This is a genomic window from Pseudomonas sp. p99-361 (genome assembly GCF_003935475.1).
GTDB classification, from domain to species: Bacteria; Pseudomonadota; Gammaproteobacteria; order Pseudomonadales; family Pseudomonadaceae; genus Aquipseudomonas; species Aquipseudomonas juntendi.
Map to the genome: position 1 here is coordinate 1 of NZ_RHQO01000022.1, position 56,563 is coordinate 56,563.

Here is a 56,563-nt window from a genome sequence, read left to right on the forward strand (position 1 = left end):
AACACTTGACTCGCTGCGATCTCTCGTAGCGGGAGGCGAATCATACAGCGTTTAGAAGCGCTGTCAACCATCATCTCAACCGCATTCGATCATTCGATCGTAGCCCCTACAGCGCCTTCCGAATCGCTTAACTCATTGAATTTCAAGGAGTTTGTCGTTCCGTTGTCGCTGGAAGTGGGGCGCATTATAAGGGGATTCGAGAGGGCGTCAACCTTTAATTCAAATAAACTTTCAGGGCGCTTAAAAAGCAAAGCGGGGAGGCCTGGCGGCCTCCCCGCTATATAGCTAGACCAGCATTCCCTACAACACGCCAACGCTGCGCAGCTGGCGCACTTCTTCCGCTCCTAGCCCTAACACCTCTTCAAGCACGACCTCGGTATGCTCACCCAACATAGGCGGCGCCAGCCGATACTCGACAGGCGTCGCCGACAAACGTATCGGGCTCGCCACCTGCGGCACATTGCCTGCCAACGCATGCGGGATACTGACCGCCAGCCCGCGAGCCAGCACTTGGGGGTCGCGGAACACCTGGGCAAGATCATTGATTGGCCCACACGGCACACCCGCTGCCTCCAGCTTGCTCACCCATTCGGCCGTGGTCTTGAACACGGTGGCCTGGCGAATCAATGGAATCAGCTCAGCCCGGTTGGCCACACGCAGCTTGTTGGTGGCAAAGCGAGGGTCAGTCGCCCATTGAGGCTGCCCGGCCACTTCGGCGAACTTGCGGAACTGGCTGTCGTTGCCCACGGTAAGAATGAAATCGCCATCCGCCGTCGGAAAATCCTGATAAGGCACGATGTTGGGGTGCGCATTGCCCAGGCGACGGGGCGCCGTGCCCGTGGTCAGGTAGTTCATTGCCTGGTTCGCCAGGCAAGCCACCTGCACATCCAGCAGCGCCATGTCGACGTGCTGACCGACCCCAGTCTGGTCACGGTGGGCGAGGGCAGCCAACATAGCCACCGTTGAGTACAGCCCGGTCAGAATGTCGGTAAGGGCGACACCCACCTTGACCGGGCCTGCGCCTTCCTCACCTTCCGGGCGCCCCGTCAGGCTCATCAGCCCACCCAGCCCCTGGATCATGAAGTCATAGCCAGCGCGCCGGGCATAAGGCCCGGTCTGCCCGAAACCGGTAATGGAGCAATAGATAAGCCGCGGATTGTCGGCCTTGAGGCTCTGGTAATCCAGCCCATAGGCCGCCAGCCCACCCACCTTGAAGTTCTCGATGACGATATCGCACTTCGCCGCCAGCTCACGCACCAGGCGCTGGCCCTCTGGGCGCGTGAAATCGATCGTCACCGACCGCTTATTGCGGTTGGCCGACAGATAATAAGCCGCCTCGCTCGTGTTCTCGCCATTGGCACCTTTAAGGAAGGGCGGCCCCCAGGCACGGGTATCGTCCCCACTGCCCGGCCGCTCGACCTTGATCACGTCAGCCCCCAGGTCGGCGAGGATCTGGCCAGACCACGGACCGGCCAACACGCGCGACAGGTCCAGCACCCGCAGATGTGATAACGCGCCCATGGACTGGCTCCTTATCAATAGAAAGCCTGGATACCGGTTTGCGCGCGGCCCAGGATCAGCGCATGCACGTCGTGCGTACCTTCATAGGTGTTGACCACCTCCAGGTTGACCAGATGACGGGCGACACCGAACTCGTCGGAAATCCCGTTACCACCAAGCATGTCGCGCGCCATGCGTGCGATATCCAGCGCCTTGCCGCAGGAGTTGCGCTTCATGATCGAGGTAATTTCCACCGCCGCGGTGCCTTCGTCCTTCATGCGCCCAAGACGCAGGCAGCCTTGCAGCGCCAGCGTGATCTCGGTCTGCATGTCCGCCAGCTTTTTCTGGATCAGCTGGTTTGCAGCAAGTGGGCGACCGAACTGGTGACGGTCCAGCGTGTATTGGCGGGCGGTGTGCCAGCAGGCCTCTGCAGCACCCAGCGCCCCCCAGGAAATGCCGTAACGGGCCGAATTCAGGCAAGTGAACGGACCTTTGAGGCCACGCACATCGGGGAAGATGTTCTCTTCCGGCACAAACACATTATCCATGACGATCTCGCCGGTAATCGACGCGCGCAGACCGACCTTGCCATGAATTGCAGGCGCACTCAGGCCCTGCCAGCCCTTTTCCAGGACGAAGCCACGGATATCTCCGGCGTCATCCTTGGCCCAGACCACGAATACGTCAGCGATCGGGCTGTTGGTGATCCACATTTTGCTGCCGCTCAGGCGATAACCGCCCTCGACCTTCTTGGCCCGGGTAATCATCGAGCCCGGGTCAGAGCCATGGTTAGGCTCGGTCAAACCGAAGCAACCGATCCATTCCCCACTCGCCAGCTTGGGCAAGTACTTCTGTTTCTGGGCTTCAGTACCGAATTCGTTGATCGGCACCATCACCAGCGAAGACTGAACGCTCATCATCGAACGATAGCCGGAGTCGATACGCTCCACTTCGCGAGCAATCAGCCCATAGCACACATAGTTCAAGCCGCTGCCGCCGTATTGCTCGGGGATGGTCGCACCCAGCAGGCCCACTTCCCCCATTTCGCGAAAAATCGCCGGGTCGGTCTGCTCATGACGAAACGCCTCGAGTACACGCGGGGCCAGCTTGCCCTGGGCGAACTGATAAGCGCTGTCACGCACCATGCGCTCTTCTTCAGTGAGCTGCTGATCCAGCAGCAGTGGATCGATCCAGTTGAAGCTTGCTTTACCAGCCATGAGCGGAATCCTCGAGAAGGGGGCGGAGTTTTTATGTGCCTTTGAGCCTAGGACTGATTGCCCGCTGATACAAACGAGGATTGCGCACCATATAGTGATATTTTGTCACTTCGAAAATCAGAACCCCGTCACATTTTCGGCCTTACGAGTGAGGTTGACGTACATGCGACGCAAGATCCCCAGCACCTCTGCATTGGTTTGCTTCGAGGCCGCTGCGCGTCACCAGAGCTTCACCAAGGCCGCCCAGGAGCTTTCCTTGACCCAGGGCGCCGTCTGCAGACAGATTGCCAGCCTGGAAACGTTCCTTAACGTAGAGTTATTCCGCCGCTTGCGCCGTGGTGTGAAGCTGACCGAGGCGGGCCTGTCGTACAGCCGCCAGGTTGCCGCGCAACTGGACGCAGTCGAGCGCGACACCTTGTCAGTGATGCGACAGCAGGGCGCCAGCGTGATCGAACTGGCAGTAGTACCGACATTCGGTACCCAATGGCTGCTACCGCGCCTCAAAGACTTCCAGCAGCGCCACCCGGAGGTCACCGTGAACCTCACCAACCGCACCCGGCCATTTCTGTTCGCGGACACAACATTCGATGCCGCCATCTATTTTGGTGATGGCGACTGGTCTGGCACACAGTCGCAGCGGCTGATGGGGGAAAACCCGTTACCCGTATGCAGCCCGGCACTGCTTGGCGGGCAAGGCACGCTCGAAGCACGGCATATCGCTGAGCTGCCACTGTTGCAGCAGAGCACGCGGCCGTACGCGTGGCGGCAATGGTTCGCAAGCGTGGCCATGAATGTGGAACGTGACATGACCGGCCCACGCTATGAGCTGTTTTCGATGCTTGCCCAAGCGGCCATGCACGAGATGGGCGTCGCGCTGATACCGCCGTTTCTGATCCAGCGCGAGTTGCAGGAGGGTAGGCTGGTAGTCGCTAACAGACACGTCCTGACTAGCGACAAGGCCTACTATCTGATGATTCCAGAACGCAAGGTGGAGTCCGCATCTCTGCGCGCATTCCGTGACTGGCTGGTGAGCCAAGCGCAGGCATATGCCCAGGAACGGGACAACCTGACCCCGTAGTCAATTATTTTTAACACCTACAGATATATGTATTTGTCGCATATTCGTAAACTGTTACATACGCACAAAAATACCCGCTAATCGTCCTGACTACGGGGCTTTGCGGGTTATTTTGCGACATCGAACAAGCCATCAGCGAGCTGGCCAAAATTTTTTTGTTTTTTTCTCCTAATCTGGAAATAGCCCGTAGTTGATGGGCTGCGACCTTATGCGTGCGACATGCGGTCACAGGGTGACTTGTAGTTTTGACTTCGTTTCGCTCCAGAACCGGTTGAAGCCCTATGGGTTCGTCTGCAAAATGCTTCGCCCGCCCAGGATCCGGCGGGATGGCGCTCCATAGCCACCCAGCACACCATTCGCAGTGCGCTGGCTTTGACAAAAACAAAGGTCACCGCAGGAGAAATAGTCGTGCACATTGGTGTTCCTCTCGAGACGCAGACCGGTGAGACAAGGGTCGCTGCGACCCCCGAAACCATCAAGAAACTGATTGGCCAGGGCCATCAGGTCACCGTTCAACGGGGGGCAGGGCTCAACGCCGCCATTCCGGACAGTGCCTATGAGGCCGTGGGTGCTTCCCTGGGGACCGCAGCCGATGCATACGGCGCCCAACTGGTCCTGAAGGTGGTCGCGCCCAACGACCAGGAACTGGCCCTGATCAACAGCGGCAGCCTGCTGGTAGGTATGCTCAACCCCTTCAACAGCGAACTGATCGGCAAGATGGCCGAACGCGGGATCACCGCCTTCGCGCTGGAGGCCGCGCCCCGCACGTCAAGGGCGCAGAGCCTGGACGTGCTGTCGTCACAGGCGAACATTGCCGGTTACAAGGCCGTGCTGCTGGCTGCCCATCACTACCCACGCTTCATGCCCATGCTGATGACCGCCGCCGGTACGGTCAAAGCCGCCCGGGTACTGATCCTGGGTGCGGGCGTTGCCGGCCTGCAGGCCATCGCCACAGCCAAGCGCCTGGGGGCAGTGATCGAGGCGTCCGACGTACGCCCGGCGGTGAAGGAGCAGATCGAGTCGCTGGGCGCCAAGTTCATCGACGTCCCCTACGAGACCGACGAAGAACGGGCGTGCGCCGAAGGCGTCGGCGGCTATGCCCGGCCGATGCCAGCCAGTTGGATGCAACGCCAGGCCCAGGCCGTGCACGAGCGCGCCAAGCAGGCGGATATCGTCATCACCACCGCATTGATCCCTGGCCGCAAGGCGCCAACCCTGCTCAGTGCCGAAACAGTGGCCCAGATGAAGCCTGGCTCGGTCGTCATCGACCTGGCCGCGGCCCAAGGCGGCAACTGCCCGCTGACCATGGCGGACCAGGTCGTTCAGGCACATGGCGTGACCATCGTCGGCCCTACCAACCTGCCGGCCCAGGTCGGCGCCGATGCCTCGGCGCTGTATGCGCGCAACCTGCTGGACTTCATGAAGCTGCTGTTCGACAAGGACGGCGCACTGACCATCAACCTCGAAGACGACATCGTCGCGGCCTGCCTGATGTGCCGCGATGGCCAGGTCGTCCGCAAGAACGGCTAAGGAGCACGACAATGGAAGACATGCTGATTTCCCACGGCATCTACAACCTGATCATCTTCGTGCTGGCCATTTATGTGGGCTACCACGTGGTGTGGAACGTCACCCCGGCGCTGCACACCCCACTCATGGCGGTCACCAATGCCATCTCGGCGATCGTCATCGTCGGTGCCATGCTGGCCGCCGCCCTGACCGTGACCCCTGCCGGCAAACTGATGGGCACCCTGGCGGTGGCCCTGGCCGCAGTCAATGTGTTCGGTGGCTTCCTGGTCACCCGCCGCATGCTGGAAATGTTCAAGAAGAAAACCAAGAACGAGGCGCAGAAGTAAGCATGAGCATGAATCTGGTAACGCTCCTCTACCTCGTCGCCTCGGTGTGCTTCATCCAGGCGCTCAAGGGCCTGTCGCACCCGACCACCTCGCGGCGCGGCAACCTGTTCGGCATGATCGGCATGGGCATCGCCATCCTCACTACGGTTGGCCTCATCTACAAGCTCGCGGCGCTCTCCATCGGCAACGGTGGGGCTACGACCGGCATCGGTTACGTACTGGTCGGCCTGCTGGTGGGTGGTACCGCCGGTTCGATCATGGCCAAGCGGGTCGAGATGACCAAGATGCCCGAGTTGGTCGCCTTCATGCACAGCATGATCGGCCTGGCTGCGGTGTTCATCGCCATCGCCGCAGTGCTCGAACCGCAGTCGATGGGCATCGTTGCAGCCATCAGCGACCCGATCCCTACCGGTAACCGCCTGGAACTGTTCCTCGGCGCAGCCATTGGTGCCATTACCTTCTCTGGCTCGGTGATCGCTTTCGGCAAGCTGTCGGGCAAATACAAATTCCGCCTCTTCCAGGGCGCACCCGTACAGTTCGCCGGTCAGCACAAGCTCAATCTGATCCTGGGCCTGACCACCATCGCCTTGGGCCTGCTGTTCACGTTCACCGGCCATTACAGTGCCTTCACCCTGATGCTGGCCTTGGCCTTTGTCATGGGTGTGCTGATCATCATTCCGATTGGCGGCGCCGACATGCCGGTGGTTGTTTCAATGCTCAACAGCTACTCGGGTTGGGCAGCTGCGGGTATCGGCTTCTCGCTGAACAACTCGATGCTGATCATCGCGGGCTCGTTGGTGGGCTCTTCTGGCGCCATCCTGTCGTACATCATGTGCAAGGCGATGAACCGTTCGTTCTTCAACGTCATCCTCGGCGGCTTTGGTGGCGATACCGACGCGGGGGCGGCGCAAGGCTCGCAAGAGCAGCGCCCGGTCAAGTCCGGCTCGGCTGACGATGCCACCTTCCTGTTGAGCAACGCCGACAGCGTGATCATCGTTCCGGGCTATGGCCTGGCGGTGGCCCGTGCCCAGCATGCACTCAAGGAACTGACCGAAAAGCTGACCCACAACGGTGTGACCGTGAAGTACGCGATTCACCCGGTTGCGGGGCGTATGCCTGGGCATATGAACGTGCTGCTGGCCGAAGCCGAAGTCCCTTACGACCAGGTCTTCGAGATGGAAGACATCAACGCCGAGTTTGGCCAGGCCGACGTGGTACTGGTGCTGGGCGCCAACGACGTGGTCAACCCGGCGGCAAAAAACGATCCCAAGTCGCCCATTGCCGGCATGCCGATTCTCGAAGCGTTCAAGGCCAAGACCATCATCGTCAACAAGCGCTCGATGGCCAGTGGCTACGCCGGCCTGGATAACGAACTGTTCTACCTGGACAAAACCATGATGGTATTCGGTGACGCCAAGAAGGTCATCGAAGACATGGTCAAGGCTGTGGAATAAAGCGCCGCAGCAAACCCGCCGATATAAAGGAAGCCCCGGTAAGCATCTACCGGGGCTTTCTTTTTATTGATCCGGATCAACGGCTCTACCGAGAGGCTTCTCATACGACCATGGTCGTGGGACGGCAATGGGCGAAATCTCTAGACTGCGCTGCAGTAGTTTCAGCAGCCCGAGATAACAATCCATGTACCGTGACCGTATCCGCTTGTCCTCTCTGCACAGCAAGGTAATGAGTGCGGCTGATGCCGCTGGTCTGATCGAGGACGGCATGACTGTCGGCATGAGCGGCTTTACCCGCGCCGGTGAGGCCAAGGCCGTCCCGCATGCACTGGCCGAACGTGCCAAACAGTCGCCACTGAAGATCAGCCTGATGACCGGCGCCAGCCTGGGCAACGACCTGGACAAGCAACTGACCGAGGCCGGTGTATTGGCCCGCCGCATGCCTTTCCAGGTAGACAGCACCCTGCGCAAGGCCATCAACGACGGCAAGGTGATGTTCATCGACCAGCATCTGTCGGAAACCGTCGAACAACTGCGCAACCAGCAATTGAAGCTGCCGGACATCGCGGTCATCGAAGCCGTGGCCATCACTGAGCAGGGCCACATCGTACCTACTACATCGGTGGGTAACTCGGCCAGTTTCGCCATCTTCGCCAAGCAGGTGATTGTCGAGATCAACCTCTCGCACAACACCAACCTCGAAGGTTTGCACGACATCTATATCCCCACCTATCGCCCGACCCGCACGCCCATTCCGCTGGTCAAGGTCGACGATCGTATCGGCAGCACCGCCATCCCGATCGACCCGGCGAAGATCGTGGGTATCGTCATCAGCGACCAACCGGACTCGCCATCTACCGTGTTGCCGCCAGATGACGAAACCCAGGGTATCGCCAACCACCTGATCAACTTCCTGAAGAAGGAAGTGGAAGCTGGCCGCATGACCAACAAGCTCGGCCCACTGCAGGCCGGCATCGGTAGCATTGCCAACGCCGTGATGTGCGGCTTGATCGAGTCGCCCTTCGAAGACCTGACCATGTACTCCGAAGTGCTGCAGGACTCGACCTTCGACCTGATCGACGCCGGCAAGCTGCGCTTTGCATCAGGCAGCTCCATCACCCTGTCGACCCGCCGCAATGCCGATGTATTCGGTAACCTCGAACGCTACAAGGACAAGCTCGTACTGCGCCCGCAGGAAATCTCCAACCATCCGGAGGTCGTGCGGCGCTTGGGCATCATCGGTATCAATACCGCGCTGGAGTTCGACATCTACGGCAACGTCAATTCCACCCACGTGTGTGGCACCAGGATGATGAACGGGATCGGTGGCTCGGGTGACTTCGCCCGTAACGCCCACCTTGCTGTATTCGTTACCAAGTCGATTGCCAAAGGCGGTGCAATTTCCAGTGTGGTGCCAATGGTCAGCCATGTGGACCATACCGAACACGACGTGGACATCCTGGTCACCGAACAAGGTTTGGCCGACCTGCGTGGCCTGGCCCCGCGCGAGCGGGCACGCGTGATCATCGACAACTGTGTGCACCCAGACTACCGCGCGGCACTGAACGATTACTTCGAGCGCGCTTGCCAACGTGGCGGCCATACGCCACATATCCTGCGCGAAGCGCTGAGCTGGCACGAGAACCTGGAAGAAACCGGCCGCATGCAAGCGAGCTGATCCAGCGGCGGCCTGGAACAGCAGCCCCGCTTCTGCTGTTCCAGCCCATTCGCGTTTCACGTCCAGACACAAGAATATCCAGAACTGTACTACTGTACCTGTCCTAGGCTTCTTTCAAGCCTGCGGAACATCGCCACATACCAAAAATGCACCATAAAGATGCAGACCAGTACAGTTTCGCCTGTTTCGAGTGCAACAGTAGGGTTACACAGTTAACTGAGCCATCGTCTTTCGCATGAACTGTATCTACTGTTCTGGACAAGAGAGGAGGATCATTGGCATCAGTTAAATCACTACCTAATCCCGCCATAAGCGGAAGGATGAAGCATCATGGAACGTACCCTCAGTTCCGGTCTGGTTTTTGAAAGCAACGCCCAGCAATCCAACGCATCGCTGCCGCTGCGCGTACTGTCCACTCTGCTGCTGTGGCAGCGCCGCATGGCAAGCCGCCGTCAACTGGCTCGCCTGGACGCTCGCCTGCTGGCCGACGCTGGCATCAGCGAGTCGCAGCGTTACGAAGAGCTGAGCAAGCCTTTCTGGCGCTAAGCACCGGCTTGCCGGCTTCGGCCGGCACCGCGAATTCCTGAAACCCGTTGCAGGCAACTGCGACGGGTTTTTTGTTTGTGGCATGCAGAGGTCAGCGCCAAGCGCTGAAAAGGTACAGTTTGTGTAGTACAAATCCAAACCGATACAGTTCACGGCCCGTTCTTCGTTAACATCTGGAAACACCCGCGCGTGATACGCTTGGCTTGGCAGTCTGGTAGAAACCACTGTCATAAGTACCGCGACCAGCAATGCGAGCGTCCGATAAGCAGAACCACCCGACCCGAGTTCAGGAGTGCACGAAATGTCCCGTAAATATCTGATTGGCGCCGCTCTTATGCTGAGCCTGGCTGGCACCGCAAACGCCACCAGTTTCGTCGTCACCACTGACGCTGTAGTAGGGGCAGTAGCTGCGTCCACCGACGCCACCTCGGATGTTTCTTCGTCGTTCCGTGACGATAAAATCGTCCAGGCCGCCCGTGACGACGCTGCCAGCTTCGTAGGCAGCCAAGGCGATATCCGCGGTGCCAAGCTGGAAAGCGCGTTCCGGCACATCCGCGCACAAATGCCAAGCCTGCAGGCCAGCGACGCCGAACTGGCCCAGGCCATTCTGGCAATCTAAGCGCCGGCAAGCGCCCAGGCTGTGCCGGGTGCCCCCGTACCGCCAGGCCAGCCCTCGCCACCCTTACTTCCAGTTGTCGTAGAGCCCATGCGTTATCTGTTGCCGCTGCTGTTTTCCCTTGCCGGCATGGCCAGCGCCCATGCCATGGACACCACTACCCAAGGCCTGGTGATCTCGGCCTACGCCACCAGCCAGGTCACCACTGCACCCTTTGATCGCAAATTGGTGCGTGAGGCCCGTGACGATGCCGCGGTATTCGTCGCCACCCATGGCCAGATCCGCGGTGCTCGGCTGGAAGTTGCCCTGGAATCATTACGCCATAATTGCGCACGGCAGGGCGTTGGCGATCTGGAACTGGCGCAAGCAATTCTCGTCCAATGACTACATCTGACTCCCTGTAATTTTTCGGAGATGCTCCATGCGTAAACCGCTGATTGCCGCTACCCTCGGCATGCTGCTGCTGGCTGACCTGGCCCAGGCACAGACCCTGGTGGCCACCAGCAACATCATCGTGCGTGCCTTTGGCCGCTCGATCGACTTCACCTCGGACACCACCACTTCGATCCGCGACTCGAAAGTGGTACGCGAAGCCCACGACGACGCAGCCAGCTTCGTGGCCAGCAACGGGGACATCCGTGGCGCGCAGCTCGAAGCTGCCCTCACCACCCTGCGCGAGCGTGTTCCGGAAGCACGCGGCGCCAGCGACCAGGTATTGGCCGAAGCCATCCTCGCACTGTGAAGCCCGTGCGTGCCTGGCTGCTCGGCTGCGCCCTGACGCTGCTCGGCACGCCCGCCCTGGCCGGCCTGCAGCTCGAGCTGCAGTCGTCCGGCCTCGACCCACAGCAGACCCAAGCCAGCCAGGCCCTGCTTGACGAGGCCATGGCCAAGCTGCCCCCGCGCTTCAAGCAGCAACTCGACCGCCGCGTGCAGGTCAGCTGGAGCGACAACATGCCAGCCGACGCCTATGGGCAGGCCACGCTGGTGTCCACGCTTCAGCTCAACCGTCGCCTGCTGCCCGGGCTCACCGATGGCAGTGCCGCCATTGAGCGCACCAACCGCCCTCATGGCACCGTGCGACAAGAGCTACTGGCCACTGTCCTGCACGAGCTCAGCCATATCTACGACCGTGCGCGCCTATGGCCCAGCCGTGAAAGATCGCTGATTGCCCGCTGTAAACGCCAACAGGGCACCGTGGGCAAAATCGGCCTGCCTGAGGAATGCCGCGGCCAGGCTGAGCGCCGCTTCACCCTGAGCGATGACCCACGCCTGCTTGACCTGGCCGGCTGGCCGCAATACGTGGGCCGCCGGGGTGAGCGTGAGCAGCACAACGGCCAGTTCGTGCGCAGCCCCGACAGCTATGAACTCAGCAGCCCCAAGGAATACCTCGCGGTGAACATGGAGTACTTCCTCCTGGACCCGAGCTACGGTTGCCGCCGCCCGGCGCTCAACCAGTACCTGCATGAGCATTTCGGCTGGGCGCCGCCACAGAACACTTGCGCCAAGGGCTTGCCATTCATCAATGCCGGTAGCGACTTCGCCCGCCAGCCACTGGGCGAAATCGACCCCGAACGGGTTTATGAAGTGGACTACCTGCTGGCCGAAGCCAACCAGAACCTGGTCAGCCGCTGGGGCCACAGCATGCTGCGCCTGGTCATCTGCAAACCCGGCCGCCCCCGCGGGCCAGACTGCCGCCTCGACCTGGACCAGAGCCTGGTGCTGTCATACCGCGCGTTCGTCAACGATGTGCAGCTATCGAGCTGGGACGGCCTGGTCGGCGTCTATCCATCGCGCCTGTTCGTGCTGCCGCTGGGCCAGGTCATCGACGAATACACCAAGACAGAGCTGCGCAGCCTGGCCTCGGTGCCCTTGAAGCTGAACCGCGAAGAGGTTGAAAACCTGGTGCGCCAGGCTGCCGAAATGCACTGGAGCTACGACGGCAACTACTGGTTCCTGTCCAACAACTGTGCCGTAGAGTCATTGAAGTTGCTGCGCAGCGGCACCGCCAACCCGCAATTGAATGACCTGGACAGTATCATGCCCAACGGTTTGCTGGCCGTGCTCAAGGGTAGGGGGCTGGCCGACACGAGCGTGCTCGACAACCCCCGCGAGGCGCTGCGCCTGGGCTACCGCTTCGACTCCTACCGCGAGCGGTACCAGGCGATGTTCGAGGTGCTGCGCAAGCAATTGCCGATCCAGCAGCAACTGGTAGAAGACTGGCTGGCCTTGAGCGCCGAGCAACGTCGCCCCTGGTTCGCCCAGGCCGACCTGCGCACCAGCGCTGCGCTGCTGCTGCTGGAGCAGGCCAGCCTGCGCCGGCAACTGTTGCTGGCCCAGGACGAGGTCAAGCAGCGCTACCTGAATGCCGCAGCGTTGAAAGATGGCAGCGTCAACAAGGCCGATGCCACCCTCAAGCAAATGCTTGCCAACAGCGGCTTCCTCAGCCGCCCGGCAGAATTGCTCGACAGCAAAGGCTATGGACTGCCGCAGCCCGAAGAACGCGAACGCCTGGAACGGGAGAGCAAGGAACGGCAGGCCCGGTTGCTGCGCCTGAGTACCAACCTGGACAAGGAGGTGAGGGCGCTGCTGGACCCTTCGCGGGCCAGGGAAATTTCTGCGGTAGAGGCCAATGTGAAGCAGATAGGCGAGCATTTGCGGGCACTGCACAAGGCTGCAGGTGGCCTGCAGTTGTAATGGCGCCTATCCGCGGCGAGCCGGCTTCCACCTAGTGGAGTTGGCTTGCCAGCGGCAGGACCCGCAGCACGAGCACAGCATCTTAAAGGCGTTCCCCGTGCTCCCCCGGCAAATCCTCATCAAGGTGCAGCCAAGGCAACCGGCTGCCTACCCAGATATGGCGGTTGGCGCGCACGCCCTCCGGGTGGTCGAGGGTGGCCACGGTCACATCGATGGTCTCGGGACTGTGCGTGGTCACCAGCGCCACATGGGCCCCACACCTCCCACAAAAGTAACGGCTGCAACTGGGCGGGGCCACGTAGCAGTTCGGCTTACCCGTTAACCAATGGAAATCCGAGCGGGGTAGGGTGAGCCAGGTCACGACCAGCCCACCACTTACCCGCCGACAGATCGTGCAGTGGCAGTGGGCGATGTCCGTCAGGTCACCCGCCAGCCGATACCGCAACGCGCCGCAATGGCAGCCACCCTCGGTCACATGCTGCATCATCTACCTCTCGTCGCCTTTGCTTCAGCGAAAGCTGGCTGAAAGCTTGTGCTCATAGGATAGCGCCACCACCGGCACAAGACCGGTCAGCCAGGGCACCCGGTAACAACCGCGCCCGGCCCAATCAACAACAACAATGGTGATCCTGATGTATTCCTGTGCCCGCCTTCGCGCAATCCCCCTCCGCATGCTCCCCGTGCAGCGCCAAACGCGCTGACCCGCCCGAATCGACGTTCCTTTCGTAGCGCCACGCCTGGAGTATTGCCATGCTGACCTTCCTCGGCTTCGCCATGGTCATCACCTTCATGTACCTGATCATGACCAAGCGCCTGTCGGCCTTGATCGCGCTGATCCTGGTACCGATCCTGTTCGCCGTGTTCGGCGGTTTTTCCGCCAAGATCGGCCCGATGATGCTCGAGGGCATCAGCAAGCTCGCGCCTACCGGCGTGATGCTGATGTTCGCAATCCTGTATTTCGCCCTGATGATCGACTCCGGCCTGTTCGACCCGGCCGTGCGCAAGATCCTCAAGCTGGTCAAGGGCGACCCGCTGAAAGTCTCGGTGGGTACCGCCGTACTGGCCCTGGTGGTTTCGCTCGACGGTGATGGCGCCACCACTTACATGATTTGCTGCGCCGCCATGCTGCCGATGTACAGCCGCCTGGGGATGAGCCCGCGAATCATGGCCGGCCTGACCATTCTGGCCGGCGGCGTGATGAACATGACCCCTTGGGGCGGCCCGACCGCACGTGCCGCCAGCGCCCTGCACGTGGACCCGTCGGACATTTTCGTGCCGATGATCCCGGCCATGTTGTTCGGCGTACTGGCCATCCTGGCCATTGCCTACCTGTACGGCAAGCGTGAGCGTGCCCGCCTGGGTGAACTGCACCTGCCAACCGATGACACCGACCATAGCGATATCACCGTTTCGCAATTCCCTGAGGCCCGCCGCCCCAAGCTGCTGTACTTCAATGGCGCGCTGACTGCCGCCCTGATGGTCGCGCTGATCGCCGGTATCCTGCCGCTGCCGGTGCTGTTCATGATCGCCTTCAGCATTGCCATGATCGTCAACTACCCCTGCCTGCAACAGCAGAAAGACCGCATCGCCGCCCATGCCGGCAGCGTGCTGGCAGTCACTGGGTTGATCTTCGCCGCGGGCATCTTCACGGGCATTCTGTCGGGCACCGGCATGGTCGATGCCATGTCCAAGAGCCTGCTGGCAGTCATCCCTGAAGCGATGGGCCCCTACATGGCAGTGATCACCGCAATCGTGAGCATGCCGTTCACCTTCTTCATGTCCAACGACGCGTTCTACTACGGGGTTTTGCCAGTGTTGGCCGAGGCCGCCAGCCACTACGGCATCAGCCCGGTTGAAATGGCCCGCGCATCGATCGTCGGCCAGCCGGTACATCTGCTCAGCCCACTGGTGCCCTCGACCTACCTGCTGGTAGCCCTGGCCGGTATCGAGTTTGGCGATCACCAGCGCTTCACGCTCAAGTGGGCAGTGCTGGTGTGCCTGTGCATAATGTTCGCCGCGCTGCTGATGGGCATTTTCCCGCTGTTCAGTAGTCTTTAATAAACGCGTATTACCCCACCGCGACGCGCCCTGCAGGGCGCGTCGCCTTTACCGCTCGAAGGAAACAACATGGAATGGCTGACCAGCCCGGAAATCTGGGTTGCCTTTTTTACCCTCACCGCGCTTGAGATCGTCCTCGGGATCGACAACATCATCATGATCTCGATCCTGGTCAGCCGCATGCCCAAGCACATGCAGCCGCGCACCCGGATCTTCGGCCTGGCCCTGGCCATGGTCACCCGCATCATGCTGCTGTTGTCGATCACCTGGGTCATGCGCCTTACCGCCGACCTGTTCGTGGTGCTCGGCCAGGGCATCTCCGGGCGTGACCTGATCCTGTTCTTCGGCGGCCTGTTCCTGCTGTGGAAAAGCTCCCAAGAGATCTACCACGGCCTGGAAGGTGAGGACGAAAACGATGAAGCGCCCAAAGGCGCAGGTGGCAAGTTCTTCTACACCATCATTCAGATTGCCATCATCGACATCGTGTTCTCGCTGGACTCGGTGATCACCGCAGTAGGCATGGTGTCCCACGTGCCAGTGATGATCGCTGCCATCGTCGTGGCCGTACTGGTGATGATGCTGTGCGCCGGCGCCATCAGCAACTTCATCGACAAGCACCCATCGCTGAAGATGCTCGCACTGTCGTTCCTGATCGTGGTCGGTACCGTACTGATCGCCGAAGCGTTCGACGTGCACGTGCCCAAAGGCTACGTCTACTTCGCCATGGCCTTCTCGCTGGCGGTAGAGGCCATCAACATTCGCATGCGCACTGCCCTGGCCCGCAAGGACGGCAAAGAGCATGACCCAGTGAAACTGCGCAAGGACATTCCGGGTCAGTAAGAGCGGAACGTACAGGACAGCGGGGGCCCTTCGGGGCCCCTTTTTCATTTTTGAATGGCTGCTACGTGGCGCCGGCAAGACCGGCAATGATTCATTCACGGTATGTTTCAAATTGATGACTACCGTGCGAAGCTGGCAAGCACTGCGCAAAACAGCTAAAGCTTTGAGTGAGCAATGAAAACCTATTCGAACGCTCACGTTTCTTCCCTTGGCCCCATGGGCCTGTGCTTCAGGGGGCCTTCGCCATGCTGACCCTGCTCAACCTGCTCTCGGCCGTAACGCTACTGGTCTGGGGCACCCATATCGTGCGCACCGGCATCCTTCGGGTATTCGGCTCGAATCTGCGGCGCATCATTGGCCAGAACATGAACAAGCGCCCGCTGGCATTCATTGCCGGCATTCTGGTCACTGCCATGGTGCAAAGCAGCAACGCCACGGCCATGCTGGTCACCTCGTTCGTCGGCCAGGGCCTGATGGCCATGACCCCCGCCTTGGCAATCATGCTCGGCGCCGATGTCGGCACTGCGCTGATGGCCCGGGTACTCACGTTCGACCTATCCTGGCTGTCGCCGCTGTTGATCTTCCTCGGCGTCATCTTCTTCCTTTCGCGCAAACAGACGCGGGCTGGCCAATTGGGCAGGGTGGGTATCGGGCTGGGCCTGATCATCCTGGCGCTGGAGCTGATCGTACAGGCCGCCGCGCCCATCACCCATGCCCAGGGCGTGAAGGTGCTGTTCGCCTCGCTGACGGGCGACATCATGCTCGATGCCCTGGTCGGGGCGATGTTCGCCATGGTCTCTTATTCCAGCCTGGCGGCCGTTCTGCTCACGGCGACCCTGGCCGGTGCCGAGGTCATTAGCCTGCCGGTGGCCATTGGCCTGGTAGTCGGCGCCAACATCGGCAGTGGCCTGCTGGCGTTCATCAGCACCAGCATGCAGAACGCCGCCGGCCGCCGGGTGGCCTTGGGCAGCCTGCTGTACAAGCTGATCGGCCTGGTGTTGATCATTCCCGTACTGCACCCGCTGGTAGGCTGGATGGACTCGCTGAGCTTCAGCCCGCAAGAGCTGGTCATCGGCTTCCACCTGCTCTACAACACCTCCCGTTGCTTGCTGATGCTACCCACGGTCAACCCCATGGGTCGGTTGTGCAATGTGCTGCTGCCCGAGCGGGAACACAGCAACGGCCAGATCCGTGCGCGCCACCTCGACGCGTCCGCACTGGAGACCCCCAGCCTGGCCCTGGCCAATGCCGCACGGGAAACCCTGCGCCTGGGCGACATCGTCGACAGCCTGCTCGAAGCCATGCTGGGGGCCCTGCGGGGCACCCAGACGGCGCTGCCCCAGCAGGTACGCGCCCTGGGCGAAGATGCCGACGCCCTGTACAGCGCGATCAAGCTGTACCTGGCGCAGATGACACGCGAGGACCTCAGCGAGCAAGACAACCGTCGCTGGGCGGAAATCATCGAAGTGGCTATCAACCTCAAGCTGGCCTGCGATCTCATCGAGCGCATGCTGCGCAAGGTCCAGCAGCAGAAGACCAGCCAGCGCCGGGAGTTTTCCCAGGTCGGCCTGGAAGAGCTGACCGGCCTGCAGGAACAATTGCTGGCCAACCTGCGCCTGGGCTTGTCGGTGTTCCTCAGCGCCGACCCGGAAAGCGCCCGCTTGCTACTGCGCGAAAAACGCCGGTTCCGGGCCCAGGAGCGGCGCCTGGCCCACGCCCACGTCAGCCGCCTGCAGCGCAAAGTCATGCAAAGCCTCGAGACCAGTTCGCTACACTTGGAGCTGATCGCCGACATGAAGCGTTTGAACTCTTTGTTCTGTAGCAGTGCCTATGTGGTACTGGGCGGCTCGGACACCGGCGGGTTGATGCTCGACAGTGTGCCAGACGAAGCCAGCCATGATTCTGCCTAGCTGAGGACCCTAGCTCGCCCATGCGTTGCCTGATGTTCGTTTGCATCCTGATCTGCAGCCTGCCCACTTTCGCCCTCGACCGGTCGCGGGTGGAAGGCTACCTGTTGCCCAACGGCCTGCAGGTGATTCTGAAAAATGGCTACGAGCGTGACCATGTGGCGATACGCCTGGTGGTCGGGGTTGGGCTGGATGATTTCGATTGCGCGCAGAAAGAGCTGCCACACCTGCTTGAGCACCTGCTGTTCAGCGGCATCGATGAAACCGGCGAAGGCGGCCTGGAAGAGCGCCTGCAGGCGCTGGGCGGGGAATGGAACGCCTTTACCAGCAGTGCCGATACTACTTTCGTCATCGAAGCACCGGCGCGCAACCAGCGCAAGGTACTCGACCTGTTGCTGGCGGTCATCCGCGATACCCACATCGATGCCAAGGCCCTGGCCACCGCCAAACGCATCATCGAACGCGAGGATGGCGGCCACTACGGCCACCTGCAGCGCTGGCTCGACCGTCAGGACATCGGCCACCCCGCCAGCGACCAACTGGCCACCGAGCTGGGCCTGAAGTGCCCAGAGCGCTCCAACGTCGACGACATGACCCTGGAACAGGTCCAGGCCCTGCGCGACCGCTGGTACGCCGCCAACAACATGACCCTGATCATGGTCGGTGGCCTGGACCGCCTGTTGCCAGCCTATCTGGAACGCTCGTTTGGCGAGCTGCCGGCCACCGAGCCAGAAGAGCGCCGCAACCTGGATAGCATCACCCAGCAAGCCGAGCAGCGTCGCGATCTGACCCGTGGCTGGCTCGGTGACAGCGTGAAACTGCACTGGCTTTTCATCGAGCCGGTACTGGACAACGACCACCAGGCCACCCTCGACCTGCTGGCACGCTACCTGGACTGGGCCATCTACGACCAGCTGCGCCTGCGCAATGGCTTGTCCTATGGGCCCTCGGTGCAGCGCGAAAGCTTCGGTGACACCGGCCTGCTCAGCGTCAATGCCGACCTGGAGCGCGATGACATCGACAAGGCCGTAGCGGTCATGCAGCGGTTGTTCAAGCACCTGCGCAAAGAGGGGCTGGACCCGGATACGTTCGCCCGCATCAAGGATGCCAGTGTCGCCAAGGAAAGCTGGAGCACCCAAGGCAACAGTGCGTTGGCCGATTACTACTGGGGAGCGCTGAACGACTACACCGACGGCCGCTTCACCAACCCGGTGCGCAAACTGCGCCAGGTCACCCTGGAGCAGGCCAACCAGGCGATGCGGGAATTGCTCAAGGAAGACGGCTACGTACGCATTGAAAAGCCGCTGCTGGGTTATGACGAATTCTATGGGCTGGGTGCCCTGTTGGTAGGGCTGATCGTGGCCGCGGGGCTGTTGCGCTGGCGGCGGCATGGCCCACAGCGGCCGAGCGGTGCTACACGCCGGCGGTGAATCAGCGGTATTCTTTTGCCAGTACTGGCCTCTTCGCGGGTAAACCCGCTCCTACAGGGACCCCACTGTTGCAGAAGCTGTGGTGATCCTGTGGGAGCGGGTTTACCCGCGAAGCGGCCGGCACAGCCACCCAACTCTCTCCTGTTGTAGAGCCAATGCCCCAGATCCCCCGCATCGTCCAGCGCATCATCGAACTGCTCAAACGCTATCCCGGCATCATCGCGCTTGGGGGTTTTCTTTCCGGCATCGGCAGCTTCATCCTGGTCGACCGCCAGGCCGGCCTGGCCAGTTGGGTTGCCGTGCTGATGCTGGTGAGCTGGGTGTGGCTGATGCTGGAAAACACACTCACCGGCCTGTTCGCGCGCATGTTCAACCGCGAAATCCCGCAGCCACTGCTGCGCTACGCCACGCAGATGATCCACCAGGAAACACTGTTCTTCGTTTTACCCTTCTTCTTCATCACCACGACCTGGAACAGCGGCCAGCTGGTGTTCACCGGCCTGCTCGGCGCTGCCGGCCTGGTGTCGATCATCGACCCGCTGTACTACAAATGGCTCGCTCCGCGGCGCTGGCTGTTCCTGGCGCTGCATACCCTGACCCTGTTCGCTGCGTTGCTCACGGCGCTGCCGATCATCGTCCACCTGACCACCGCGCAAAGCTTCAAGCTGGCGCTGATCATCGCCATGGCGCTGTCGTTTCCCAGCTTGGCCAGCAGTTTTCCGATCAATAACTGGCGCCGGGCTGTGGCCTTGTTGCTGGTCACGCTGTCGGTGGGTGCTGGCGGCTGGTTGTTGCGCTCCTGGGTCCCGCCGGCAACCCTGTGGATGACCGAGGTGGCGGTGAGCACCGAAGTGCTGAACCGCCAGCCAGGCGAGTCGCTGCACGAAATTGCCGCCAGCAGCATTCGCAGCAGCGGCTTGTACGCCTATACCGCCATCAACGCACCACGCGGCCTGAATGAGCGGATCTACCACGTGTGGCAGAAGGACGGCCAGGAGGTGGACCGCATTGCCCTCGACATCCACGGTGGGCGCAAGGAAGGCTACCGGGCCTGGACGCACAAGCAGAACTTCCCACCCAACCCGGTGGGGAGGTGGCAGGTGCGGGTTCTGACCGAGGATGGCCAAGTGATTGGCGTACTGCGCTTCAAGGTGGTCGACGATGCGCCAGCCGGGTAATCAACACCTGCTGGTACACAGCACATAATCACCAAACAGCCCCGGCCTGCTGCGCTATGATCAGCCCCTGAGCCTTAGCGCCGAGTCAGTTGCATGGAGCCTATGACCACCCCCAGCCTCACTCTGGATACCAGCAGTCAACCGGCCTGCCTGCGCATTGCCGGTGACTGGACCTTGGCGCACTACGCCAGCCTGAAACGCGACAGCGAGCGGCTGCGTGCGCAATACACCCCCGACACCGTCGCCGACCTCAGCCAGTTAGGGCGCCTGGACACGGCCGGTGCGTCGCTGCTGGCCGAACTGCTCGGCACCGAGCGTCTGTCGCGCTGCACCCACGATCTGCCGGAAGCCAGCCGGGCGCTGCTGAAGAATGTCTACCAATCGGTCCAGGACTACTGCATCCCGGTCAAGGAGCCCGAGCGCAACGTGCTGCTGTTGCTGCTGGAGCGTATAGGCTGCGCCGTCGGCACCCTGTGGCAAGACAGCATGCAACTGCTCGGTTTCATCGGCGTCATCCTCGAAACGTTGCTACGCCGTGCCCTACAGCCACACCGCTGGCGCATCACCCCGGTGGTCGCCCACATCGAACAGACAGGGCTGGATGCCGCGCCAATCGTGGCCTTGCTGACCTTTCTGGTGGGTGCCGTGGTGGCCTTCCTTGGCGCCACGGTGCTGGCCGACTTCGGCGCAACGGTGTTCACCGTCGACCTGGTGGCGTTCTCGTTCCTGCGCGAGTTCGCCGTGTTGCTCACCGCCATCCTCATGGCCGGCCGCACCGCCAGCGCATTTACCGCGCAGATCGGCTCGATGAAAGCCAATGAGGAAATAGACGCGATCCGCACCCTGGGCCTCAACCCAATGGAACTGCTGGTGGTCCCCCGGGTGCTGGCCCTGCTGATTACCCTGCCGCTGCTCACGTTCGTCGCCATGCTTTGCGGCATCGTCGGCGGGGCCGTGGTGTGCGCCCTGTCGCTGGGCATTTCGCCGGCCATGTTCCTGTCATTGCTGCAAAGCGATATTGGCGTGCAGCACTTTCTGGTCGGCCTGGCCAAGGCGCCGTTCTTTGCCTTTCTGATTGCCGCCATTGGCTGCCTGGAAGGCTTCAAGGTCAGCGGCAGCGCCGAGTCGGTCGGTGCACACACGACTTCGGCCGTGGTGCAGTCGATCTTCGTGGTTATCGTGCTCGACGCGGTGGCCGCGCTGTTCTTCATGGAGATGGGCTGGTGAACCGACGTGAGAGCGTGATCGAAGCCCGCGGCATCTGTAACCGCTTTGGCCGGCAAGTGGTGCATGAAAACCTCGACCTGGACCTGTACCGCGGCGAGATCCTTGCCGTGGTGGGCGGCTCTGGTAGCGGCAAGTCCGTGCTGCTGCGCAGTATCATCGGCCTGCGCCGCCCCAACGAAGGGCAGATCAAGGTGTTCGGCCAGGACCTGGCCGGCCTGCGCGAAACGCAGCGCTCATTGGTCGAACGGCGTTTTGGCGTACTGTTCCAGAAGGGCGCGCTGTTCTCTTCCCTGACAGTGACCGAGAACGTTGCCCTGCCACTGATCGAGCATACCGGATTATCCCGCGCCGATGCCGAGCACCTGGCCGGGGTAAAGCTGGCATTGGCCGGGCTGCCGATCTCGGCGGCCGACAAGTACCCTGCTTCTTTGTCGGGGGGCATGATCAAGCGCGCAGCGCTGGCCCGGGCCCTGGCCCTGGACCCGGACATACTGTTTCTCGACGAGCCGACCGCAGGCCTGGACCCGATCGGCGCTGCGGCCTTCGACCAGTTGATCCTCACCCTGCGCGATGCCCTCGGCCTGTCGGTGTTCCTGATTACCCACGACCTTGACACCCTGTACACCATCACCGACCGCATCGCCGTACTGTCGCAGAAAAAGGTCCTGGTGGCCGGCCCATTGGCCGAGGTCGAACAGACCAACGACGCCTGGATCCAAGAATACTTTCACGGCCCACGCGGGCGCGCAGCCGAGCAGGCCGCCACCCGCACTGGCCAGGAGCGCTGAGCAATGGAAACCCGAGCCCATCACGTTCTTATCGGCCTGGTCACCGTCCTGGTGGTAGCCGGTGCCATGCTGTTCGGCCTGTGGCTGACCAAGTCCAGCGTCGACGATGCGTTCAAGGACTACGAAGTCGTGTTCAACGAGGCAGTTTCCGGCCTGTCTCGTGGCAGCCCGGTGCAGTACAACGGGATCAAGGTGGGTGACGTTTCCACCCTGCGCCTGGACCCTAAAGACCCGCGTCGGGTATTGGCACGGGTGCGCCTTAGCGGCGACACCCCAGTCAAAGAAGACACCCAGGCCAAGCTGACCCTGGCCGGGGTGACCGGCAACTCGTTCATCCAGCTGAGCGGCGGTACCCCACAGAGCCCCGAGCTGAAAGGCAAAGACGGCAAGCTGCCGGTGATCATCGCCTCGCCATCGCCCATCTCGCGCCTGCTCAATGACAGCAGTGACCTGGTGACCAACATCAACTTGCTGCTGCACAACGCCAACCAGATGTTCTCCGAGGGCAACATCGGCCACCTCAGCAATACCTTGGCCAACCTCGACAAGACCACCGGCGCCTTCGCCGGGGAGCATGGCAGCATCAGCCAGGCTATCGAGCAACTGGTCCAGGTAGGCAAGCAGGCCAGCGCGACCCTGGCCGAAACCCAGGTGCTGATGCGCAATGCCAATGGATTGCTGGGCACCGAGGGCAAGCAGGCCATCGGCAGCGCCGAGCAAGCCATGCAGTCGTTAGCGCAGAGCACTGCCACCATCAATAGCCTGCTGAAGGACAACAGCGAAGCCATCGGCGACGGCGCCCAGGGCCTGAACCAGCTGACCCCGGCCATCCGCGAACTGCGCGAAACCCTCAACGCACTCAAAGGCATTTCCCGGCAACTGGAAGCAGACCCCAGCGGCTACCTGCTCGGCCGCGACAACAACAAGGAGTTCCAGCCATGAAATCGTCGCTGCGCTTAGTGGCTTTGGCGGTCACGATTGGGCTGGCCAGCGCCTGCTCGATCCTGCCCACGAGCGACCCTGTGGACCTGTATCGCTTGCCCATCAACCAGGTCAGCCGCAGCGCGCCGCCGCTGGACTGGTCATTGCGCCTGAACAAACCGCTGGCCAGCGAGGTATTGGCCGGGCCACGGATTGCGGTCATCCCGCAGGGCAATGTGGTCAGCAGCTACAAGGGCGCGCGCTGGAGCGATCCGGCCCCGATGCTGCTGCGCAACCGGCTGCTCGACGGCTTTCAGCGCGACGGCCAAGTGCAGCGCCTGAGCGCCGACGACAGCAATTTGCAGGCTGACTACGAGCTGGCTGGCGAGTTGCAGGCGTTCCAGAGCGAATACCGCGCGGACGGCACCGTGGAGGTGGTGATCCGCTATGACGCACGGCTGGTGCAAGGCCGCACTCAGCGTATCCTCGCCAGCAAACGCTTCGAAGTCCGCCAGCCGCTGGCAGACAAGCAAGTAGCCGGGGTAGTGGCCGGGTTTGGCCAAGCGTGCGACCTACTCACCGGGCAGGTGGTCGAGTGGGCGATTGCCCAGGCAGGCAGCAGCACAACCCGCTAGTGTTTACCCTTTGATGCGATGCAGGCCTGCAGATCGTTCAGGCAAAGAACCAGTAACACACGCAGATGGCTGCCACTACACCAGAGAACTCGGCCAGCAGCGCACACCCTACCGCATGCCGCACACGCTGGATGCCCACCGCGCCGAAATACACCGCCAGCACATAGAAAGTGGTCTCGGTACTGCCCTGGATGGTTGCCGCCACCAGGGCAGGGAAGCTGTCTACCCCTTGGCTCTGCATCGTCTCAATCAGCATTGCCCGCGCCGCGCTCCCGGAGAACGGCTTGACCAACGCTGTCGGCAGGCCTTCGACAAAACGCGTGTCCAGGCCCAGCCAGTTGACCGCATGGCGAATACCGTCCAACGCCAATTCCAGCGCGCCCGAAGCCCTCAGCACGCCCACAGCCACCAGCATGGCCACCAGGTAGGGCAGCAGGTTCTTGGCGACGTCAAAGCCCTCTTTGGCGCCCTCGACAAAGGCTTCGTACACCTTCACCTGCCGCAACGCACCGGTCACCACGAACAGCAGGATCACGCCAAACAGCGTCAAGTTACCTAGGATCGACGACAAGCTGGCCAGTGCCGCTGCCGACAATGTGCCCAGGAAGGCCATGAAGCCACCCAGCAGCAGCGCACCGGGGATGAAGTAGGCAAGTACGACCGGGTCCCACAAACGCAGGCGTTGCATGACGGCCACCGACAACAGCCCGACCAGGGTCGAGACACTGGTGGCCAGCAGGATCGGCAGGAACACCATGGTCGGGTCCGGCGCGCCTTGCTGGGCGCGGTACATGAAGATGGTCACAGGCAGCAGGGTCAACGAAGAGGCGTTGAGCACCAGGAACAGGATCTGCGCGTTGCTCGCCGTGGTGCTGCTGGGGTTCAGCTCCTGCAACGCGCGCATTGCTTTGAGCCCAATCGGTGTGGCGGCGTTGTCCAGCCCCAGGCCGTTGGCCGCGAAGTTCATGGTGATCAGGCCCAGTGCCGGGTGGCCGGGTGGTACTTCCGGCATCAAGCGCGCAAACAACGGGCCCAGTACCTTGGCCAGCCATTCGACGATGCCGGCCTTTTCGGCAATTTTGAGAAAGCCCAGCCACAGGGTCAGAGTGCCAAACAGCAGCACCATCACCTCGACCGAGAGCTTGGCCATGGCAAAGATGCTCTCGACCATGGCCGCAAAAATGCCCGCGTTGCCGCCTATCAGCCATTGGGCCAGGGCGGACACTGCCGCCACCAGGAAAAAGCCGAGCCAAAGGCCATTGAGCATCCGTGTGTTCCCCCAGAAAAGTGCCCGAATGATAGCGTATCGGGGCGCAAGGCTGCAGACCGCGGCCGCGCAACATCACAGACAACAAAAAGCCCCGACGGGTCGGGGCTTTTTGTACAGCGGGGTATGAACTCAGCGCTTGGCCGCTTCGCCAACCACCGCAGTTTGCTGTTTGTCAGCCATGAGCGAGGCGTAGTACTGCTCGCCCTTGGCCGCATCGTACATGCCTTCCCAGCGCGAGATGACCAATGCCGCCAGGGCGTTGCCGATCACGTTCAGCGCGGTGCGGGCCATGTCCATGATGCGGTCGACGCCGGCGATGAAGGCCAGGCCTTCCAGCGGAATGCCCACACTGCCGAGGGTGGCCAGCAGTACCACGAACGATACGCCTGGCACACCAGCAATACCTTTGGACGTGACCATCAGGGTCAGCACCAGCAGCAGCTGCTGGCTCCACGACAGGTCGATACCGTACAGCTGGGCAATGAAGATCGCCGCAATGCTCTGGTACAGGGTAGAACCGTCGAGGTTGAAGGAGTAGCCGGTCGGTACCACGAACGAGCAGATCGACTTCGGTGCACCGTACTTCTCCATCTTCTCGATCACCCGTGGCAGCACGGTTTCCGAACTGGAAGTGGAGTAGGCCAGGATCAGCTCATCTTTCATGATGCGCATGATCTTGATCACCGAGAAGCCAAACAGGCGAGCCACCAGGCCCAGTACCATGAAGGCGAAGAAGGCAATGGCGAAGTACACCAGCAGCACCAGCTTGGCCAGCGGCAGCAGCGAGCTGAAGCCGAAGTTGGCGACAGTCACGGCGATCAGGGCGAACACACCGATCGGCGCGTAGTTCATGATCATGTGGGTGACCTTGAACATGGTTTCCGATACGGCCTGGAAGGTACGTACCAGCGGGTCGCGCAGCTCTGCCTGCAGGCTCGACAGCCCCAGCCCGAACATGACCGAGAAGAAGATGATCGGCAGCATTTCACCACGCATCAGCGCTGCGAAGATGTTCGACGGGATCAGGTTGAGCAGGGTCTCGATGAAGGCGTGCTCATGCTGCACTTCGGCCGCAGTCGCCTGATACTTGGAAATATCCACGGTACCCAGCGTGCTCATGTCGATACCGGCACCGGGGTGGAACAGGTTTGCCAGCACCAGGCCGACGACGATGGCGATCGTGGTCACCACCTCGAAGTAGATGATGGTCTTCAGGCCAATGCTGCCCAGTTTCTTCGCATCGCCAACCCCGGCGATACCCACGATCAGCGACGAAATCACGATCGGGACGACGATCATCTTGATCAGGCGAATGAAGATGTCACCGGCGGGCTGGAGGACGTTACTGATCCACCAGGCCTTTTCTGCACTGAAGTGGTTCAGCAGCGCGCCGATTGCAACACCCAGCACCAGACCGATGACGATCTGCCAGGCGAGGCTCAGTTTTGCCTTCTTCATGTCTTTACCCTTTGTTCTAGTGGTCATGACACCGGGTGGAAACAGGCGTGACAGAGCCCTTGGCCAAGTCACACGCAAGAAGAGTTTCCGTCCGGCGACGTTATGTAAGGACACCGCAGGCGAGCGACAGGGCGCCCTGGCCAGCGAAAAAGGCGGCAACTATTGCGATGGCAGGGGGGGAAATCTAATGCCGGAAACGCATACCCCATGCAGGTTATGCATACCGTTTTCGACCGACGAGGTAGGTTTGCAAGTCATTGATTTATAACGTTCGGAATCCCGAACATGGCTAGACAGCCATATTCAGGCGGATCTGGCACTCTCAAAAGAAGCGACAAATATGTCGTGTTCGACAATCCGAATGGCCGAAATGCCACTTGTGAGGGAGTCGATGCGGAGGGAAAAAATTTGATGTACGGTCGAGACAAAATGTGTCTCGGGGAAGAAAACGCGCAAGGAAAGAGGCGTTTCCTACGTGGCTCCTCGGAAGTCAGGTCGGCTTGGGTATCCCAGCGATACTGCCGACCTGAAGCTTCCGATTCCGCCGTTCCTGACCCGGCCCAACGCTGGAGGCACTCCCTGTACCCCTAGGCCACTCCGATCATGTCTCAACCAGAACAGCCCGGCCCCATGGTCATGTGCAACCCCTCCTCGGGGCGGCGCATCATAGAAGGCTGAACGCTAGAAAGGTTCAGCTTCTATTTCGTGTCAGTGGGTGACCACTCACCAGCACTGGCAACCACGGCTCAGTACCAATTCGGGTCACGCTTGAGCTGCTCCTGCAGCATCGTCTTCATGCCGTCATCCGGCTTGCCCAGCCAGCGGTACTGCGCATGTCGGGTTGGCGACTTGTCCTTGGGCAAGCCTTCAGGCACCTCCACGAGCATGCCGTAGGCATCATCCTTGTCCCAGCTGAACGCAACGATCAGGCGCTTGTAGGTGCACTTGTCCTGGGCCTCGCACAGGGGGCCGACCAAGTACTTGTCGCCATCTTCCGTAACAGCAGACATTTGCTGCTCCGAGCTGCCAGTGAGGTTGACCACCCAATCGGGCAGGCGCTCCTCGCCTTTGATCGTGTCCTGCCAGGTTTCCCGGTATTCCGGGTCCGAACCCAGCAGCTGGTTGGCACGGACCTGGCCATCATTGGCAGCCAGTGCCGCTGCACTGCTACCCATCAGCAGGGCAGCAGCCAGGGCAGTGTGTAGCTTCCTGCTCATTGTCAACCTCGACCGCGTCCAAAGAAGAAGGAGGCTACAAACAGGACCAGGAAGACAATGAACAGGATCTTCGCAATACCTGTAGCAGCGCCGGCGATACCACCGAAGCCCAGAACGGCAGCGACAATGGCGATGATGAGGAAAGTGATAGCCCAGCTCAGCATGGTGTTTCTCCTTTCTTTCTTTTTCAGAACTTCAAACGGTCCGCCTTAGAACACCCAGCGGTCTTGAGGCACGACGTGTTCCAGAGTGGCCGGCGACGCCGCCTTGCCCTGGGAGGGCAACGGGTCCGCCGCCTTGACGAAACTGTTGGCCCGGGTCGACTGGATCTGGCTCAGCAGCGCGGTCTGTGCAGCCACCTGGTCGGCCAGACGCGCTGTTTGCCAGCTGTAGTAGAAGAGGCCGGCAGCCAAGGTCAAAACCAGTGCGATCCCTACCGACACCAGGTGGCGCAGTGACAGAGTGGCGACTTGCGAGTGGTTGACGGACTGGCGATTCATGCCGGCTCCTCCTGCTGTAATTTTTGTTCAAACCTGAACAGGTAATTGCAGCCTGCATGCCAGCCTCATAAATAAATAAAAATCCTTTAAAAACAATAACTTAACCATTTGGCCACAGGCGTGTCAGGACGTATCCTGCACGATGGCCATGCTGGGGTCGTGCGAATTGCACGATCAGCCTTCGACCTTGGTCGCGACCTTCAGCAGATCGGCATCCACCCCCCGCACGCCAACGATCTGCCGGGCTATTTCCACGGCAATGGTTTTTTGCGCCGCACTGACCACTTCGCCGGACAACCGCACCATGCCCTCTTCACTGGCCACTTTAAGGTTCAGCCCATCGAGGTTGCGGCTGTAGCGGTAGCTACTCTGGATCTTGTCGATGATCCAGGGGTCGCTTGGCTGCGGGCCGCTTGGTGTTCCCACAGGGGTTTCCCGCGCTTTGGCCATGGCGGCGCTGTCGAGGCTGACAAGGTTGTTCACCAGGTGCACGCCATCGGTAGTGCGCGCCACCACGCCCGCCAGCTCCTTGGCCTCGGCGCTGTCGACTTTACCCCGCAAGGTCACCACGCCCTCGCTGCTTTGCACTTCGATTGCAGCCTTCTCGGTGGTACGGCTCCACAGCAACCGCGCACGGATCACCGCTGCTAGGGTGGCGTCCTCCAGGCGCTGGGCATAGGCCCGCAGCTCGAGCGGGCGCTCGACCAGTTCAGCGTTGACCTGCAGCTGGTTATCGACCTGCTCGACACCTCGGGTGGCCAAGGCCACGTCTTCGGCCAACCGGCGCTCCACCTCGTTTTCTACCTCGCCGGAAAGCCGCGCCTGTTTGCCGTCTACCTCGACTTTGATACGGAACGGGTTGAGCATGCGGTTCAGTGACAACGCCGTTTGCAGCGCCCCTTCAAGCCGGGCGTCATGCACGGGGTCCGCGAGAGCGGGGGTGAACACGGGAAGCAAAGCGGCTGCTAACACAGCGCTGCGTAGGGCAAAGGTCATGGCGTTACCTCCTTTTGTAGGCAAAAGCTGAAAATCATCGCAACCAATGTGCCACCCTATGCCTCTAAGCAAAGCACCGGGAAATGGGGCCTGAAGGCATCGTTTAGCCATTGGCTAGCATGCAAAGGACAGAATCCTTCAGAATTGACCATGCAACTTGCCCGATTTTTCCCACACTAAATAAAGATCTACCCTTAAGGAGCGCAGGAAATGGAATCAGCCCAGGACAACCAAGGCCGCATTCTGCTGGTGGATGACGAGTCCGCGATCCTGCGCACTTTCCGCTATTGCCTGGAGGACGAGGGCTACAGCGTGGCCACCGCCAATAGCGCCGCCCAGGCAGAGAGCCTGTTGCAGCGCCAGGTGTTCGACCTGTGCTTCCTGGATTTGCGCCTGGGTGAGGACAACGGGCTTGATGTACTGGCGCAGATGCGCATTCAGGCGCCCTGGATGCGCGTGGTGATCGTTACCGCGCACTCGGCAATCGACACGGCAGTGGACGCCATCCAGGCGGGTGCCGCCGACTATCTGGTCAAGCCCTGCAGCCCAGACCAACTGCGCCTGGCCACCGCCAAGCAACTGGAAGTGCGGCAACTCTCGGCCCGCCTCGAAGCGCTGGAAGGTGAAGTACGCAAACCCAAGGACGGCCTCGACTCACACAGCCCGGCGATGATGGCCGTGCTGGAAACCGCCCGCCAGGTCGCGACCACTGACGCCAACATCCTCATCCTCGGCGAGTCCGGCACCGGTAAAGGCGAGCTGGCCCGCGCCATTCATGGCTGGAGCAAGCGTGCACGCAAAGCCTGCGTGACCATCAACTGCCCGTCGCTGAATGCGGAGCTGATGGAGAGCGAGCTGTTCGGCCATACCCGCGGCGCCTTCACCGGCGCCAGTGAAAGCACGCTTGGGCGGGTGAGCCAGGCTGACGGCGGCACGCTGTTCCTCGACGAGATCGGCGACTTCCCACTGACCTTGCAGCCCAAGCTGCTGCGTTTTATTCAGGACAAGGAATACGAGCGCGTGGGTGACCCGGTTACCCGCCGGGCGGACGTGCGCATCCTGGCTGCCACCAACCTCAACCTAGAAGAGATGGTGCGCGAAAGCCGCTTCCGCGAAGACCTGCTCTACCGCCTGAACGTCATCACCCTGCACCTGCCGCCCCTGCGCGAGCGCAGCGAGGACATTCTGACCCTCGCCGACCGCTTCCTCGCCCGTTTCGTCAAGGAGTATTCCCGGCCAGCACGCGGCTTCAGTGAAGAAGCCCGCGCGGCGCTGCTCAACTACCGCTGGCCCGGCAACATTCGCGAATTGCGCAACGTAGTGGAAAGAGCCAGCATCATATGCCCGCAAGAGCGGGTAGAAATCAGCCACTTGGGCATGGGTGAGCAGCCGGCTGGCAACGCCCCACGCGTTGGCGCCGCGCTTAGCCTCGACGAGTTGGAGCGTGCGCACATCGGTGCCGTACTGGCCGCCAGCGACACCCTGGACCAGGCCGCGAAGACCTTGGGCATCGACGCCTCCACGCTGTACCGCAAACGCAAGCAATACAACTTATGAAATGGCCACCCATGAAGCTGCGCACGCGGCTTTTCCTCAGTATCTCGGCACTGGTCACCGTGGCGCTGCTCGGTCTGCTGCTGGGCCTGGTCAGTGTTCTGCAGATGGCCACGATGCAACAGCAACTGGTGCGCGACACCACCCACTCATTGGAGGTGGGGCTCAAGCTGCGGCAGAACCTTGGCGAGCAGTTGAACCTGATTCTGGATGACGACACCGCCCCGGAAAACCTGCGATCGCTGCAGGACAACTTCCAGTCCCTTCTGGCCAAGGGGCTGGAGCAAGGCGGCGAGCGCACCGGTTTCAGCAAAGCCAACAGCAACTATCAAGCCTTCCTCCAGGCTTACCGCGACAGCCCGGCCCCTGCCCGCAGCATGGGTGTGGACCAGCCGCTGGGCGCCGCATTCAATCAGGTCCGCACCGACCTGATCGACTCCCACAGGCAGGCCCTGGACCTAATTACCCGCAGCGAGGAGCGCAGCCGTGACCGCGCCTTGCTGGTCAGCGGTGTGCTGGGCTTGATGGGCCTGGTGGTGCTGGTACTCGGCTTTATCAGTGCGCACAACATCGCGCGGCGCTTCGGCCAGCCGATCGAGGCGCTGGCCAAGGCCGCCGACCAGTTGGGCAAGGGCAATTTCGATGTCACCCTGCCAGTCACCCAGGCGGCCGAACTCAACCAGCTCACCCGCCGCTTCGGCTTGATGGCCGATGCCTTGCGCAAGCACCAGGCCACCAACGTCGACGAGCTGCTGGCCGGCCAGCAACGCTTGCAGGCGGTGCTGGACAGCATCGACGATGGCCTGTTGATCATCGACCGCCAGGGCCGGCTGGAACACCTCAACCCAGTAGCCCAGCGCCAGCTGGGCTGGAATGACAGCCGGGTAGGCAGCAGCCTTGCCGAAGCGTTGCAACGGCCAGAGCTGGAACAGCAGCTGCGCCAAGTGCTGCGGGGCGGCAGCCTGGACCGGCCACCAGACGACCTGAACATGGAGGTGGATGAAGAATCGCGCCTGCTTACCTACAGCCTGACCCCGGTCAGCCACCCGCAGGGGCCGATTCTTGGCGCAGTGATGGTGCTGCACGACGTAACCGAGCAGCGCGCCTTCGAACGTGTGCGCAGTGAATTCGTGCTGCGCGCCTCCCATGAGTTGCGTACGCCCGTTACCGGCATGCACATGGCCTTCGGCCTGTTGCGCGAGCGCGTCAAGTTCCCGCCAGAAGCGCGGGAGAATGACTTGCTGGAAACCATCGGCGAAGAAATGCAGCGCCTTACCCAACTGATCAACGACCTGCTCAACTTTTCGCGCTATCAAAGCGGGCTACAGAAACTGGAGCTGGCTCCCTGTGCCATCGACGAGCTGGTGGAGCGGGCACAACTGCGGGTTGCCGACCAGGCTGCGCACAAGCAGATCGAGTTGGTCAGCGACCTGGAGCAGCCACTGCCGCGCATCCAGGCCGACCCCGCGCAACTTGATAGGGTGCTGGACAACCTGCTGCACAACGCCATCCGCCATACCCCCAAGGGCGGGCGCATCCGCTTGCACGCCCGCCGCCATGCGGAGCGGGTGATCATCAGTGTCGAGGATAACGGCGAAGGTATCGCCTACGGCCAGCAAGGGCGCATTTTCGAGCCCTTCGTGCAGGTTGGCCGCAAAAAAGGTGGGGCGGGGCTGGGCCTGGCGCTGTGCAAGGAGATCGTGCAACTGCATGGCGGGCGCATGGGCGTGTTTTCGCGGCCGGGGCAGGGCACGCAGTTCTATATGGCATTGCCAGTCTGACGCACGCGTGGCTACACCCTACGCGGGTCGTCGCGGCTGATGCCTGCGTGTGACCATCTGGGCAAACTGCCTGGCCGTCAACGGCCGGGCAAATAGCCAGCCCTGGCCGTAGTTGACCCCTTCACCGCTCAACAGCGCCGCTTGGTCCTCACTCTCGATACCTTCGGCAATCACCCGCAGGTGGAGGTCGTGGGCCATGCGAATGATGTGTGGGGCAACGCCACTGCTGGCGGCATCATGGCCAAGAGCGTCTATGAACGCCTTGTCGATCTTCAGGCAGTCCACCGGCAACGTCTGCAGGTAAGCCAGGCTGCAATAGCCAGTACCAAAATCGTCGATCAGCACCTGATGCCCTGCGGCGCGCAGTGCCTGCAGATTTTCGCGGGCCACTACCACGTCGATCAAACCCCGCTCGGTCACCTCGAAGGCAATCTGGCTGGGCGCCACCCGGTGCAACGCCAGCAGGCGCGCCGATACTCGGCCGATGCGCGGCTCCATCACATCGCAAGCCGCCAGGTTGATCGAGATATAAAGGTTGGGGTGCGAACGCAGCAACGGCCCCAGTTGTTCAAGCACACGTTGCAGCACGAAGTCCGTGATCTGGCGGATCTGCCCGGTGTCTTCCGCCAGCGGTATGAACAGGTCGGGGCTGGTCAAGGTACCGTCCGGGCGGCGCCAGCGCACCAGGGCCTCGGCGCCCACACAACGCCGGCTGCCAAGCTCGATGATCGGTTGGTAGAGCACCTGCAGCTCGCCACGGCGCAGTGCACCCTGCAGCTCTGAGCTCATCGAGCGCCGCTGCAAGATCAGCTGCAACACCAGCCAGCCGATGAAGCAGGCGGCCAATACGCTACCCGGGAACAACAGCCAGAGCATGCCGTTCATGCGCAGGGGCAAGCTGACACGCGGGGCGATCAGCACCAGTTGGTAGTCAGGCGACTTGGTTGGCATGCGGTAGATCAGGCGGTCACTGAGTTCGAGCAGCGACTTGTGGCTATTCGACCAGGCCGAGGGCGGCGGCCATACCGGTGGCGGGCCCAGGACCGGAATGGCGCGGGCACCGTTGTCGAGTACTACCACCAGGCTGCCACCCGGTGGCAGGTCGACCACATCGGTCAGGTGCCCACGTGAGGTCGAGACCAGGAACCTGCCCCGGCCGAGCATCAGCGCGGCGAGGTTCTCGTTCGGCTCGGTGGTGGTGTTGAGCCAGTAGCTGTAGACCGGCCCCTTGATGTCCGGCGGCCGCAAGGGCACGAACGCGCGCTCGTTACCCCGGTTCGAGCAGGCGACATTGCCGTCCACGTAGGCCGCTTCGTAAATGAAGCGCGAACTCAAGCCCACCTGCTGCAAGGCCGCCAACATGGCCGGGCTGCATCCACGCAGCGGCTGTGCCTGCAACAGGTCGACACCCTCGCGCAGCTGGCCGAATACCTGCTCCAGGCGCTCGAGAAAACGCTCGCCCTGGGCGTTCATCTGCTCGGTTTCGCTCTGTTTCAGCTGCTGCAGGGCGATGCCGATGCTGGCAGAAAGCAACAGGGCGGCGCTGGCAAGTGCTGCCAGCGTGGCGAGCATCCAGGGACGGTAGAAAATTTGACGCAGCAAGCCAATGGCAGACGACATGGACGGCATCCAGTTGATAACTAAGGTATAGCAACTGAATCAATAATCACCTGCGCCGTTTAGCGCTTCGCTTGCCCATGCCAGGCCCCGGCCAGCACGGGCAACGCCCCTGTCACCGCGCGCGGCCTGGTGACAGTCAACGGGTCCGGTTGAGCACCTGCAGCATGGCCGCCGTCTGCGCATCGGGCATGCCGTCGAAACGTTGCGGGCGGAAGCGCATCTGGAAGGCAGCGATGACATGCCGGGTGGCTACATCGAGCACGCCTGTTTGCTCGATCTGATAACCAAACCGCGCCAGCTCCTGCTGATACCAGCCAACGCTGGGCGGGTTGACGTTGAAGTACGCTTGTTGCTGCGCCACGGCGTTGGCATCTGGCCAGACCCCCAACCCAGCATCGGCCAGGCGTTTCCACGGGAACAAAGGGCCCGGGTCAAGCTTGCGCAATGGTGCGATATCGCTGTGGCCAATGATATGCCGGGGCTCGATATTGTTACGTTTGACGATGTCCTTGAGCAACGCGATCAGCGCCTGGATCTGCGCCTCGCTATAGGGGTACCAGACCCGCCCGTTGGGTGTGTCGGCAAAGCCTGGGTTGACGATTTCGATGCCGATGGACGACGAATTCAGCCATGTGCGCCCCTGCCACTGGCTGTCACCGGCATGCCAGGCGCGACGGCTCTCGTCCACCAACTGGTACACCGTCGCCGGGCCATCACCAATCAGGTAATGGCTACTGACCTCACCGTGGGTGAGCAATGCCAGCGAGCGTTCCAGCGAGGCATTGGTGTAATGCAAAACAACGAACTGGATGCGGTTGTCCTGGTTCGCCGAAGGGTGGCTGCGGTCGATGCGCAGGCCCGTGGAGCAACCGGCGACGGTGAACAGCAGAAAGGTGATCAGGGTTTTTTTCAGCGTGGAAAGCACGTCGGAGGCCTCGGCGTAAGAGCGCTACAGTATAACGTGCTCGCCAGCAGCAATGTTTGCCGCGAGTCAGTGGCTGCCCATCAATTTTGTTCCACGCGATTGCGCCCGAGTTCCTTGGCCCGGTACAACGCGGTGTCGGCGCGCTTGAGCACCTGGTCTGCGCGCTCGCCAGCGCGGAACGCCGCCAACCCAATGGAGGTGGTGATCACCACCCGTTCACCCTTGAAGTGGAACGGGCAGGCCTCGATGGTTGCCCGCAGCAGTTCAGCGGCTTGCGCAGCCGCCGGCGGGGCCGTCTGCGGCAGCAACAGGACAAACTCTTCGCCACCGAACCGGGCTATGAAGTCACGGCCGCGCAAGCACTTGCGCAATTGGTCGGCAACGATTTTCAGCACTTTGTCCCCGGCCAGGTGCCCATAGCTGTCATTGATGCGCTTGAAATGGTCAAGGTCGAGGATCGCCATTGCCAGATGGCCGCCCTGGGCCTGCCATTCGAGCATTTCCCGTTCCACCCGCTCGCTCCAGGCCGCCCGGTTGGGCAGACCGGTGAGCGGGTCGAGCAGGGCCTTTTGCCGCTGCTCTTCCAGGTGTTCGCGGTAACCGAGTGCCTCGTGCTCCATGCTTGCCACACGCTCCGACAACCCCTGCAGGCGGTTGGCCAGTTCCTGCTCGCGGCGATCACGCTCGTGCTTGTGCTCGTCCATGGTCACCAACAAGCCTTCCAGGCGGTTCTCCAGGATGTGCTTGAGGCTGTCGACATCGGCGGCACCTTGCACGCTGCTCTGCAACCCGTCTACGTGCTCGCGCAACTGGGTGTCCAGCGCGCGGGCGGCACTGCTGTTGTCGGCATGGCCGGCGCTGGCTTCATGCAGATGGCTCTGGAACCCCTCCAGGCGCTCGTTGAGCTGCTGCAAGTAGGTTTCAAATTCATGCTGGCCACTGTCGGTGATCGCCAGCATCAGCACTGCAAGGTCATCCAGTACCGGGATCAGCTCATACCAGTTCAGGCCGCGGGCCACCCGCGCACGCATTTCCAAAGCCTGGGCCTTGTGCCGCTCGGGCAGGCTGAGGTCGTCGAGCAGGCCAAGCAAGGTTTGCTCGATGTGTGCAGCGACCTGACTGTACGGCGGTTCCACCGCATCGGGGAGGGCATAAGGGCCGTCTTCGCCGAACGTTGGTTCAAGCTCCGCTAAGGGTGCAGGTGCCGGCAGCGGCTGGCTGACCCCGTGTTCGGCGGCCGGCCCTTCACCTGGCTGCGGCACTGGCGATGCGGGTACTTCGGCCGCTTCGATCAGCGCCGGGCCAGCTGCATCTGGCGCTGGCTCTGGCTCGGGCGCTGCGGGCAGCTCGGCCGCCGGTGCGGCAGGTGCTGGCAACGGTTGCAACGCATCGATATCAACATGTGGGCCGGCGTCGGGGCTGGGTGGCGCCGCCTGCGATAGGGCTTGGGCACCCGGCACAGCTTCAGGCCCAAGCGCCGGCTCCGCTTGGGCATCGTCATCGCGGCTGCCGAACAACCGCTGCAGAAAACCAGGGCGGGTTTCTTCACCCGGCTTGCCCAGGGCGGCCAGCGCACGCCCCTGCAAACCGCTCAGCTCACCCAGCAACGGCGGCAGGTCGCGTGACTGGGTAACGCCCCCATCAAGCTTCTTCGCCAGTTTTTTCAGCGGCCGGGCAATATCACCAGGCAGCGGCAGCTTCTGTAATTGGCCCACAAGGGCAGCCAGGGCATCGCCAACCTGGTTCATGCGGTTTTCGCGGCGCTGTTCCGAATCCAGCACCGCCTTCTCCAGGCGGGGAATCAGCCCGGCAAGGCCAGCATCCATGTTGTCGCTGCGAATGACCTCGCGCATCTCTTTCATGCACGCGTCGACCACCTTGTCACTGCCTTCGGCAGCCAGGGTACTGCGTACCAGGCCACGGCGCAGCAAGTCGAGACGGGCGTCCCAACGACGTTCGAGCTTTTCTTGCTGCTCGATGGCTTTGAGGTATTTTTCTTTCCAGCGCTCGGCTTCTTCGGTCATGCCTGGATCCGCGACGGGTGATACATCTGGGGCTGTCTGATTACACGCTGTCGGCGCGCACGCCCAACACTTGAGGGCGTGCGACGCCTTGGCTGATTCAGCTCAAGGCCGGCAGCGTATCCACAGTCAATGCATCAGGCAATCGGATCTCTACCGCCACCGGAAGGTGGTCGGAAATAGGCTGGGCCAACACCTCGACACGCTCCAGTGTAAGGCTGGAACTGAGCAGAATGTGGTCCAGGCACCGCTGGGGTCGCCAACTGGGGAAGGTAGCTTCGACCTGCGGGGCCACCAGGCCCAGGTCACGCAGGGGTGAGTGCTCGAGCAGGTCGGTGGCGTGGGTGTTCATGTCGCCCATCAGCACCTGGTGGCGGTAGCCGCCAATCAGCTCGCGGATATAGCCCAATTGCAGGGTGCGGGTCTTGGCGCCAAGGGCCAGGTGCATCATCACCACGATCAGCGCATCCTCGCCTTCACCGAACCGCACCAGAATTGCCCCGCGCCCGGCGGGGCCCGGCAACGGGTGGTCTTCGAGCAATTGCGGCTTCAGGCGGCTGAGCACGCCGTTGCTGTGCTGGGCAAAACGCCCAAGGTTGCGGTTGAGCTGTTGGTACCAGTAGGGGAAGGCACCCAGCTGCGCCAGATGCTCGACCTGGTTCACGAACCCGGAACGCAGGCTGCCACCATCGGCCTCCTGCAGGGCCACCAGGTCGAAGTCGCTCAACAGCTTGCCGATCTTCTGCAAGTTGCCGGCGCGCCCGTTATGCGGCAGCAGGTGCTGCCAGCTACGGGTCAGGTAATGCCGATAACGCTCGGTGCTGATGCCGACCTGAATGTTGAAGCTGAGCAGCCGTAGGCGACCATCGTCCGGCAGGCCGGGTGCCTGCAGGTGATGCTCGTTGACCTGCGGCTGGTGCAGGCCAATGCCACGCGTAGCTCTGAAGCGGGGCATGGGATACGCCGCTTACTTAGCGGCGCGCTCCTTGGCGATCAGTTGGTCGGCGACATTCAGCACGCCTTCGGGCCCACCTGCGGTACCCAGGTCGAAGCGGTACTTGCCGTCGACGACCATGCTCGGTACGCCAGTGATTTCGTACTTCTTAGCCAGTTCCTTGGCCTGCTTGATCTGGCCCTGGATGGCGAACGAGTTGAAGGTGGAGAGGAACTTGTCCTTGTCCACGCCCTGGGTGGCGAGGAAGTCGGCCATGTCTTGCGGGTCAGTCAGGCGCTTGCGCTGGTTCTGGATAGCATCGAACACCGCAGCGTGCACCTTTTGCTCAACGCCCATGGCTTGGAGCGTCAGGAACATTTGGCCGTGGGCATCCCATGGGCCACCGAACATGGCCGGTACGCGCTTGAAGTTGACATCCTTGGGCAGTTTTTCGACCCAAGGGTTGAGCGTCGGCTCGAAATGGTAGCAGTGAGGGCAGCCGTACCAGAACAGCTCAACCACTTCGATCTTGCCAGGCACGGAAACCGGAACAGGGTTGCTCAGCTCGATATATTCCTTGCCGGCAGTGGCAGGCTCTGCGGCCTGCACCGCTGTCATACCGAATACGCTGGCGGCGACCAGCGCAGCGCTGAGAATCAGTTTACGCATGCTTTACTCCTGAGCAATCATGGGTCGCCACTACGCGACCTGCCTTGAGACAGGCCGGGAAGGGCTTGAGTTCTGTAGTGTACCGGCTACGCACTGAAAAAAGGGTAGCCCAGCCACCCTTTCATCATTGGCCTGCAACATTAACTGAAAGTTAATGCCAGGCCCCTGAAGGCATGAGCAGCACCTGCAGGACCGCGCCGCCAGTCAGTGCAGGCCCTGGATATAGCTGGCCAATGCCTCGATATCGTGGTTGCTCAGCTTGCCGGCAATGGTGCGCATGGTCATGGCATCGCCGTCGTTGGTGCGGTTGCCTTCACGGAAGTCGGTCAACTGCTTGGTCACATACTGGGCATGCTGCCCACTCAAGTGCGGGAAACCGGCCAGGGCGATACCCGCGCCATTGGGCGAGTGGCAGCCGGTGCAGGCGGGCATGCCTTTTTCCAGGTCGCCGCCGTTGAACAGCGCGCGACCGCGCTCGACCAGTTTGGGGTCGGCAGCCCCCACGCTGCCTTTCTGGCTGGCGAAGTAGGCGGCGATATCGGCCAGGTCCTGGTCATTGAAAGCAGCCAGCATGCCGGTCATTTCCAGCACGGTACGTTTGCCCGACTTGATGTCGTGCAGTTGTTTTTCCAGGTAGCGCTGGCCCTGGCCAGCCAGTTTCGGGAAGTTGGGTGCCAGGCTGTTGCCGTCGGGGTTGTGGCAGGCGCCACAGACGGCCGTCTTGGCCTGGCCGGCAGCGGCATCGCCTTTGATAGGTTGCGCAGCAGTGGCCGCACCTGCGACACCCAGGGTCAACAGCAGACTCACGACTAGTTTGTTCATCAGCTAATCCAACACGGCTAAGGGTGAAATGTTATGTATCGGGACTGCCACTCATCCAAAGGATGACCAAACGGTAGTCCTCGGCACTGCAGTCCATGCACAATCCACGCGGCGGCATAGCCTTGAAACCCTGGGTCACATGCCGGACGAGTACATCCATACCTTGCGCCAGCCTTGGCTCCCAGGCTGCCCGGTCACCCTGCCTGGGTGCCTGGGGCAATTGCCCGGTGTGGCAAGCCGCACACGTGCGGTTGTACAACACCTCGGCATCCTGTGTAGCCTGTGCGCTGAAATACGGCAGGAACATACCGACAGCTAGCAGCCATTTCGCCAGGCGAAACGACCTGACAGGGTTGGGGGACGCGCTGCGTTCTGATGCGCAAGCTATAGTTCGGCACCCCATGCCCGTTCCCCTTCGCTGGGAGAATGGGCACACAAAAACTGGGGCATTATATACTTCTGTCAGCCAAACGGAAACGACACCGCTTGCCGGCCTAGGCTTTGGCAACACCCACATCGGATATCCCATGCAAGTCAAGAACCCCATCCTCGGCCTCTGCCAGAAAGCCAAATTCGCCCTCAGCGCAGCCAAGGTCGAACAATGCCCGGACGATCAGGGCTACGAGGTGGCCTTTGCGGGCCGTTCCAACGCCGGCAAATCCAGCGCCCTCAACACCCTGACTCACGCCAGCCTGGCGCGCACCTCGAAAACCCCCGGGCGCACCCAGCTGTTGAATTTCTTCAGTCTGGACGATGAACGGCGTTTGGTCGACCTGCCAGGTTACGGTTATGCCAAGGTGCCGATTCCGCTCAAGCAGCACTGGCAGAAGCACCTGGAAGCTTATCTGGGCAGCCGTGAGTGCCTGCGCGGCATCATCCTGATGATGGACGTGCGCCACCCCATGACCGATTTCGACAAGATGATGCTCGACTGGGCCAAGGCCAGCGGCATGCCGATGCACATCCTGCTGACCAAGGCCGACAAGCTGACCCACGGCGCGGGCAAGAACACCTTGTTGAAGGTGCAATCGGAAATTCGCAAGGGCTGGGGCGACGGCGTCACCATCCAGCTGTTCTCGGCGCCCAAGCGCCTGGGCGTGGAAGAGGCCTATCGGGTGCTGGCGGGCTGGATGGAGCTGGAGGACAAGCCAGTGGCCTGATGCCTGCAGCGCGGAGCATGGCCTGGGCTTCGCCCAGGCTGAGGCCAAATTGCGGGCAAAAAAAACCCCGGACTTCGTATGGGGAGGGGGAAGTTCGGGGTCCAAGTCCGGACCGCTAGGGCGGGGTCCAGATATCTGCCAACACTTAACACAACATAGGAGCATCGAAAGGCTTCACCAGCCATTCAGTTACTCTGAGTTCCGCTTCACTGGTTTAGTTCCGAAGCCCTGAAAACTATTTGCGATAGTTTCATGAAAGCCCAGCCCCGCGCGCGCCAGCGCTGCCAGGATCCGCGTCACCACGTCGCAGATCCTACACAGCTTTTCCGGCTCAATCAGTGAGCTTCATCCCAGTTCGCACCAATTCCTGCTTCGACCAGCAGCGGCACATCCAGCTGCGCCGCCTTGCTCATGTGCTGGCGAATTTCATCTTTGACCTGTTCAACCAGGTCCTCGCGCACCTCAAGCACCAGTTCGTCGTGAACCTGCAGGATCACCCGCGCATCCAAGCCGCTCTCGCTCAGCCAGTTATCCACGTTGACCATGGCGCGCTTGATGATGTCGGCGGCGGTCCCCTGCATGGGCGCGTTGATGGCGGTACGCTCTGCCCCTTTGCGCAGGGCCGGGTTCTTGGCGTTGATGTCTGGCAGGTAGAGGCGGCGGCCAAACAGGGTTTCGACGAAACCTTGCTCGGCAGCCTGGGTACGGGTGCGCTCCATGTAGGCCAGCACCCCGGGGTAGCGGGCGAAGTAGCGGTCGATATAGTCCTGCGACTGCTTGCGGTCGACGCCGATCTGCTTGGCCAGGCCAAATGCGCTCATGCCGTAGATCAGGCCGAAGTTGATGGCCTTGGCTTTGCGACGCTGATCGACGGTGACGTTTTCCAGGGCTACACCAAAGACCTCCGCCGCCGTGGCACGGTGCACGTCCAGGTCATTGCGGAAGGCGTGCAGCAAGCCTTCGTCCTTGGCCAGGTGGGCCATGATGCGCAACTCGATCTGTGAGTAGTCGGCCGCCAGCAGCTTGTAGCCTGGGCTGGCGATGAACGCCTGGCGGATTCGGCGGCCCTCGGCGGTACGGATCGGGATGTTCTGCAGGTTCGGGTCGCTGGACGACAGCCGGCCAGTCGCCGCCACCGCTTGCTGGTAAGAGGTGTGAATACGCCCGGTACGCGGGTTGATCTGCCCCGGCAGCTTGTCGGTGTATGTGCTCTTGAGCTTGCTCAGGCTGCGATACTGCATCAGTACTTCAGGCAGTGGGTAACCCAGCTCCGCCAGCTCGTCGAGCACCGCTTCGGCGGTAGACGGCTGGCCTTTGGCGGTCTTGCTCAGCACCGGCATGCCCAGCTTGTCGTACAGGATCGCCCCCAGTTGCTTGGGCGAGCCCAGGTTGAATTCCTCGCCCGCCAGCTCGTAGGCGCGCCGTTCCAGTTCGGCCATTTTCTCACCCAGCTCACCGCTCTGGACGTGCAGCAGGGCTGCATCGACCAGTGCGCCCTGGCGTTCGATCTTGGCCAGTACCGGCACCAGCGGCATCTCGATGTCCATCAGCACCGGCTGCAGGCTTGGGGTCTGGGCCAGGCGGGCCTGCAACGCATGGTGCAGGCGCAGGGTGATGTCGGCGTCTTCGGCAGCGTAGGGGCCCGCCTTGTCCAGGTCGATCTGGTTGAACGTAAGCTGCTTGGCGCCCTTGCCGGCGATATCCTCGAAGGCGATGGTAGTGTGGTCCAGGTACTTTTGCGCCAGGCTGTCCATGTCATGCCGGGTGGCCGTGGAGTTCAGCACGTAGGACTCGAGCATGGTGTCATAGGCAACACCACGCATGGCGATGGCGGGCGAGCCGTTGGCGAGGATGTTGATATCGTATTTGGCATTCTGCCCGACCTTGGCCTTGGCCGGGTCTTCCAGCAGGGGCTTCAAGGCCAGCAGCACGGCGTCGCGGTCCAGCTGGGCCGGCGCGCCCTCGTAGTCGTGGGCCAGCGGAACGTAGGCCGCTTCATGGGGCGCCACCGCGAACGACAGGCCGACCAATTGGGCCTTCTGGGCGTCCAGGCCGGTGGTTTCGGTGTCGAACGCGAACAGCGGCGCCTGGCGCAGCTTCTCCAGCCAGGCCTCGAAGCGTGCCTGGTCGAGGATGGTTTCGTACTTCGGCTCTACCTTGGCCACCGGCTCCGCGACCGGCGCGACGTCATCACCCACCCTGGCAGCCTCCCGCTGCACGTCGGCAACCCAGCTCTTGAACTCCATCTCGGTGTACAGCGCCAGCAGCGCATCGCGGTCAGGCTCGCCGCATACCAGCGCCTCGACCTCGACGTCCAGCGGCACGTCGACCTTGATGGTAGCCAGCTCATACGACAGGAAGGCCGCGTCGCGGTGCTCTTCCAGCTTGGCCGGCAGGGTCTTGGCACCGCGAATGGCCAGTGCCGGCACCTTGTCGAGGTTGGCGTACAGGTCGCTGAGGCCGCCACCAATACCGGTCAACAGGCCCACGGCGGTTTTCTCGCCCACACCGGGCACACCGGGGATGTTGTCGACCTTGTCGCCCATCAGGGCCAGGAAGTCGATGATGTGCTCCGGGCCGACGCCAAACTTCTCATGCACGCCCGCCACGTCCAGCACGCTACCGGTCATGGTGTTGACCAAGGTAATGTGGCCATCCACCAGCTGCGCCATGTCCTTGTCACCGGTCGAGATGATGACCGGGCGGCCCAACGCGGCGCTGCTGCGCGCCAGGGTGCCGATCACGTCGTCGGCCTCGACCCCTTCGACGCACAGCAGCGGGTAGCCAAGGGCCTTGACGCTGGCGTGCAGCGGCTCGATCTGCACCCGCAGGTCGTCGGGCATGCTCGGCCGGTTGGCCTTGTATTCGGCGAACATGGCGTCACGGAACGTGCCACCCTTGGCGTCGAACACCACGGCAAAGAGGCTGTCCGGGTATTGCTTGCGCAGGCTCTTGAGCATGTTCAGCACACCCTTCACCGCACCGGTCGGCATGCCCTTGGACGTGGTCAGCGGCGGCAGCGCGTGAAAGGCGCGGTACAGGTAGGAGGAACCGTCCACCAGGACGAGGGGCGCTTGGCTCATGAGCAGAATCAACCTTTTCGACGGGTCCGGCGCTAGAATAGCCAGAATCATTGACGACAAAGGGACTAGGTTATCATGCGTACACTCAATCGCCTGTTACTGCTCGGCCTGTTGGCAACCACGCCAGTCGTCACCCTGGCGGCGGAAGACGCCCCCTCGGCCGATCCCGAGGTGACCATTCGCACGGAAGGCGACAAGACCATCCAGGAATACCGGCAGAACGGCTTCCTGTATGCGATCAAGATCACACCGAAAAACGGCAAGCCTTATTTCCTGGTACGCGCCGATGGCACCGATGCCAACTTCATTCGATCCGACCAGCCGGACATGCTGATTCCGTCCTGGAAGATCTTCGAGTGGTAATCTGACGCGCACCGTTCACATCAACCCGGCACTTCCCGGCGGAAGTGCCCGTATGGGCAATTTTTCATCATGTCAGTCTTCACCCCCGTGACCCGGCCTGAGCTGGAAACCTTTCTGGCACCGTACGCGCTGGGCCGCCTGCTCGACTTCCAGGGCATAGCCGCCGGCACCGAGAACAGCAATTTCTTCGTCAGCCTCGAACAGGGGGAGTTCGTGCTGACGTTGATCGAACGCGGGCCCAGCGAGGACATGCCGTTCTTCATCGAGCTGCTCGACACCCTGCACGCTGCCGACATGCCGGTGCCCTATGCCGTTCGTGACCGCGACGGCAACGGCCTGCGCGAGCTGTGCGGCAAGCCGGCGCTGCTGCAGCCAAGGCTCTCAGGCAAGCACATCAAGGCGCCCAACGCGCAGCACTGCGCCCAGGTGGGTGAGCTGCTGGCGCATATACACCTGGCCACCCGCGGCCGCATCATCGAGCGCCGCACCGACCGTGGCCTGGACTGGATGCTGGCTTCAGGCGCCGAGCTGCTGCCACGCCTGACTGCCGAGCAAGCCGCGCTGCTGCAACCGGCCCTGAACGAAATCAACGCGCACAAGGCGCAGATCCTGGCGCTGCCGCGGGCCAACCTGCATGCCGACCTGTTCCGCGACAACGTGATGTTCGAGGGCACCCACCTGACTGGCGTGATCGACTTCTACAACGCCTGCTCCGGGCCGATGCTGTATGACATCGCCATCACCGTGAACGATTGGTGCCTGGATGAGCAGGGCGCAATCGACATGCCGCGTGCCCAGGCGCTGCTGGCGGCCTATGCCGCACTGCGGCCGTTCACCGCTGCCGAGGCCGAGCTGTGGCCTGAGATGTTGCGGGTAGGCTGCGTGCGCTTCTGGCTGTCGCGGCTGATTGCGGCAGAATCGTTTGCCGGGATGGATGTGATGATCCATGACCCGAGCGAGTTCGAAGTGCGTTTGGCACAGCGCCAGCAGGTGGCTTTGCACCTGCCATTTGCCCTCTAGCCCTTTTCAGCCTCTTCGCGGGCACCTGTGGGAGCGGGCGTGCCCGCGAAGAGGCCGGAACAGGCTTACAACTGCTCCAGGCACCCAGCCAAGTCGGCACCCAGCTTCTCCAGCAAACGCTCATAGCCCTTGCCATCCACCGGGTCAGTACCACCCAGTGCATCCAGCTCGGCCAAACGCACCGGCAGGCCGGCGGTCAGGGTCTCGGCCAGGCGCGGGCGCAGTGGCGGCTCGCTGAACACGCAGGTCTTGCCCACTTCCTGCAGGCGCTTGCGCATGGCGGCCACATGCTGAGCCCCCGGCTGCACCTCGGACGCCACGCTGAACACGCCAGTGTGCTTCAGGCCATATTCCGCCTCGAAGTAGTCGAACGCCTCGTGGAACACGAAATACGGCTTGCCAGCGATACCCGCCACCCGCGCTTTGATTCGCTCATCCAGCGCATCCATACGGTCTGAAAAGACCTTCAGGTTGTGCTGGTAGCGCGCCGCGTTGGCGGAATCGGCCTGGGCCAGGTCCGCAGCCATTTTCCCCGCGATTACCCGCGCGTTGACCGACGATAGCCACAGGTGCGCATCCAGGCTACCTGGGCGGTGGTCATGGTCATGCTCATCGTGGTCCGCTTCCTCATGGGAATGGCTGTCTTCGCCAAAGTGGCGCAGCTTCATGCTTGGCAGCGACTGCACGGCCACGGTTGCCTTGCTGCGACTGCCCAATACGCGTGGCAGGAAGCTCTCCATGTCCGGGCCGATCCAGTACAGCAGGTCGGCATCGCCCACCCGCCGTACGTCGGATGGGCGCAGGGCATAGTGGTGCGGCGAAGCACCTGGCGGCAGCAATACCTCAGGGCTGCCAACACCCTCCTGCACGGCAGCGGCAATCTGTTGCAGCGGCTTGATGCTGGTCAGCACACGGACATCGGCCTGGGCCGAACAGGCGATGAATGCGACAAAAAGGACTAGAAATCGGGACACGGTGAATACTCGAGTCGTGAGAAACGGGTAACATAATAACGTCTCCATACAGAATCGTCGCTGCCCATGTCCATCACGCCGCTGGCCAACCGTCCCCATGATCACTCCCATTGCGTGCATAGCGCACTGGCTGAAGCTGATGCCTTGTGCACCCGCCAGGGCCTGCGCCTGACCGCGCTGCGCCGCCGGGTGCTGGAGCTGGTATGGCAAAGCCACAAGCCGCTGGGTGCCTACGACATCCTTGCCGTGCTCAGCGAGCAGGACGGCCGCCGCGCTGCACCGCCCACGGTGTACCGCGCACTGGACTTCCTGCTGGAAAACGGCTTGGTGCACCGCATTGCCTCGCTCAACGCGTTCATCGGCTGCAGCCACCCAGAGCACGTGCACCAGGGCCAGTTCCTGATCTGCCGTGCGTGCCACGTCGCCATCGAGCTGGAGCAACACAGCATCAGCGAGGCCATCATCGACAGCGCCAAGGGCGTGAGCTTCACGGTCGAGACCCAAACCGTGGAAGTGGTCGGCCTGTGCGGCAATTGCCGGAGCGCGGCATGAGCGATGCCCTGATCCGCCTGGAACAGGTGGGCGTCAGCTATGGCGGCGAGGCGGTGCTCGACAGCATCAACCTGTCGGTGGCGCCGCGCCAGATCGTCACCCTGATAGGCCCCAATGGCGCGGGCAAGACCACTTTGGTGCGCGCCGTGCTCGGGCTGCTCAAGCCGCACCGCGGCACGGTATGGCGCAAGCCCAGGCTGCGTATCGGCTACATGCCGCAAAAAATCCAGGTCGATGCCACCCTGCCGCTTTCCGTGCTGCGTTTCCTGCGCCTGGTGCCGGGGGTAGACCGGGCAGCAGCCGTATCGGCCCTGCAGGAAGTGGGCGCCGAACAGGTTATCGACAGCCCGATTCAGACCATCTCCGGTGGCGAGATGCAGCGTGTCCTGCTGGCGCGTGCCTTGTTGCGTGCGCCGCAGTTGCTGGTACTCGACGAGCCGGTGCAAGGGGTGGATGTGGTCGGCCAGACCGAGCTGTACAACCTCATCACCCGGCTGCGCGACCGCCATGGTTGCGGCGTGTTGATGGTGTCGCACGACCTGCACCTGGTCATGAGCGCCACCGACCAGGTGGTGTGCCTGAACCGCCATGTCTGCTGCTCGGGTCACCCGGAACAGGTCAGCAACGACCCAGCCTTTGTCGAACTGTTCGGGCAGAACGCACCTAGCCTGGCTGTTTATCATCACCATCACGACCACAGCCACGACCTGCATGGCTCGGTGGTCGCCCCCGGCCCCCACGTTCACGGAGAGCACTGCAAGCATGGCTGATTTTCTTCTTTACGCCTTGCTTGCAGGCCTGTCCCTGGCCGTTGTCGCGGGCCCGCTCGGCTCTTTCGTGGTATGGCGGCGCATGGCGTATTTCGGCGACACCCTGTCCCATGCCGCATTGCTGGGCGTGGCCATGGGTTTCGCCCTGGATGTAAGCCCGGCCCTGGCCGTCACCGTTGGCTGCCTGTTGCTGGCGGTGCTGCTGGTGACCTTGCAGCAACGCCAGCCGCTGGCCTCCGACACCCTGCTGGGCATCCTCGCCCCCAGCACCTTGTCACTGGGCCTGGTGGTGCTCAGCTTCATGCACGATGTGCGTATCGACCTGATGGCCTACCTGTTCGGCGACCTGCTGGCCATCAGCACCACCGACCTGGCCTGGATCCTCGGCGGCAGTGCGCTGGTGCTGCTGTTGCTGGGCGTGCTCTGGCGGCCGCTGTTGGCGGTTACCGTGCATGAGGAACTGGCCATGGTCGAAGGCCTCCCCGTAGCCGGCCTGCGCCTGGCGCTGATGCTGCTGATCGCAGTGGTGATCGCCGTGGCCATGAAGATCGTCGGCGTCCTGCTGATCACCTCGCTGTTGATCATCCCCGCTGCTGCGGCGCAGCGCCACGCCCGCTCGCCCGAGCAGATGGCGCTGGGTGCCAGCCTGCTGGGCATCACCGCGGTCTGCGGTGGCCTGGCCATGTCCTGGTTCAAGGACACCCCCGCCGGGCCGTCGATCGTGGTCTGTGCAGCGGTGCTATTCTTGCTGAGCCTGGCCCTGCCAAAGCGCTGATTACAAGGCGTGCTCAGGCACGCCTTGCAACCTTTTCCCGGGTAAAGGGTCTGTAAGACCTGTTTTCGAGCGTGCGCACCTGGGTGTAGACTTGCTCGCTTTTTGCGCAAATAGAGAATCGCAGGAATGAAGCCGTTCGCCTCCCGTTATCTGCTTGTTGCCGCGTTTTCACTGTTCCTGGCTGCCTGTTCCAGTGCGCCGGTGGAACAGGCCACCGCACCTGCCCAAGCCGATGCCTGGCAGCAGTTGCAACAAAACATCGCCAGCAACGAGCTGGCCACCGCCGAAGACCAGCTGGCTGCCCTGCAGGCCCAGGCGCCCGACGACGCACGCCTGGAGCAATACCAGCGCCAACTGGCCGAAGCCTACCTGCAGCGTAGCCAGATCGTGCTGCAAAAAGGTGACGTGAATGCCGCTGCAACGGCCTTGGCCCGTGCCCGAGCGCTGATGCCGCAAGCCCCTGCGGTGACCGGGGGCGACGCCGTGAGCCAGGCGCGCAAGGCAGAGCTGGCCAAAGCCGAAGCGGCGCTGAAGGCCGCCGAGGCCAAGCCCAAGGCGCTGATCATCGACCCCACCGCACCCAGCACCGTGGTGGCCCTGAAAACCACCGACAGCCGCGCCATGCGCCGCCAACTGGATGACATTGCGGCAGACGTGGTGAGCTATGACTGTGAAGTGGTGTTCCAGGTGCCGCGCACCCACGACGCGCCCTGGCTGAAAACCCTGCTGGAGAAGCGCGTGCGCAAGATCGACAGCCGGTTTGAGCTGAAGCAGAAGCATGAAATTCAGCGCTCGCTGCCGGCGCAGGTGGTTCTGGTGCCGCATCAGCGCTGAAAACGCTGGGGCGCTGGGGCTGCTTTGCAGCCCTTCGCGGGCACGCCCGCTCCCACAGAGGATCGCGCATTTCTTGAGTTCAGCGCCAAACGTGTGGGAGCGGGCGTGCCCGTGAAGGGCCGCAAAGCGGCCCCAAATTACTTAATTGGCTGGTATCAGGCCGGCACAGCCTCCGCAGCAGCCTCCCGCTCCCAAACCCGATGCCCCTCTACCGCCTTGACGAAGGCATCCATCACTTTCTGGTCATCCCCCACCAGCAGGCCCTTGTCCTCTTTAAGCCCCAGGCCGCTAACCAGGTCTTTGGTCAGCACCATCGCCTTGAGGTGCTTATAGCCTTCCAGCAGGAAGTGCTTGGCCAAGCCGCTGGCCGCCAGCGCATCGGTAGAGGCCTTGCCCGCCGGCACCACAACCCCGTCGAACATGACCGACGGCATACCTTCCATCGACGCATCCACCGGTAGCTGTTTGCCGTCGGCCGCCTTCACCGGCGCCGACGTCGGCCCCAGCAGCATGGGCCGTGCACTGTGGGCCTCCAGCGCTTTCACCAGCTTGTCGACACTGGCCGCGTCCACGCCATCGGCCACCAGCACTGCAATCTTGCGGCCTTTGATGCCTACCGAACCAAGGTGGTTCATTTGGCTCAACGCCTTGGACTGCGCCAGCTTGCTGCCTTTCACCTGGACCGTACCCTGCTTGGGTGCGGGCAGCCCCAGGTTCGCCGCGACAGCCGCCGCGAGTTTCAGGTCGATATTGGCAAGAATCTCATTCACTTCCCGCTGGCGAATGCTATCACGCTCCACCTTGCCCAGCTCGAAGCTGTAGGCCTTGATGATGTGCTGTTGCTCGGTAGGGCTCATGCTCTGGAAGAACAGCCGCGCCTGGGAGAAGTGGTCGCCAAACGAATCGCTGCGCTGGCGGATCTTGTGCGCATCGATGCGCTCCTGGTAGCTCTCGAAGCCGCCATCCTGCGCAGCAGGTGGGGTTTCCTTCGGCCAGCCGCCATCGATGGAGTTGGGCTCATACGAAGCACGGCCCTTGTCGATGGTCATGCGGTGCATGGCGTCGCGCTGGCCACTGTGATTGGGCGCCACCGGCCGGTTGATCGGGATTTCATGGAAGTTCGGCCCACCCAGGCGGCTGATCTGCGTATCGGTGTACGAGAACAGCCGGCCCTGCAGCAGCGGATCGTTGGTGAAGTCGATACCGGGCACGATATGCCCCGGGCAGAACGCCACCTGCTCGGTTTCGGCGAAGAAGTTGTCCGGGTTGCGGTTGAGCACCATCTTGCCCAGCAGCGTCACGGGCACCAACTCTTCAGGGATGAGCTTGGTAGGGTCGAGCAGGTCGAAGTCGAACTTGTGCTCGTCTGCCTCGGGCACGATCTGCACGCCCAACTCCCACTCTGGGTAGTCACCGGTCTCGATGGCTTCCCACAGGTCGCGGCGGTGGTAGTCGGTGTCTTTGCCGGCCAGTTTCTGCGCTTCGTCCCACAGCACCGAATGCACGCCCTGGCGCGGTTTCCAGTGGAACTTGACGAAGCTGGCCACGCCTTCGGCGTTGATCAGGCGGAAGGTGTGTACACCAAAGCCTTCCATCATGCGCAGGCTACGAGGAATGGCGCGGTCGGACATCGCCCAGATCACCATGTGCGCCGATTCGGGCACCAGCGAAACGAAATCCCAGAACGTGTCATGGGCCGAGCCACCGGTCGGCATTTCATTGTGCGGCTCAGGCTTCACGGCATGCACGAAATCCGGGAACTTGATCGCGTCCTGGATGAAGAAAACCGGCATGTTGTTGCCAACCAAGTCGAAATTGCCTTCATCGGTGTAGAACTTCACGGCAAAGCCGCGCACATCACGCACCGTGTCACCCGAGCCGCGTGGCCCCTGCACAGTGGAAAAGCGCACGAACACCGGGGTGATCTTTTCCGGGTCTTGCAGGAAACCCGCCTTGGTCAGTTCGGCATGGCAGCCATAGCTCTGAAAATACCCGTGCGCCCCGGTACCGCGGGCGTGCACGATACGCTCCGGGATACGCTCATGGTCGAAATGGGTGATCTTCTCGCGCATGATGAAGTCTTCAAGCAGCGAAGGCCCGCGCGCACCAGCCTTCAGGCTGTTCTGGTTATCGGCGATCTTCACCCCTTGGTTGGTGCGCAACGCCTGGCCGGTAGCATCGCTGCGGAACGGCTCCAGGCTCTGCAGCTTGGCATTGGTGTTGGCCCGGTCGGGGGACTGGGTGCCGGCGGCCTCACTGTGCTTGGGCGCGTCCGTTTTCTTGCTGGGCATGGGTCGGCTCTCCTCGTCAGTCTTCAGGCATGCCCGTTCGGGCTTGTTCTGGTAGTGACTGGAGGGGAGCGGCGAGCGTTCAATCAGGTTTACCGATTGTCGCCATATGCCCGAAGGATTGGTGCCTGACGAAATAAATGCTAAGAACAGCCAGGGGAAAAGGCTAAAATGCGCCACCCCAGCTAACCGCTGACCCAAATTCCATGCGCCCCACAAGGTTCGCTACGTGATCGAGTTCCAACAGGTACACAAGACCTACCGCGTTGCCGGTAGGGAAATCCCCGCATTGAATCCGACCAGCCTGACCATCGAAGATGGCCAGGTGTTCGGCCTTATCGGCCACTCCGGCGCCGGCAAGAGCACCATGCTGCGTTTGATCAACCGCCTTGAAGAGCCTTCCGGCGGCAAGATCATCGTCGATGGCGAAGACGTTACCGCGTTCAACGCCAGCCAGCTGCGCGGCTTCCGCCAGCAGGTCGGGATGATTTTCCAGCACTTCAACCTGCTGGCTTCCAAAACCGTCGCCGACAACGTGGCACTGCCACTGACCCTGGCCGGCGAGCTGTCGCGCAGCGAAATCGACAAGCGCGTCACCGAACTGCTGGCCCGCGTCGGGCTCTCGGACCACGCCAGAAAATACCCGGCGCAGTTGTCGGGTGGCCAGAAGCAGCGCGTCGGTATCGCCCGCGCCCTGTCTACCAACCCCAAGATCCTGCTGTGCGACGAGGCCACCAGCGCCCTCGACCCGCAAACCACGGCTTCGGTTCTGCAATTGCTCGCCGAAATCAACCGTGAGCTGAAGCTGACCATCGTGCTGATCACTCACGAGATGGACGTGATCCGCCGGGTCTGCGACCGCGTGGCGGTGATGGACGCAGGGCAGATCGTCGAGCAGGGCTCGGTGGCCGAAGTATTCCTGCACCCGCAGCACGCCACCACCAAGCGCTTCGTCCAGGAAGACGAGCAGGTCGACGAAGGCGAGCAACGCGACGATTTCGCCCACGTCCCGGGCCGCATCGTGCGCCTGACCTTCCAGGGCGATGCCACCTACGCACCGCTGCTGGGCACCGTGGCCCGTGAAACCGGTGTGGACTACAGCATCCTTGCCGGGCGTATCGACCGCATCAAGGATATCCCCTATGGCCAGCTCACCCTCGCCCTGATCGGTGGTGACATCGAAGCGGCGTTCGCCCACTTCAAGGCAGCTGACGTACATATGGAGGTACTGCGTTGATGGACGCCCTGAATTTCTTTGCCAACGTCGACTGGGCCGAAATCTGGCTGGCCACCGTCGATACCATGATCATGCTGTTCGGCTCGCTGTTCTTCACCGTGCTGCTCGGCTTGCCCTTGGGCGTGCTGCTGTTCCTCTGCGGCCCGAAGCAGATGTTCGAACAGAAGGGCGTGTATGCGCTGCTGTCGCTGGTGGTGAACATTCTGCGCTCGCTGCCGTTCATCATCCTGCTGATCGTGATGATCCCGATCACGGTGCTGATCACCGGCACCTCGCTGGGTGTCGCCGGCACCATTCCACCGTTGGTGGTGGGTGCCACGCCGTTCTTTGCGCGGCTGGTGGAAACTGCCCTGCGGGAAGTGGACCGCGGCATCATCGAGGCGACCCAGTCGATGGGCGCCACCACCCGCCAGATCATCACAAACGCGCTGCTGCCTGAGGCCCGTCCGGGTATCTTCGCGGCCATCACCGTCACCGCCATCACCCTGGTTTCGTACACCGCCATGGCCGGTGTAGTCGGTGCCGGTGGCCTCGGCGACCTGGCGATCCGCTTCGGTTACCAGCGTTTCCAGACCGACGTGATGGTGGTCACCGTGGTACTGCTGCTGGTACTGGTGCAAGTGCTGCAAAGCGTGGGCGACAAACTGGTCGTACATTTTTCCCGTAAGTAACCCCAATGGGGTCGGCCTGGCCGACCCGTTCGGGGGCCGTCGCGGCCCTCACAAGGAGTGATCAATGAAGAAGCTGCTTGCTGTTGTCGCCGCTGTCGCGGCCTTCTCGGCCAATGCTGCCGAAACCCTGACCGTCGCCGCTACCCCGGTGCCACACGCCGAAATCCTCAACTTCGTCAAACCGGCGCTGGCCAAAGAGGGCGTGGAACTGAAGGTCAAGGAGTTCACCGACTACATTCAGCCGAACGTGCAGGTGGCGGAAAAGCGCCTGGACGCCAACTTCTTCCAGCACCAGCCGTACCTGGATGAATTCAACAAGGCCAAGGGCACCGACCTGGTAAGCGTGGTAGGCGTGCACATCGAGCCGCTGGGCGTGTACTCGACCAAGATCAAGAAGCTGGACGAACTGCCTTCCGGGGCTACCGTGGTCATCCCGAATGATGCCACCAACGGCGGCCGCGCCCTGTTGCTGCTGGACAAGGCCGGCGTGATCAAGCTCAAGGACAACAAGAACATCCTGTCGACCGTGAAGGACGTTGCCGAGAACCCGAAGAACATCAAGTTCCGTGAACTGGAAGCCGCCACCATCCCGCGTGTGCTGACCCAGGTGGACGCGGCGCTGATCAACACCAACTACGCGCTGGAAGCCAAGCTGAACCCCGAGAAAGATGCCCTGGCCATCGAAGGCAGCGATTCGCCCTATGTGAACATCCTGGTTGCCCGCCCGGACAACAAGGACTCGGACGCGATGAAAAAGCTGGCAACGGCGCTGCACTCGCCTGAGGTGAAGCAGTTCATTACCGAGAAGTACAAAGGCGCTGTGGTTCCGGCTTTTTAAGCCTCGCAATCGCGCTGGCTTCTTCGCGGGCACGCCCGCTCCCACAGGGACATCGCTAGCCTCAGGCCTTGTGATATCCCTGTGGGAGCGGGCGTGCCCGCGAAGCTTTCAATGCCCCATCAATCCCGTTTGACCAACCCAGGCAACTGCGCCACCAGCTTCTGGTTGTTGAACGGCGCCCGAATGAACCCACGCTGACGCCCGTCCGGCCCGACCACCGCCAGGTTGCCGCTGTGGTCCACGGTGTAGCCCGGCTTGCTGGTATCTGCCGGAATGAATGGAATGCTCAGGGCATTGGCCAGCTTCTGGGTATCTTCGATCGACCCCGCCACCCCAATGAAGTCCTTGTCGAAATAAGCCAGGTACTGCTTCAGCTGGTTCGGCGTGTCGCGGTTCGGGTCGACGCTCACCAACACCACCTGCAACCGATCGACAGCATCCTTGGGCAGCTCGCTCTTCACCTGGCGCAATTGGGCCAGGGTGGTCGGGCAGATGTCCGGGCAGTAGGTGTAGCCAAAGAACAGCAGCGACCACTTGCCTTTCAGTTCATCCAGGTGCACCGGCTGGCCATCCTGGTTGGTCATGGTCACATCTGCCACAGTGCGGCTTTGCGGCAACAGGATGATACCGGCATCGATCAGCTCGGCAGGGTTGGGCTGGTCGCGGCCATTGAGCACTTTGTTGACGGTGAGGCCCATGATCAGCGCGACCAGGGCAACGAGGACAAAGACGGTTTTCTGGGTTCGGGTCATAGGTTCAGCAACAGGTAGTGGTCGAGAAGCAACGCGATGAACAGCGCGAACAGGTACACGATAGAGTACTTGAAGGTGCCGATCGCTGCGTGCGGCCGGCTGCCACGGTACAACACCCAGGCCCATCGCAGGAAGCGCAGGCCCAGGGCCAGGGCACAGGCCAGGTACAGCGGGCCGCTCATGTGGATGGCGTAGGGCAACAGGCTCACCGCCAGCAATATCAGGGTGTACAGCAGGATGTGCAGCTTGGTGTAGCGCTCACCGTGGGTCACCGGCAGCATCGGAATGTCGGCCTTGGCGTACTCCTCCTTGCGGTGGATGGCCAGGGCCCAGAAGTGCGGTGGGGTCCAGGCGAAGATGATCAGCACCAGCAGCAACGGCTCGGCACTGACCTGGCCACTGACCGCGACCCAGCCCAGAAGGGGTGGGGCAGCGCCGGCCAGGCCGCCAATCACGATATTCTGCGGCGTGGCACGCTTTAGAAAACCGGTGTAGAGCACCGCATACCCAAGCAGCGAGGCCAGGGTCAGCCAGGCAGTGAGGGCATTGGTGAAAATCAGCAACAGGGCCATGCCCAGCAGCGCCAGCGCCAGGGCAAACAGCAAGGCGGGCAAGGGTTCGACACGGCCTTGGGCCAGCGGCCGCTTGCGGGTACGCGCCATCAGCGCATCGATGCGCCGGTCGACCACATGGTTGACCACTGCCGCGCCACCCGCGCACAGGCCGATACCCAGGTTGCCGAACAACAACACACCCCAGCCCACCCCCGCACGGGTAGCGAGGAACATGCCCGCCAACGAGGTGATCAACATCAGCACGACCACCTTGGGCTTGGTCAACTCCAGGTAATCGCGCCAGCTGGCCCGCTGGGTGCTCAGAAGCGTCGCCACGACTCGTTCCTCATGTGATGGGAAATGCCAACGCCGGTCACTGGCCGCAAGCGCCAGCCTTGGCCGACACCCACGCGTACCTTGTCGACCACCCGAATGCGGTAGTTCACCAGCACCATGCACAGCAACAGCAAAGCCCCACCGGCGTTGTGCGCCACCGCTATGGCCAGCGGCAGGTGCAGCAGCACATTGCTGATGCCCAGGCCCACCTGCACGGCCAGCGCCAGCAACACCAGCCGAGCCAGTCCGCCCAAACCACAGCGCTGCAGTTTCCAGCTGAGCATCAGCAGCACGCAGGTGACCACCAACGCACCCAGCCGGTGGCTGACATGGATGGCCGTGCGCGCATCACTGTCCAGCTGCCCCCCCAGGTAGTTGGGGCCAACGTGCTGGGTCAGGTGGAAACCATTGCTGAAGTCCGCCGCCGGCCACCACTGGCCATGGCAGGTGGGCAGGTCGATACAGGCAACCGCTGCGTAGTTGGCACTGACCCAGCCACCCAAGGCGATCTGCCCGATCACCACCAGCAAGGCCAGCGCAGCGACCCGCCGCAGGCTGAGCGGCAATTTGGGCAACGGCGCAAAGGCCCGCGAAAGCCGCAGGGTTAACAGGAACAGCAGGCTCAGCGTGGTAAAGCCGCCCAGCAAGTGGGCCGTGACGACCTGCGGCCAAAGCTTCAGGGTGACCGTCCACATGCCGAACGCCGCCTGGGCCAGCACCACACCCAGCAACAGCACAGGCAGGCGATAGGGTTGCCCGTCGCTGTGGTGCCGGCGCACTGCCTGCAAGGCGAGCAAGGCGATGACCACGGCAAGGCTGCCCGCGAAGTAACGATGAACCATTTCGGCCCAACCCTTGGCCGCCTCTACCGGGTGTTCGGGAAAGTGCAGTTCGGCATGGGCCAGCTGCGCTTCGCTTTTGGGCACGCTGATGAAACCGTAGCAACCGGGCCAGTCGGGGCAACCG

General features: G+C 62.1%; 53 protein-coding genes (1 of these 53 cut by a window edge). 31 read left to right on the forward strand and 22 right to left on the reverse strand.

The features are described from left to right. Positions 1-300 precede the first annotated feature (300 nt). Complete coding sequence (locus EGJ22_RS12195; RefSeq protein ID WP_029885371.1) at positions 301-1,521, reverse strand: CaiB/BaiF CoA-transferase family protein; 1,221 nt, start codon at positions 1,519-1,521, stop codon at positions 301-303. Positions 1,522-1,535: 14 nt separating this feature from the next. Continuing rightward, positions 1,536-2,717: an acyl-CoA dehydrogenase gene (locus EGJ22_RS12200; RefSeq protein ID WP_029885370.1), complete on the reverse strand. Its 1,182-nt coding sequence runs from the start codon at positions 2,715-2,717 to the stop codon at positions 1,536-1,538. Positions 2,718-2,880: 163 nt separating this feature from the next. On the opposite strand from EGJ22_RS12200, the gene EGJ22_RS12205 reads away from it, so the two are divergent. The 10 genes from EGJ22_RS12205 (at position 2,881) to EGJ22_RS12250 (ending at position 12,639) form a co-directional block, all read left to right on the forward strand. After that, positions 2,881-3,795: a LysR family transcriptional regulator gene (locus EGJ22_RS12205; RefSeq protein WP_029885369.1), complete on the forward strand. Its 915-nt coding sequence runs from the start codon at positions 2,881-2,883 to the stop codon at positions 3,793-3,795. 408 nt (positions 3,796-4,203) lie between these two features. Beyond that, positions 4,204-5,325, forward strand: a complete 1,122-nt coding sequence (locus EGJ22_RS12210; protein WP_029885368.1) for a Re/Si-specific NAD(P)(+) transhydrogenase subunit alpha — start codon at positions 4,204-4,206, stop codon at positions 5,323-5,325. 11 nt (positions 5,326-5,336) lie between these two features. Then, a complete protein-coding gene (locus tag EGJ22_RS12215; RefSeq protein WP_003256966.1) occupies positions 5,337-5,651 on the forward strand; it encodes an NAD(P) transhydrogenase subunit alpha in 315 nt (104 codons plus the stop codon). 2 nt (positions 5,652-5,653) lie between these two features. Beyond that, positions 5,654-7,105, forward strand: a complete 1,452-nt coding sequence (locus tag EGJ22_RS12220; RefSeq protein WP_009683557.1) for an NAD(P)(+) transhydrogenase (Re/Si-specific) subunit beta — start codon at positions 5,654-5,656, stop codon at positions 7,103-7,105. Positions 7,106-7,289: 184 nt separating this feature from the next. Continuing rightward, positions 7,290-8,783, forward strand: a complete 1,494-nt coding sequence (locus tag EGJ22_RS12225) for an acetyl-CoA hydrolase/transferase family protein (RefSeq protein WP_029885367.1) — start codon at positions 7,290-7,292, stop codon at positions 8,781-8,783. 330 nt (positions 8,784-9,113) lie between these two features. After that, positions 9,114-9,329 (forward strand): DUF1127 domain-containing protein, encoded by a 216-nt coding sequence (locus tag EGJ22_RS12230; RefSeq protein WP_029885366.1) that lies wholly within the window; start codon positions 9,114-9,116, stop codon positions 9,327-9,329. Between the two features lie 301 nt (positions 9,330-9,630). Then, complete coding sequence (locus tag EGJ22_RS12235) at positions 9,631-9,948, forward strand: DUF2388 domain-containing protein (RefSeq protein WP_029885365.1); 318 nt, start codon at positions 9,631-9,633, stop codon at positions 9,946-9,948. An 87-nt stretch (positions 9,949-10,035) separates the two neighbouring features. Then, positions 10,036-10,329: a DUF2388 domain-containing protein gene (locus EGJ22_RS12240; protein ID WP_029885364.1), complete on the forward strand. Its 294-nt coding sequence runs from the start codon at positions 10,036-10,038 to the stop codon at positions 10,327-10,329. A 37-nt stretch (positions 10,330-10,366) separates the two neighbouring features. Further along, on the forward strand, positions 10,367-10,687 hold the full coding sequence (locus EGJ22_RS12245) for a DUF2388 domain-containing protein (RefSeq protein ID WP_009683561.1): 321 nt from the start codon (positions 10,367-10,369) through the stop codon (positions 10,685-10,687). Continuing rightward, positions 10,684-12,639, forward strand: coding sequence for a DUF4105 domain-containing protein (locus EGJ22_RS12250; RefSeq protein WP_029885363.1), 1,956 nt, complete (start codon positions 10,684-10,686; stop codon positions 12,637-12,639). The genes EGJ22_RS12245 and EGJ22_RS12250 overlap by 4 nt, the downstream gene beginning before the upstream one ends. 82 nt (positions 12,640-12,721) lie before the next feature. On the opposite strand, the gene EGJ22_RS12255 is transcribed toward EGJ22_RS12250, so the two are convergent. Beyond that, the gene (locus EGJ22_RS12255) at positions 12,722-13,123 is read right to left on the reverse strand and encodes a GFA family protein (protein ID WP_029885362.1); all 402 of its coding nucleotides are present in this window, start codon (positions 13,121-13,123) and stop codon (positions 12,722-12,724) included. Between the two features lie 266 nt (positions 13,124-13,389). Between EGJ22_RS12255 and EGJ22_RS12260 the strand changes: the two genes are divergently transcribed. The 9 genes from EGJ22_RS12260 (at position 13,390) to EGJ22_RS12300 (ending at position 23,623) form a co-directional block, all read left to right on the forward strand. Continuing rightward, positions 13,390-14,697 (forward strand): CitMHS family transporter, encoded by a 1,308-nt coding sequence (locus tag EGJ22_RS12260; protein ID WP_009683564.1) that lies wholly within the window; start codon positions 13,390-13,392, stop codon positions 14,695-14,697. 69 nt (positions 14,698-14,766) lie between these two features. Further along, complete coding sequence (locus EGJ22_RS12265) at positions 14,767-15,537, forward strand: TerC family protein (RefSeq protein WP_029885361.1); 771 nt, start codon at positions 14,767-14,769, stop codon at positions 15,535-15,537. 245 nt (positions 15,538-15,782) lie between these two features. After that, positions 15,783-17,447: a Na/Pi cotransporter family protein gene (locus EGJ22_RS12270; protein WP_009683566.1), complete on the forward strand. Its 1,665-nt coding sequence runs from the start codon at positions 15,783-15,785 to the stop codon at positions 17,445-17,447. A gap of 20 nt (positions 17,448-17,467) precedes the next feature. Beyond that, the gene (locus EGJ22_RS12275) at positions 17,468-18,874 is read left to right on the forward strand and encodes a pitrilysin family protein (protein WP_029885360.1); all 1,407 of its coding nucleotides are present in this window, start codon (positions 17,468-17,470) and stop codon (positions 18,872-18,874) included. A 155-nt stretch (positions 18,875-19,029) separates the two neighbouring features. Beyond that, the gene (locus tag EGJ22_RS12280) at positions 19,030-20,052 is read left to right on the forward strand and encodes a DUF5924 family protein (RefSeq protein WP_029885359.1); all 1,023 of its coding nucleotides are present in this window, start codon (positions 19,030-19,032) and stop codon (positions 20,050-20,052) included. Positions 20,053-20,145: 93 nt separating this feature from the next. Next, positions 20,146-21,279: an ABC transporter permease gene (locus EGJ22_RS12285; RefSeq protein ID WP_033744357.1), complete on the forward strand. Its 1,134-nt coding sequence runs from the start codon at positions 20,146-20,148 to the stop codon at positions 21,277-21,279. Next, entirely contained in the window at positions 21,276-22,067 is a 792-nt protein-coding gene (locus EGJ22_RS12290) for an ABC transporter ATP-binding protein (RefSeq protein ID WP_029885357.1), read from the forward strand. Before EGJ22_RS12285 ends, EGJ22_RS12290 begins: the two co-directional genes overlap by 4 nt. A 3-nt stretch (positions 22,068-22,070) precedes the next feature. Beyond that, positions 22,071-23,009, forward strand: a complete 939-nt coding sequence (locus tag EGJ22_RS12295; RefSeq protein WP_029885356.1) for an MlaD family protein — start codon at positions 22,071-22,073, stop codon at positions 23,007-23,009. Next, positions 23,006-23,623 (forward strand): ABC-type transport auxiliary lipoprotein family protein, encoded by a 618-nt coding sequence (locus tag EGJ22_RS12300; protein WP_029885355.1) that lies wholly within the window; start codon positions 23,006-23,008, stop codon positions 23,621-23,623. Before EGJ22_RS12295 ends, EGJ22_RS12300 begins: the two co-directional genes overlap by 4 nt. Positions 23,624-23,660: 37 nt before the next feature. Here the strand turns inward: EGJ22_RS12300 and EGJ22_RS12305 are convergent, their stop codons facing one another. The 6 genes from EGJ22_RS12305 to EGJ22_RS12330 form a co-directional block, all read right to left on the reverse strand. Beyond that, positions 23,661-24,890 (reverse strand): nucleoside recognition domain-containing protein, encoded by a 1,230-nt coding sequence (locus tag EGJ22_RS12305; protein ID WP_029885354.1) that lies wholly within the window; start codon positions 24,888-24,890, stop codon positions 23,661-23,663. A 132-nt stretch (positions 24,891-25,022) separates the two neighbouring features. Beyond that, on the reverse strand, positions 25,023-26,351 hold the full coding sequence (gltP, locus tag EGJ22_RS12310) for a glutamate/aspartate:proton symporter GltP (RefSeq protein ID WP_009683574.1): 1,329 nt from the start codon (positions 26,349-26,351) through the stop codon (positions 25,023-25,025). Positions 26,352-27,097: 746 nt separating this feature from the next. After that, positions 27,098-27,568, reverse strand: coding sequence for an inhibitor of vertebrate lysozyme family protein (locus EGJ22_RS12315; RefSeq protein ID WP_029885353.1), 471 nt, complete (start codon positions 27,566-27,568; stop codon positions 27,098-27,100). A gap of 2 nt (positions 27,569-27,570) precedes the next feature. Then, on the reverse strand, positions 27,571-27,732 hold the full coding sequence (locus EGJ22_RS12320) for a DUF1328 domain-containing protein (RefSeq protein WP_003252966.1): 162 nt from the start codon (positions 27,730-27,732) through the stop codon (positions 27,571-27,573). A 45-nt stretch (positions 27,733-27,777) separates the two neighbouring features. Next, positions 27,778-28,068: a hypothetical protein gene (locus tag EGJ22_RS12325; RefSeq protein WP_029885352.1), complete on the reverse strand. Its 291-nt coding sequence runs from the start codon at positions 28,066-28,068 to the stop codon at positions 27,778-27,780. A gap of 174 nt (positions 28,069-28,242) precedes the next feature. Next, positions 28,243-29,064, reverse strand: a complete 822-nt coding sequence (locus tag EGJ22_RS12330; RefSeq protein ID WP_029885351.1) for a BON domain-containing protein — start codon at positions 29,062-29,064, stop codon at positions 28,243-28,245. A gap of 210 nt (positions 29,065-29,274) precedes the next feature. Between EGJ22_RS12330 and algB the strand changes: the two genes are divergently transcribed. Both algB and EGJ22_RS12340 read left to right on the forward strand, forming a co-directional pair. Continuing rightward, complete coding sequence (gene algB / locus EGJ22_RS12335; RefSeq protein ID WP_029885350.1) at positions 29,275-30,621, forward strand: sigma-54-dependent response regulator transcription factor AlgB; 1,347 nt, start codon at positions 29,275-29,277, stop codon at positions 30,619-30,621. Further along, complete coding sequence (locus EGJ22_RS12340) at positions 30,618-32,399, forward strand: KinB sensor domain-containing domain (RefSeq protein ID WP_125920274.1); 1,782 nt, start codon at positions 30,618-30,620, stop codon at positions 32,397-32,399. Before algB ends, EGJ22_RS12340 begins: the two co-directional genes overlap by 4 nt. A gap of 18 nt (positions 32,400-32,417) precedes the next feature. Here EGJ22_RS12340 and EGJ22_RS12345 read toward each other — a convergent pair whose 3' ends face one another. The 7 genes from EGJ22_RS12345 to EGJ22_RS12375 all read right to left on the reverse strand — a co-directional run bounded on the left by EGJ22_RS12345 (position 32,418) and on the right by EGJ22_RS12375 (position 39,724). Beyond that, positions 32,418-34,019, reverse strand: a complete 1,602-nt coding sequence (locus EGJ22_RS12345; RefSeq protein WP_029886309.1) for an EAL domain-containing protein — start codon at positions 34,017-34,019, stop codon at positions 32,418-32,420. Between the two features lie 136 nt (positions 34,020-34,155). After that, positions 34,156-34,944 carry an N-acetylmuramoyl-L-alanine amidase gene (locus EGJ22_RS12350; protein ID WP_029886308.1) on the reverse strand — a complete coding sequence of 263 codons (789 nt, stop codon included), beginning with the start codon at positions 34,942-34,944 and terminating at the stop codon, positions 34,156-34,158. An 80-nt stretch (positions 34,945-35,024) separates the two neighbouring features. Next, positions 35,025-36,968, reverse strand: coding sequence for a GGDEF domain-containing protein (locus EGJ22_RS12355; protein ID WP_029886307.1), 1,944 nt, complete (start codon positions 36,966-36,968; stop codon positions 35,025-35,027). Between the two features lie 97 nt (positions 36,969-37,065). Next, on the reverse strand, positions 37,066-37,920 hold the full coding sequence (locus tag EGJ22_RS12360) for an endonuclease/exonuclease/phosphatase family protein (protein WP_029886306.1): 855 nt from the start codon (positions 37,918-37,920) through the stop codon (positions 37,066-37,068). A gap of 12 nt (positions 37,921-37,932) precedes the next feature. Then, positions 37,933-38,568: a thiol:disulfide interchange protein DsbA gene (dsbA, locus tag EGJ22_RS12365; protein WP_029886305.1), complete on the reverse strand. Its 636-nt coding sequence runs from the start codon at positions 38,566-38,568 to the stop codon at positions 37,933-37,935. Positions 38,569-38,772: 204 nt separating this feature from the next. After that, complete coding sequence (locus EGJ22_RS12370; RefSeq protein ID WP_009683585.1) at positions 38,773-39,390, reverse strand: cytochrome c; 618 nt, start codon at positions 39,388-39,390, stop codon at positions 38,773-38,775. Between the two features lie 31 nt (positions 39,391-39,421). Further along, positions 39,422-39,724, reverse strand: coding sequence for a cytochrome c5 family protein (locus EGJ22_RS12375; protein WP_029886304.1), 303 nt, complete (start codon positions 39,722-39,724; stop codon positions 39,422-39,424). 193 nt (positions 39,725-39,917) lie between these two features. Between EGJ22_RS12375 and yihA the strand changes: the two genes are divergently transcribed. Beyond that, a complete protein-coding gene (gene yihA, locus EGJ22_RS12380; protein ID WP_009683587.1) occupies positions 39,918-40,550 on the forward strand; it encodes a ribosome biogenesis GTP-binding protein YihA/YsxC in 633 nt (210 codons plus the stop codon). Positions 40,551-40,885: 335 nt separating this feature from the next. On the opposite strand, the gene polA is transcribed toward yihA, so the two are convergent. Then, positions 40,886-43,633, reverse strand: coding sequence for a DNA polymerase I (gene polA / locus EGJ22_RS12385; protein WP_029886303.1), 2,748 nt, complete (start codon positions 43,631-43,633; stop codon positions 40,886-40,888). A gap of 75 nt (positions 43,634-43,708) precedes the next feature. On the opposite strand from polA, the gene EGJ22_RS12390 reads away from it, so the two are divergent. Both EGJ22_RS12390 and EGJ22_RS12395 read left to right on the forward strand, forming a co-directional pair. After that, positions 43,709-43,996 (forward strand): DUF2782 domain-containing protein, encoded by a 288-nt coding sequence (locus EGJ22_RS12390; protein ID WP_009683589.1) that lies wholly within the window; start codon positions 43,709-43,711, stop codon positions 43,994-43,996. A gap of 69 nt (positions 43,997-44,065) precedes the next feature. Next, entirely contained in the window at positions 44,066-45,016 is a 951-nt protein-coding gene (locus EGJ22_RS12395; RefSeq protein WP_009683590.1) for a homoserine kinase, read from the forward strand. 65 nt (positions 45,017-45,081) lie between these two features. Here EGJ22_RS12395 and EGJ22_RS12400 read toward each other — a convergent pair whose 3' ends face one another. Then, positions 45,082-46,038, reverse strand: coding sequence for a zinc ABC transporter substrate-binding protein (locus EGJ22_RS12400; protein ID WP_080709219.1), 957 nt, complete (start codon positions 46,036-46,038; stop codon positions 45,082-45,084). A gap of 18 nt (positions 46,039-46,056) precedes the next feature. Between EGJ22_RS12400 and zur the strand changes: the two genes are divergently transcribed. From zur to EGJ22_RS12420, 4 genes are all read left to right on the forward strand, one after another. Beyond that, complete coding sequence (zur, locus tag EGJ22_RS12405) at positions 46,057-46,542, forward strand: zinc uptake transcriptional repressor Zur (RefSeq protein WP_009683592.1); 486 nt, start codon at positions 46,057-46,059, stop codon at positions 46,540-46,542. Continuing rightward, positions 46,539-47,312 carry a zinc ABC transporter ATP-binding protein ZnuC gene (znuC, locus tag EGJ22_RS12410; protein ID WP_029886301.1) on the forward strand — a complete coding sequence of 258 codons (774 nt, stop codon included), beginning with the start codon at positions 46,539-46,541 and terminating at the stop codon, positions 47,310-47,312. Before zur ends, znuC begins: the two co-directional genes overlap by 4 nt. Then, positions 47,305-48,087: a zinc ABC transporter permease subunit ZnuB gene (gene znuB, locus EGJ22_RS12415; protein ID WP_009683594.1), complete on the forward strand. Its 783-nt coding sequence runs from the start codon at positions 47,305-47,307 to the stop codon at positions 48,085-48,087. Before znuC ends, znuB begins: the two co-directional genes overlap by 8 nt. Positions 48,088-48,213: 126 nt before the next feature. Next, complete coding sequence (locus tag EGJ22_RS12420) at positions 48,214-48,921, forward strand: PA5502 family lipoprotein (RefSeq protein WP_029886300.1); 708 nt, start codon at positions 48,214-48,216, stop codon at positions 48,919-48,921. A 155-nt stretch (positions 48,922-49,076) separates the two neighbouring features. Here the strand turns inward: EGJ22_RS12420 and katE are convergent, their stop codons facing one another. Further along, positions 49,077-51,389 carry a catalase HPII gene (gene katE, locus EGJ22_RS12425; protein WP_223809626.1) on the reverse strand — a complete coding sequence of 771 codons (2,313 nt, stop codon included), beginning with the start codon at positions 51,387-51,389 and terminating at the stop codon, positions 49,077-49,079. A gap of 49 nt (positions 51,390-51,438) precedes the next feature. On the opposite strand from katE, the gene EGJ22_RS12430 reads away from it, so the two are divergent. The 3 genes from EGJ22_RS12430 (at position 51,439) to EGJ22_RS12440 (ending at position 53,955) form a co-directional block, all read left to right on the forward strand. Beyond that, a complete protein-coding gene (locus EGJ22_RS12430) occupies positions 51,439-52,446 on the forward strand; it encodes a methionine ABC transporter ATP-binding protein (RefSeq protein WP_029886298.1) in 1,008 nt (335 codons plus the stop codon). Then, positions 52,446-53,117, forward strand: a complete 672-nt coding sequence (locus tag EGJ22_RS12435) for a methionine ABC transporter permease (RefSeq protein ID WP_125920275.1) — start codon at positions 52,446-52,448, stop codon at positions 53,115-53,117. The genes EGJ22_RS12430 and EGJ22_RS12435 overlap by 1 nt, the downstream gene beginning before the upstream one ends. A gap of 64 nt (positions 53,118-53,181) precedes the next feature. Next, positions 53,182-53,955, forward strand: a complete 774-nt coding sequence (locus EGJ22_RS12440) for a MetQ/NlpA family ABC transporter substrate-binding protein (protein WP_009683599.1) — start codon at positions 53,182-53,184, stop codon at positions 53,953-53,955. A 119-nt stretch (positions 53,956-54,074) separates the two neighbouring features. Here EGJ22_RS12440 and EGJ22_RS12445 read toward each other — a convergent pair whose 3' ends face one another. The 3 genes in view from EGJ22_RS12445 to EGJ22_RS12455 are tightly spaced (each overlapping or abutting the next) and all read right to left on the reverse strand, a layout consistent with a single transcriptional unit that may run on beyond the window. Beyond that, positions 54,075-54,707 (reverse strand): SCO family protein, encoded by a 633-nt coding sequence (locus tag EGJ22_RS12445; protein ID WP_029886296.1) that lies wholly within the window; start codon positions 54,705-54,707, stop codon positions 54,075-54,077. After that, positions 54,704-55,597 (reverse strand): heme o synthase, encoded by an 894-nt coding sequence (gene cyoE, locus EGJ22_RS12450; protein WP_029886295.1) that lies wholly within the window; start codon positions 55,595-55,597, stop codon positions 54,704-54,706. Before cyoE ends, EGJ22_RS12445 begins: the two co-directional genes overlap by 4 nt. After that, positions 55,582-56,563, reverse strand: partial view of a heme A synthase gene (locus tag EGJ22_RS12455; RefSeq protein WP_009683602.1) — the 3' portion only. 98 nt of this gene lie beyond the right edge of the window; only the last 982 of its 1,080 coding nucleotides appear in the window; the start codon falls outside the window, past its right edge; the stop codon is at positions 55,582-55,584. The genes cyoE and EGJ22_RS12455 overlap by 16 nt, the downstream gene beginning before the upstream one ends.

What these genes read in the sequence shown, in the direction of transcription:
- EGJ22_RS12195 (WP_029885371.1), bottom strand. Translation starts at nt 1,521, where the DNA reads ATGGGCGCGTTATCACATCTGCGGGTGCTGGACCTGTCGCGCGTGTTG.
- EGJ22_RS12200 (WP_029885370.1), bottom strand. Translation starts at nt 2,717, where the DNA reads ATGGCTGGTAAAGCAAGCTTCAACTGGATCGATCCACTGCTGCTGGAT.
- EGJ22_RS12205 (WP_029885369.1), top strand. Translation starts at nt 2,881, where the DNA reads ATGCGACGCAAGATCCCCAGCACCTCTGCATTGGTTTGCTTCGAGGCC.
- EGJ22_RS12215 (WP_003256966.1), top strand. Translation starts at nt 5,337, where the DNA reads ATGGAAGACATGCTGATTTCCCACGGCATCTACAACCTGATCATCTTC.
- EGJ22_RS12220 (WP_009683557.1), top strand. Translation starts at nt 5,654, where the DNA reads ATGAGCATGAATCTGGTAACGCTCCTCTACCTCGTCGCCTCGGTGTGC.
- EGJ22_RS12225 (WP_029885367.1), top strand. Translation starts at nt 7,290, where the DNA reads ATGTACCGTGACCGTATCCGCTTGTCCTCTCTGCACAGCAAGGTAATG.
- EGJ22_RS12230 (WP_029885366.1), top strand. Translation starts at nt 9,114, where the DNA reads ATGGAACGTACCCTCAGTTCCGGTCTGGTTTTTGAAAGCAACGCCCAG.
- EGJ22_RS12235 (WP_029885365.1), top strand. Translation starts at nt 9,631, where the DNA reads ATGTCCCGTAAATATCTGATTGGCGCCGCTCTTATGCTGAGCCTGGCT.
- EGJ22_RS12240 (WP_029885364.1), top strand. Translation starts at nt 10,036, where the DNA reads ATGCGTTATCTGTTGCCGCTGCTGTTTTCCCTTGCCGGCATGGCCAGC.
- EGJ22_RS12245 (WP_009683561.1), top strand. Translation starts at nt 10,367, where the DNA reads ATGCGTAAACCGCTGATTGCCGCTACCCTCGGCATGCTGCTGCTGGCT.
- EGJ22_RS12255 (WP_029885362.1), bottom strand. Translation starts at nt 13,123, where the DNA reads ATGCAGCATGTGACCGAGGGTGGCTGCCATTGCGGCGCGTTGCGGTAT.
- EGJ22_RS12260 (WP_009683564.1), top strand. Translation starts at nt 13,390, where the DNA reads ATGCTGACCTTCCTCGGCTTCGCCATGGTCATCACCTTCATGTACCTG.
- EGJ22_RS12265 (WP_029885361.1), top strand. Translation starts at nt 14,767, where the DNA reads ATGGAATGGCTGACCAGCCCGGAAATCTGGGTTGCCTTTTTTACCCTC.
- EGJ22_RS12270 (WP_009683566.1), top strand. Translation starts at nt 15,783, where the DNA reads ATGCTGACCCTGCTCAACCTGCTCTCGGCCGTAACGCTACTGGTCTGG.
- EGJ22_RS12275 (WP_029885360.1), top strand. Translation starts at nt 17,468, where the DNA reads ATGCGTTGCCTGATGTTCGTTTGCATCCTGATCTGCAGCCTGCCCACT.
- EGJ22_RS12280 (WP_029885359.1), top strand. Translation starts at nt 19,030, where the DNA reads ATGCCCCAGATCCCCCGCATCGTCCAGCGCATCATCGAACTGCTCAAA.
- EGJ22_RS12285 (WP_033744357.1), top strand. Translation starts at nt 20,146, where the DNA reads ATGGAGCCTATGACCACCCCCAGCCTCACTCTGGATACCAGCAGTCAA.
- EGJ22_RS12295 (WP_029885356.1), top strand. Translation starts at nt 22,071, where the DNA reads ATGGAAACCCGAGCCCATCACGTTCTTATCGGCCTGGTCACCGTCCTG.
- EGJ22_RS12300 (WP_029885355.1), top strand. Translation starts at nt 23,006, where the DNA reads ATGAAATCGTCGCTGCGCTTAGTGGCTTTGGCGGTCACGATTGGGCTG.
- EGJ22_RS12305 (WP_029885354.1), bottom strand. Translation starts at nt 24,890, where the DNA reads ATGCTCAATGGCCTTTGGCTCGGCTTTTTCCTGGTGGCGGCAGTGTCC.
- gltP (WP_009683574.1), bottom strand. Translation starts at nt 26,351, where the DNA reads ATGAAGAAGGCAAAACTGAGCCTCGCCTGGCAGATCGTCATCGGTCTG.
- EGJ22_RS12315 (WP_029885353.1), bottom strand. Translation starts at nt 27,568, where the DNA reads ATGAGCAGGAAGCTACACACTGCCCTGGCTGCTGCCCTGCTGATGGGT.
- EGJ22_RS12320 (WP_003252966.1), bottom strand. Translation starts at nt 27,732, where the DNA reads ATGCTGAGCTGGGCTATCACTTTCCTCATCATCGCCATTGTCGCTGCC.
- EGJ22_RS12325 (WP_029885352.1), bottom strand. Translation starts at nt 28,068, where the DNA reads ATGAATCGCCAGTCCGTCAACCACTCGCAAGTCGCCACTCTGTCACTG.
- EGJ22_RS12330 (WP_029885351.1), bottom strand. Translation starts at nt 29,064, where the DNA reads ATGACCTTTGCCCTACGCAGCGCTGTGTTAGCAGCCGCTTTGCTTCCC.
- algB (WP_029885350.1), top strand. Translation starts at nt 29,275, where the DNA reads ATGGAATCAGCCCAGGACAACCAAGGCCGCATTCTGCTGGTGGATGAC.
- EGJ22_RS12340 (WP_125920274.1), top strand. Translation starts at nt 30,618, where the DNA reads ATGAAATGGCCACCCATGAAGCTGCGCACGCGGCTTTTCCTCAGTATC.
- EGJ22_RS12345 (WP_029886309.1), bottom strand. Translation starts at nt 34,019, where the DNA reads ATGTCGTCTGCCATTGGCTTGCTGCGTCAAATTTTCTACCGTCCCTGG.
- EGJ22_RS12355 (WP_029886307.1), bottom strand. Translation starts at nt 36,968, where the DNA reads ATGACCGAAGAAGCCGAGCGCTGGAAAGAAAAATACCTCAAAGCCATC.
- EGJ22_RS12360 (WP_029886306.1), bottom strand. Translation starts at nt 37,920, where the DNA reads ATGCCCCGCTTCAGAGCTACGCGTGGCATTGGCCTGCACCAGCCGCAG.
- dsbA (WP_029886305.1), bottom strand. Translation starts at nt 38,568, where the DNA reads ATGCGTAAACTGATTCTCAGCGCTGCGCTGGTCGCCGCCAGCGTATTC.
- EGJ22_RS12370 (WP_009683585.1), bottom strand. Translation starts at nt 39,390, where the DNA reads ATGAACAAACTAGTCGTGAGTCTGCTGTTGACCCTGGGTGTCGCAGGT.
- yihA (WP_009683587.1), top strand. Translation starts at nt 39,918, where the DNA reads ATGCAAGTCAAGAACCCCATCCTCGGCCTCTGCCAGAAAGCCAAATTC.
- polA (WP_029886303.1), bottom strand. Translation starts at nt 43,633, where the DNA reads ATGAGCCAAGCGCCCCTCGTCCTGGTGGACGGTTCCTCCTACCTGTAC.
- EGJ22_RS12390 (WP_009683589.1), top strand. Translation starts at nt 43,709, where the DNA reads ATGCGTACACTCAATCGCCTGTTACTGCTCGGCCTGTTGGCAACCACG.
- EGJ22_RS12395 (WP_009683590.1), top strand. Translation starts at nt 44,066, where the DNA reads ATGTCAGTCTTCACCCCCGTGACCCGGCCTGAGCTGGAAACCTTTCTG.
- EGJ22_RS12400 (WP_080709219.1), bottom strand. Translation starts at nt 46,038, where the DNA reads ATGGAGACGTTATTATGTTACCCGTTTCTCACGACTCGAGTATTCACC.
- zur (WP_009683592.1), top strand. Translation starts at nt 46,057, where the DNA reads ATGTCCATCACGCCGCTGGCCAACCGTCCCCATGATCACTCCCATTGC.
- znuC (WP_029886301.1), top strand. Translation starts at nt 46,539, where the DNA reads ATGAGCGATGCCCTGATCCGCCTGGAACAGGTGGGCGTCAGCTATGGC.
- znuB (WP_009683594.1), top strand. Translation starts at nt 47,305, where the DNA reads ATGGCTGATTTTCTTCTTTACGCCTTGCTTGCAGGCCTGTCCCTGGCC.
- EGJ22_RS12420 (WP_029886300.1), top strand. Translation starts at nt 48,214, where the DNA reads ATGAAGCCGTTCGCCTCCCGTTATCTGCTTGTTGCCGCGTTTTCACTG.
- EGJ22_RS12435 (WP_125920275.1), top strand. Translation starts at nt 52,446, where the DNA reads ATGGACGCCCTGAATTTCTTTGCCAACGTCGACTGGGCCGAAATCTGG.
- EGJ22_RS12440 (WP_009683599.1), top strand. Translation starts at nt 53,182, where the DNA reads ATGAAGAAGCTGCTTGCTGTTGTCGCCGCTGTCGCGGCCTTCTCGGCC.
- EGJ22_RS12445 (WP_029886296.1), bottom strand. Translation starts at nt 54,707, where the DNA reads ATGACCCGAACCCAGAAAACCGTCTTTGTCCTCGTTGCCCTGGTCGCG.